Origin of the sequence: Chelativorans petroleitrophicus, assembly GCF_025398195.1 — a bacterium.
Taxonomy (GTDB): Bacteria; Pseudomonadota; Alphaproteobacteria; order Rhizobiales; family Rhizobiaceae; genus Chelativorans; species Chelativorans petroleitrophicus.
Window position 1 is genome coordinate 1 of the sequence record NZ_JAODNV010000021.1, and the last position, 52669, is coordinate 52669.

Here is a 52669-nt window from a genome sequence, read left to right on the forward strand (position 1 = left end):
CTACGCTATGCTCGAAGAGCCGGCCATGGCAGCGTGACTCAAACCAAAATGCCTCCGGCAATCCCGGCGCGGTTCAGACCCTCCTCTGCGAAAGCAGTTCCAGCGACGACGGGTGCCCGCATTGCGGGCCCGTTCGCAAGGATTCGCATCGCCGTGCGTTTCTCAGACCGCTCCGGTTCGGCGCACCATTCATGTTGACCACCGTCGCGCCCATCCTTTTGGAAGGAGTTGAACCGAAGGCCGAAACCTTGCCCGGCAGAGGGCGGCAGCTGCTTTCCTTCACGGACAGCCGGCAGGGTACTGCCCGAATGGCGGCCAAGCTTCAGATGGAGGCGGAACGAAACTTTGTCCGCTCCTTCATCTATCACCAGGTTCAGGCATCGAGAACGTATCAATCAGGAAGCTCCGACGAGATCGAGGAACTCAAGAGGCGCATTGCAGCCCTTGAAGCGGCATGTGGGGCCGACCCGGACCCTGTAATTCAGGGCATGATCGAGGATTACAAACACCAGCTGCAACTGGCCAATGGCGGTGATGCGAACGGTATTGCATGGCCGGACCTCGTCAACCGGCTGGCGGAAAGAACTGAGGTCATAGAGTGGATCTTGCCACTGTGGCAGCAGAGAGATGAGGAGGTGTTCACCGATCCTCACAAGGTCTCCGAATTCCTGCTTCTCCGGGAGTTTTCACGTCGTCCCAAGCGTGCAAACTCGATCGAGACTTTGGGCCTTGCCAAGCTGCGCACCCCTCCACTTGAAAAAGTGCAGCTGCCGGAACCATTCCGGCGGAGAGGGAAGAGCATCGAAGACTGGCGTGCTTACCTGGATGCTGTGCTCACCCATTTTGTTCGCAACAACAACGCGGTGGCAATCGATCGTCGTCTATTGCACTGGATCGCACACAGAAGCCGTCCTAGATCGTTCGTTGGCCCAGAAGAAGATACAAATGGCGACAAGCGTCGGCGCGCATGGCCTAACGGGTACGGGCGGGCAAGTCCCAACTCCCGCCCTGTGGCACTGCTTGTTAGGGGGCTCGAATTGGATCTCGGTTCTCCAAGTGATCGGTCCGATCTCGACGAGTGTCTCCACGCAGCATGGCACCAACTGCAGTCAACCTTCGCGCCAGACCCAGAACGGCGCATGTTTGATTTCAGCAAGACCTATGTCGCGCCTCTCACAAAGGGGTTCTATTGCCCGGTAACGCGCCGCATCCTGGACGTGGCCCCATTCGGTCTCACCCCTTACGGTTTGCGGGCGGATGCACCCGAGCCCACCCGCGCCATCCCGATTGACCTGCCGGTCCATCCGACCCCCCTGCTGGGGGCGCAGGACACTTCCGAAAACCGCGGGATCATCCGGGAATGGCTCCGGAATGATCCGGCCATCCAGTGGCTCCAGGACAAGGGGTGCTGGAACAATCTGTCTGACCGAATTGCTCTGTTCGCCGATTATGCACGGTCTGCAGAGCATTCAGCCCAGCAGGCTGACAGCCGCCTTCGCGAATACGAGAAGGACTTCAAGGACGGCAAGATCAACATCCTGAACTGCTCCACGACGATGGAAATGGGCGTGGACATTGGTTCGGTTTCGACCGTGATGATGACCAATGTACCGCCCTCTATCGCCAATTACAGACAGCGCGTGGGTCGCGCAGGCCGCCGGCATCAATCGGTGGCGCTCGCGTTCACCTTCTGCAAGGACCGCCCGCTCGATTGGGAAGCATTTCGTGATCCGGCCAGCTTCCTCGGAAGAGGCATGGCGGTCCCCAAGGTGACGCTCAACAGCCGGCCCATCGTCCAGCGCCACGTGAATGCCTATCTGCTCGCCGCATTCATGCGGGAATGGGCAGGCGATCCTCTGAAGATGCAGGTCGGCCCCTTCATGGGATGCCCCGTCAGTACAAAGGAGCCTCGTCCGCTGAAGGCGGAAAGGCCTGTTGAGCGCTTCATGGAGTGGCTTGACCGGCCGACGACTGCCCACGCTCACCAGGACCAAATTGCCCGTCTCACCATAAGGTCAGTGTTGGAGGGTAACAGAACGCTCATTAAGCAGACACGGGAGGCCATTCGGGATGTCGCGGCGGACTTTGTGTCGGAATGGGAAAATCTCGTCGCCCTGGCCAAGGAAGAGCAGGCGCCGCAGCAAGCCATGAGCCGGCTCAACAAAGAGCTCAAGAGACTGTGCGGCGAGTTCCTGCTGAGCAGCCTAGCAGACAGAGGATTTCTGCCTGGGCATGGTTTCCCAAACAACGTGGTGACCTTCGTGCCCGGAAAGCAGTTCCGCGCGCAAGATGAGAACACGCAAGACGGGTCGCGGTTCAAGCGAGCGTCCGGCCCGCAGCGGTCGCTCGATCTGGCAATCCGGGATTACGCACCGGGTTCCGAAGTTGTCATCGATGGCCTTGTCTACAGGTCGGCGGGCGTCACCTTGAACTGGAAACGGCCGGCGAGTGTGGAACAGCTGGCAGAAATCCAAAACCTGCGCTTTCATTGGCAATGTCAGGATTGCCGAGCCTCAGACATCCAGAGGGGCAAGCCTCCACAGGAATGCAGCGCTTGCGGATCGCCCAACGTGAAGTGGACGGAGTTCCTCCGGCCCGCGGGTTTCAAGGTTGATCCCCGCGAAAAGGCTCATGCAGAAACCGACACCCCGACCTATGTCGAGCCGGAGGAGCCGGTTGTCTCCACTCGCGGGACCCCATGGCGAAGTCTTCCCGCCCCGGAGTTGGGACGCTTCCGCAGCACGCGCGAGGGCCTCGTATATTTTTCGAACAAGGGTGGCGCTGGCGGTTCCGGGTATGCCATCTGCCTTCACTGCGGCCGGGCTGCAGCTCATTCTCTCGACGACAAGGGCGCTATTCCACTCGCGCTCGTCAACCACAAACCATTGAATTTCCTGAAGGGGGAGAGCTATTGTCAGGGCAACGAGCGTCCCTTCGCGATCAAGACGCGACTTGCGCTTGGGCATGAGATCACGACGGACGTTCTGGAGATTCAGCCACGCCACGGACTGAAGCGTGCGGCTGCAAATGCTCTGGCCATCGCAATCAGGGAAGGCCTGGCGCAGGAGCTGGGCATCGAGGCTGACGAGATGGGATTTGCCGTCGGGCCCAGTACCAACGACCTTGGTGGCACGTCCACTTCAATCTTCATCTTTGACCGTACCGCCGGTGGCGGAGGTTTCTGCACGACCTTTGAGGCCCTGATGCGGCCTGTCCTCATGCGTGCCGAAGAAGTACTGGACTGCAAGACACCAGGGTGCATCGCCGGCTGCCCCGCGTGCGTGCTGACATCCGACGCGCCGGCGGAAAAGGATGGACTTGACCGGACGGCTGCTCTCGACTTCCTGCGCACCCATTTCAGACTGCCGAACGAACTCGAAGAGCAGGACATTTTCATGGGCGGGGCAGAGCTCTCCATCTCGCTGCTCGACGAGATCCAGCAGGAACTGGGGCGCGCAGCCTGTTCAAGCGTGACGATCTTCCTGCCGCGCTGGGATGCGCAGCAGGCAGCCGGAGCCTGGAGGCCCAGAGACCAGTTCTTGTCATGGTCAATGAAGGGTTACAAGGTCAGGCTTGCTCTCCCTGCCGGCGAACTCAATCAACTGACATCAGCAGAGAAACAGGCACTTCGGGACTTCGCTCTCGAACGTCAGGCCTCAATTGTGCAAGCTGAGCCACCCTCCTTTGCAAACGGATCGGTGGCCATCGCCGTGGTCGAAGGCCAGGGGCGCCAGGTCATCTGGGCCACAACGGAAGAGCATCCACGTTTGATGGGGCAAGGATGGGGAACGCCAGTCCGTCGTCCAGTGGCGAAAGCCAGAGGGCAGATCAGCATTTCCAGCGTGGAAGTGCCTCTCGACAGTCTGCTTGCTCCGTCCGATACCAAGATGAGGATCATCGGCAGGGAACTCGATAGTGACCTGGCATCGTTTGGCAACCGCGCAGCACGGGAGTTTATAGAATTGCTCAAGCAGTGCGGAGCCTGGCACGCCCATCCGATCACCCGGATCACATATCTGGACGGCTATATCCGTTCTCCGCTGGTTGCACGTCTGCTGATCGATACGCTCGCTGCACTGGCAGCAGCCTCAGGCGCCCGGGACACGGCCGTGTCAATCCAGACGCGCCCGCCGCGGGAAGCCGATTCATCCAGAGAGCCGTGGCTTCTCTGGCATGACTGGCGGGATGCGGACGATCAGCGCGACGTGATCGAACGCCTTGGCACATTGCGCGAGCTTGACGTCAAGCTGCACCAGAAGGATGTGCCGCACGGCCGGTACCTGAGAATCCTTTTTGGAAACGGGGCCGGTGCCACGATAGTGCTTGACCAGGGGTTCGGTGCTTGGGGGCCACCTCCCCATACCCGTCTGCGCCACGATTTCACCGCGGCAGCACATGAACAGGCGCAAAGTCTGGCCCGGGCAAACATGGTGCTGGAGCAGAGGGGAAACAGCGTCACCTATTTTGTGGCCAGGGCCGATCGATAGTCAGATTCGGAAAGTTCCATTTACGCACCCGGTGTGACGTATAAGCTTTTCAAGAGGCAAGGAAGCCTTCGGCGGCCCTTCACATTTCGTGCCCGCATGCCCATATGAGAGGCATGTGCATGGAAGTTTTTGTTCGCATATCGAGGCTTACTGATAAGGCGCGCTCCAAACCCGGAGCGGACGCCTTCATGAACCCGTAAGACCGCAACAAACTTCGCCGCTCCGGGACCAGCCAAACAAAAGTGCGGTTCATTTCTGCAACGTCAGCCGCGTTGCTTTGATGGAGCGTGTCTATGGCCCCGTTCAGATCCCGGTTGTTTTGCCAGCGCTGCAACCACCCTCTGCCCCTTGCCGCCAGTCATTGTCCCTGGTGCAGGGCTCCGATTTCTCTGCATACCGTCAAGCCGGCCAATGCCGGATTTCCATCTATTCGCCGCTTTCCGTTCGGCGTGTTGGAAGGAGGCAGGCAGTGACGTTAGACTTGTCGACCACGATACCGATGGCCGCAGCGCCCAGTCCGGCAATCGAGGAGTGTGGCGTGCTTCCCTGGCGGACAAGGCGCGACGGGTCCACGCGGATCATGCTCGTCGCCGCGCGCAATCAACGCGGATGGACCATACCGAAAGAGCGCCCGAAAAAGAACGAGCCGGCGTTCCTCGCCGCGGCGCGGGCGGCATTCGAGGAGGCGGGCATCATCGGTGACACCTATCCCGAGCCGGTGGCCGACTACGAGCTCTCAACGACACTGGAGAACGGCTCGCGCGTTTCGCGCCGGATCACGGTCTTCAGCATGAAAGTCTACGGAACGCTGAGCCACTGGCCTGAGGAAGACCAGCGTCAGCGCCGCTGGTTTACGGTGGAAGACGCGGCCGCCCAGCTCGATGACGAAGAGCTTGCCTCCTTCATTCTGGAGCACGGTCCTTTCCCGAAAGGCAGGGATACGGGCAGCCGGCGGCAGCAGCCGCAACTCTACGATACCAGTGATGCTTTGTTCGAATAGGGCTGTGCCCGAGGCGAAGGCCTCGGGCACAGCCTTCATGACAATCTTGAAAAGGGCACTATATTTGGACTGGAGTGAGAGCGAGCCTTTCAGCACTCCCCTGACATGAAGAGGACTCGGATTCGAAGTCGCCAGCTCGTCCGGGGTCCTTTTTCGCGTCAAGGGTAATGCTAATCGGGAATAATCCCATCGGCATTACCTCCTTGTGGGCGGAGCCGTCGCCATGGCCAAGCTGTGCTGACGGCGTGCAGATGTCCGCCCGCGCCCATGCGGTCAGCCGATGGCCCGGATCTGATCCAGCAGGGCCTGTTCGACCGCGATACCTTCTTCAAGCAGCTTTGCCTTAAGGGTATGCCGGCGTTGGCCTGGAAGGCGGGCGCCCGGCGCACCGGCGACCAACTCTGCCATGGCGGCGAAACGCTCGACAATGGCGGAGCCGCCGAACGCGGCGGGATCGATGCAGATGATGGTCTGCCCGACGCCCGGCGGATCTCCCTTGTCGTCGAAGAACGAGCTTGCCTCATAGGCGTAGTTGGCGCCCGTCAGCCCGGCGGAGAGCAGTTCGACCATCAGCGCCAGCGCGGTGCCCTTGGCATCGCCGAGAGGCGCCATGGTGCCCGCCAAGGCTGCCTTGGGATCGGTGGTCGGCCGGCCAGCGGCATCGAAGGCCCAGTCTTCGGGAATCGGTGTGCCCTTCTGGGCGGCCGCCATGATCTTCCCGCGCGCCACCCTGGAGAGCGACACGTCCACGACAACGGGATCCTTTCCCCCAAGCGGCGCGGCAAAAGCGATAGGATTTGTGCCGAAAAGGGGGCGGTTCGATCCCCATGGGGCCATGGCCGCCGGGGAATTGGCGAACATCAGTGCGACAAGTCCCGCGCGGGCGTAGCGCTCCACGATCACGCCCGCCACCCCGCAATGATGCGACCTGCGAAAGCCCGCCAGTGCGATGCCCTGGGTGCGCGCGCATTCGCTCAAAGGCTCGAAAGCAAGGTCGAGGGCGGGAAAGGCAAATCCGTTGGCGGCATCGACGGCAAGCACCGCGGGGCGGGGTTTTTCAACGGAAGGGATTGCGAAGCCGTCAACCTTGCCGGCTCTCGCCTGGGCCGCATAGGCCGCAACGCGGCGCAGACCATGTCCGCTCTGTCCCGCAAGCTCCGCTTCCACGAGCGCGCTGGCAACCGAGGCGGCGTTCGGCTCCGACGTGCGGGAGCGTACGAGCGCGTCCTTGATGAGCGCGTGGACCTCCGCAGGAGAAAGCCGCACCTCACTCATGCCGTACCCTCCAGCTCTGCCATGACCTTCTCCGCGACGACCTGGCTGACGCGGACGTTCGATTCCTCCGTCACGCCTGCAATATGCGGCGTGAGCACGAGATTGGGAATGCCGGCGAATTTCGCCCCCGCCTCGGCGGTGAGCGGTTCGGTCTCGAACACGTCGAGAGCCGCGCCGCCGATCCTGCCGGCCTTCAGCGCTTCGGCAACGGCCTGTTCGTCCACGATGCCACCTCGCGCTGCGTTGATCAGGATGGCGCCCGGCCGCATGCGCGTGATCTGTTCCGCGCCGATCATTCTGGCCGTTCCCGGCGTGAGCGGGACATGGAGGCTGATGACGTCGGCAAGGCCGAGAAGCTCGTCAAGGGAGGCCATTCTGCGAGCCTGTTGCCAGGCGGGGTCGTCCGCCGCAACATGCGGATCGAAGGCGGCAATCTCCATGCCGAGCGCCCGCGCGCGGGTTGAGACCTCCCGGGCGATCGCGCCGAAGCCGATGAGGCCCATGGTGCGGCCGGAAAGCTCGCGGCCCATCAGCGCCTGCCGGGGCCACAGGCCTTGCGCCACCGCGGCCGAGGAGAACCAGGCTCCGCGCAGAAGAACGAGCGCCGCCGTGATCACATATTCGGTAACGGACAGGTTGTTCGCGCCCGTGGCCGGATGCACCGCGATGCCGCGCCGCCGGCATTCATCAAGATCGATATTGTCCAGGCCGACGCCCAAACGCCCCACGCAGCGCAGGCGAGGCGCGCGATCGAGCAGGTCCGCGCGCACCTGCGTGCGGTTACGGACGATGAGCGCGATCGCCTCGGCAAGCTCTGCGTGAAGCCGGTCCGACGCGTCCACTAGGCCGGGATCGTAAAGCACGCTGTAGCGCTGCTTGAGGCCGTCGAGTGCGGCCTCGTCCATGAATTCGCTGACCACGATTTCGGCCATGGCTAGGTTCCCACAATGATTTCAACTGCAATGACGAAGGCCATCAGCGCGAGGGTTGCGCCCACGGGGACCACCAATGCCGACCATCCCATTCTGAGCGTCGCCGCAATAGAGGTCCGGATGCCGATCGCGGCGACGGCCGTTGCAAGACACCAACTCGAAACCAGGCTGCCGGCGTTCCGCAGACCTGCCGGAATGATACCTGCCGAATTGATGATCACCAGCACGGCGAAGGCGATGGCGAAAGGCGGCAGAAGCCAGGGGAGCTTTCCGTCCGTCGGGGCGCGCGAGCGCGTGAGGAGCGTGATGGAAAGCACGGTCGGCAGAAGCAGGGCCACGCGGAACAGCTTGACGATGGTGGCCGTCTCGCCCGCTTCGTTCGAGACCGCATAGCCGGCGCCGACCACCTGAGCCACGTCGTGAATGGTCGCGCCGAGAAAGATGCCGGTCTGGCGGTCGTTGAAGCCGAGCAGATGCGCGATCAGTGGATAGGCCACCATGGCGATGGTCGAAAGCGTGGTGACCGCGACGATGACAAAGGCCGTGTCCCGATCCCGATGAGGGGAGGGCGGAAGCGTCGAGGAAATAGCGAGGGCAGCCGAGGCACCGCAAATGCCCGTCGCCCCGCCTGCAAGCACGCCGAAGGCCCGCGGCAGGCCGGAGCAACGCGAGAGGGCAAGGCCGCTTGCAATCGAGACCGCGGTGCCTGCGGCCACCAGAAGAAGGGTTTGGCCGCCGAGGCTTGCCACCTGGGCGACCGAGATGTTGAGCCCCAGAAGGGCGACGCCGAACTGCAGCACTGGCCTCGATGCGAAGGAAAGCCCCGCATGAAAGCGAGCGTCCTCCGAAACGGTGCTGAGGGCGATCCCGATCACGAGCGCGAAGAGCATCACCGGCGCGCCGGTCGCCCCGGCCGCGAAGAAGGCGGCCGCGGCGACCGTCAGCGGAAGAACGAGCCCCGGCGTCAGCGCACAAAGCGTTCTCAGCCGGCCGCGCCCGGCCAGCGGCCACATCTGGACGGTCATTATCGAGGCCTTCTGCGGCGGTCAGGCGCTCCGATAGAGCTTGGTCATCACGAATTCGCGGTGACCCAGCGCCTCTGCGGAAGTGTGCCGGCCATTGGCGGTGCGGATGATGTTGTCGATCAGCAGATCGCCGGCCTGGTCAATGGTGAGCTCCCGCCGCAAAATGCCGGTAACGTCGACATCGATATGCTCGCTCATCGTGCGGACGGTGCGCGGATTGGCCGAAATCTTGATGACCGGCACGATCGGATTGCCGATGACGTTTCCCTGGCCCGTGGGGAAGGTGTGGACCACATATCCGGCCGCCGCCATCAGCGTGACGCATTCCGCAGCCGCCGAGGACGTATCCATGAAATAGAGGCCGGGACCCGATTTAGGTGTCTCCGCCGGCTCCAGAACGTCGATATAGCGGGACGTGCGGCCGATCTTCTCCAGATTGCCGAGCGCCTTTTCCTCGATGGTCGTCAGGCCGCCTTCGATGTTGCCCTTGGTCGGCTGGCTCTCGGAAAGATCATCGACCTTGTGCGCCTCGATCACCTCGTCCTGATAGGCTTTCCACACCTTGTACCAGCGCTCGCCGACCTCAGGATTGATGGCGCGGGCCTTAGCGATGTGTTCGGCGCCAGTGATCTCCGACGTCTCTCCGAAGACGCCATAGATGCCTTCGGGCAGCAGCTTGTCGTACATGTTGCCGACGGTGGGGCAGGAGCCGAGGCCCGTCGTCGTGTCGCTCTCGCCGCACTTAGTCGAAACCCACAGCTCCGAAATCGAGCACTCCTCGCGCTGCAGTTCGGTGGCGTAGTGCACGAATTCCTTGGCCTTGCGGGAGGCGTCCATGATCGTCTTCAGGTCGCCGTTCTGCTCGATGGAGAAGCCCGCCACCGGCTTGCCCGTTTCGGCGATTCCGTCGACGATCTTCTTGGTCCAGCCGGGCTCGATGCCGATGACGACCACTGCCGCCACATTGGGGTTCGAGCCCGTGCCGATCATGGTTCGGAAATGCAGGTCGAGATCGGCGCCGAACTGGAGCCGCCCGTAGGCGTGCGGCAGGGCCAGCGTGCCCTTGATGTTGTTCGCCACGGCCTCGCAGGCCGCGTTGGAAATGTCGTCCACAGGCAGGATCACGACGTGGTTGCGCACGCCGACGCGGCCGTTTTCGCGCCGGTAGCCCTTGAAAGTGAGGTTGGAATATTTGGAAGGCATCGTTCTATGTCCCGTATCGGTTGGGATTCTTCGGCTTCACTCCATTCCGCGGCGTCCGGCCTTAAGCGCGCCAACCAGTGGCCCGCTACCAAAAACGGGCTCTGCAACGCGGCTCGAGTGAAAGGCGCGTCTCCATTACCAGCGCTTGGTCTTCAGGTTGTGGACATGGACATGTCCGCCCTTGGCGACGTCGGCGACGATGCGGCCGATGTCCTCGCCATACTTGATCGCCGTATCGCCGACCTTGAGGTCGGTCAGCGCCACCTTGTGCCCGATCGGCACGTCGTCGATCACTTTCAGCGTGAAGCTCGAATTGTCCTCCGTCACCACACAGAGCATTTCGGTACCGGCTTTCAGGCCCTCGACCACTACGACGCCGACATTGTCGCGCTTATCGTGAACCAAAAGATGCGGTGCGCTCACCCTTCTCTCCCTGGCTGCCTTAATCTTATATAAGACATAAGATACGAAACTGTAGCGTTGTCAATCGGACTTCGCTATTGCTAAATGAATAATTCGGAGGTGGTTGACGCGGATGGACGCACGCGCGGATTCGAAACTGGGCTTCCGCCCACTCTATCAGCAGGTGCGCGAGGAGATCACCCGGCATCTGGCGAGCGGGCGCTGGCAGCCGGGGACCATGCTCCCGAGCGAGCAGGAGCTTGCGCGCGAGCTTGGCGTAAGCCAGGGCACTGTCCGCAAGGCGCTTGACGCGATGACGGCTGAGCGCATTCTGGTGCGCCGGCAGGGCAGAGGCACCTTCGTTGCGGAATATGAGGAGAGCCGCATCCTGTTTCAGTTCTTCCGGCTCTACCCCGATTCCGGCGAGCGGCTTTTCCCGGTCTCAAAGGTGCTGGATGTGCGCTCGGCCGCTCCGAGCGAGGAGGAGCGCGAGGCGCTGGAGCTTGAACCGAAGGCCGAGGTCTGGCGCATCTCGCGCCTGCGCTATCACGGATCGGAGCTCATCATGCGCGAGATCCTCTCGCTGCCCGTGGCGCAGTTTGTGGATCTCGGGGAGCTCGAGGAAATCCCGAACAATGTCTACCGCCTCTATTCGCAGCGCTGGGGCATCACGATCACCCGCATCTCCGAAAAGCTGAAGGCGGTGGCCGCCGGCGAGGCCGACCTCGCCGAGCTTGGCTGCGCGATCGGGGCGCCCCTTCTGGAAATCAGGCGCGTCGCCTTCGATCTTAACAAGCGTCCGGTGGAGTATCGCCGGTCACGCTGCCTCACCGATTCGATGCACTACGCATCCGACCTGAGCTGAATGGCCGGGAGTTGGTGACATCTCCGTTAGTCCCCGCTCTGGACTTAGCTCCGCTAAGCCCAAGAAGATGCTTTCTCCCCCGCAAAAAGGGGGGAGATATTGGCAAGACATGTCGGCTTCCGCAAACCATTGGCGTTGGTCATTGGCGGAACGGAACGCGCCAGCTTATTCCTAGGCTGGGGCAAAACCTTCAACCCCCGGCGTAGCGAACTCCGTGGGCGGCAGGCCCTGGATGCCGAGATCCAGCGCCAGAAGGCTGCCATCGAGCGGGCCTTTCTCCTCGGGCGCAAGACCGTCGCTGAGCGATGTGACGAACATCGTCTTCATGTCGGAGCCGCCAAAGGCGATTTTTGTCGGGCGCGCCACGGGCAGGCGGACGGTGAGGTCGAGCTTTCCTTCGGGCGTGTATCTAAGCAGCTGCGATCCCCGCACCGCGGCGAGCCAGTAGCATCCGCTGGCATCGACCGTCGCGCCATCAGGGCGACCGCCTCCCTCCGGCAGCTTAACGAAAAGCTCCTTTTCGCCCGGCATCCCAGTCTCCGGATCGTAGCGAGCACGCCAGACCTGGAAGGGTGTCAGAGGCGTGTCGGCCCAATAGACGGTCCGGCCGTCCGGGCTGAAGGCGATGCCGTTGGGAATGGTCAATCCGCTTTCGATCAGGGTGATGCTGCCATCGCTGTCGATCCGGAAGAGCTTTCCCACGGGCTTGAGCCCGGTCTCGGGCAGCGGCATGGTGCCGAGCCAAAGTCGGCCTTGCACGTCGCAGCATGCATCGTTGGTGCGGTTGCCCGAGACGGAGGCCTCCAGTCGGGTGAACAGGCGCCGGCTTCCATCGGCCGGATCGAACTTCAGGATCGTGTCGTGCTGGCCGACGAGCAGGGTTCCGTCATCGGCGGGCTGAACGAACCCCGTCATTTCGGGGAAGTCCCAGCTTTCTGTTTCTCCGCTCGTGGGCCGTGTGCGCAGCACCTTTCGCCCCATGATATCAACCCACAGCAGAGCCTCCTCGCGCCTATCCCAGATCGCGCTTTCTCCGACAAGGGCGGTGTAGGAGGCAATCCGCTCCACCTTCGGCGTCAGGGTCCGCATGGCGTTCAAGCGCTCCTCAAAGTTGCAAGCTCGCTGCGGGCGTTTGACATCAGCAAGCCAAGGTCGGAGCCCGAGGCCACCCAACTGTAGCCGTAGGCGAGATAATCGCGAGCCTGCGCCGCATTCGCCGCGAGGATTCCGCAGGGCTTGCCGAGCTCGGCGCAGCGGGCGGCGGCATCGGCAAGAACCTTCTGAACCTCGCCATGGCCCGGCTGGCCGATGAAGCCCATGTCGGCGGAGAGGTCACCCGGCCCTATGAAGATGCAGTCAACGCCGGGAACGGCTGCGATCTCCCTGATGTTGCCAAGCGCCTTTTGCGTTTCGATCTGAACGATGACGCAGATCCCGTCCACCGCCCTGCGGGCATAATCCTTCACGCCGCCATAGCGCGTGGCGCGGCTCATGCCGGCAAAGCCGCGTATACCCTCCGGGGGATAGCGCGTCGCCGCGACGGCCTTTCGCGCCTCCTCCGCATTCTGGACATAGGGGAACATGACCGTCTCAGCGCCGAAATCAAGCACCTGCTTGACGATCACCGGGTCGTTCCACGGCAGACGCACCACGGCGCTGGAGGGCGTGCCCGCGACGGCCTGGAGAAGTCCCAGCGTGCGCGGCGGGTCGTTGGGCGCATGCTCCATGTCGAGGACGATGAAATCGTAGCCCGCATAGCCCAGCGCCTCGGCGGCCACCGCACTGCCGCTCATGGCCCAGACGCCAATCATCGGCGGTTTGCGCGTCATATTTTCTTTGAAAGCGTTCAGCGGCAAATCCAATTTTTCTTCTCCCTCTCGGACCCTTGGCGCCAAAATCCCGTTGGCTTTCAGAAATGGCTTTAACGCCGTCCAAAGCGCATTGCCACAACTTATATCTTATGTCTTATATAAGAAAGTGGGCGACGGCGGAGGCGGGGTGCTTCCGGCTGGTCGCATTCGTCCAGGGAGGTTGGAATGATTCGAAACCGCAAAAGCGTTCTGAAGCTCCTCGCCGCGGTCTCCGTTGCGGGCATTGCTGCGGGAATGGCCGTGACGGCTTCCGCCCAGGAAAAGATCACGATCACCTTTGCCAATTGGGCGGCAGCCGAAGGAACCACCAAGCCCGGCATCGAGAAGGTAATTGCCGATTTCGAGGCCGCGAACCCGGATATTGACATCGTCAGCGAGGCGATTTCCTTCTCCGAGATCGCGCGGCAGCTCGTCCTGCGCGCCCGGTCGGGCAACCCGCCGGATGTGGCGCAGATCGCCGGCAACGATACGGTCCTGCTTGGCTCCACCGGGGCGCTCGAGCCGCTCGACAGCTATGTCAGCGACGAGCTTGCTGCCAATCTGAAGTCTGGCGCCGACGCCGGTCTTCGCGACAAGGACGGATCGCTGTTCGCCTTCCCTTGGAATCAGTCGCCAGCCGGCTTCTGGTACAACAAGAAGATCATGGAACAAGCCGGTCTCGATCCCGAGAACCCGCCCCGCACCATCGACGAGCTGAATGAGGCCCTGGCGGCGATCAAGTCGAGCCAGCCGGATGTCATTCCCCTTGCGATCGACACGACCAACCGTCCCTTCGCGCTGAGCTCCAACTGGCCGTGGATGCAGTCCTTCGGTGCGGTGCCCGTGGGCGAGGGCGCGACCGGTGCCGAATCTGAGGAGATGAAGGCCTATCTTAACTGGATGCGCGAGATCGCGCAGGCCGGCTACATCGATCCGGGCCGCCGCATTGGCGAGTTCCGCCCGCTTGCAGCGCAGGGCAATGTCGCCTTCATCTGGGACCAGGTGCTGCTCAAGGGCGTGATGCAGGCGGCAAGCGGCATGTCCGACGAGGAGTTCTACGAGACCTGGGGTGTGACGACCTTGCCCGTGGGTGGCGGCAAGGCCACGACCTTCGAGGGCGGGCACCAGCTCATCATGTTCTCCGCCAGCAAGAACAAGGAAGCGGCCTGGAAGTTCATCGAGTATCTGGCGACCTCGCCCGATACGATCGCCAACTACACGACGAGCGTGAATTCCTCGCTGCCTTCGATCAAGTCGACGGGCAATGCCGAGCTTGACGAAGTGCTGAGCGCGCCGGTCTTCAAGGCGTTCTCCGAGGAAATTATTCCGACGCTGGCGCCGCAGCCCTACGGGCCCGAGTTCGCCGCCGCCGCGACGGCGGTGATGGCTGGCGTGCAGGAGGCCGTCACGGGTACGAAGCCGATCGACGAGATTGCCGCTTCGATCCAGCAGCAGCTCCCGCAGTAAAGATGACTGCCGACGTTATCACGACAAATGCTCGCGCCCGGCCCCGTGCCCGGCGCGAGCCATGGCTCGACTGGATGGTCCTGCCGACGCTCATCGTCATGGCGGTGGTCGTGGGCTATCCCGTCGTCTACACGATCCTTCTGTCGGTGCAGGATTACAACCTGCTCGACTTCACTCCGGCCAACTATGTCGGCGCGCAGAACTACGCGAAGCTGGCCGCCGATTCCGTCTTCTGGCAGTCGCTCCTCAACACTGCGATCTACACATTCGGCAGTGTCGGCATTGCCGCGCTGCTTGGGCTCGTCCTAGCCCTGCTTACCGAAAACCTCGGCGGCGCGCGCTTCCGTGCCGTGCGCACGCTGCTTCTGATGCCCTGGGCCGTGCCGTTCGTCGTGGTGGCGTTCCTGTTCCGCTACATGTATCTGCAGAACGGCGGCATCATCAACGCCGTGCTTCTTTGGGCGGGCATTATCAACGACCCGGTGCCATGGCTCAATTCGGCGATGCTCGCACTGCCGGCGGTGATGGTCGCCAACATCTGGGCGATGGCGCCGTTCTTCTTCCTGCTCGTCAGTGCCGCGCTTTCGGCCATCCCCAATGAGGTGATCGAGTCGGCGCGCGTGGACCGGGCGGGCACCTGGGGCATGATCTGGCACATCAAGCTGCCGTTCCTGCGCAATCCGCTGCTGATCAGCAGCCTCCTCATGGTCATTTCCAATTTCAACGATTTCGCCAAGATCTGGGCAATGACCCAGGGCGGTCCCGGATATTCGACCAGCACGCTGGTGATCTATGTCTACCGGCTGGCCTTCGAGAGCTTCGAGTTCGGCTATGCATCGGCCGTCGGAGTCATCTGGCTCGTGATGCTGATGGCGCTCGCCTGGCTCTACATGCGAGCGCTGCGGATGGAAAAACGATGAGTACGGCAACAAAAATCTCGCGCCCGCGTCTGGCGCCGGGAAGCATCGTGCGCTGGACGGCGATCGCCTTCGCGCTCTTCTGGAGCCTGGCGCCGATCTACTGGATGCTTTCGACGTCGCTCAAGACGGAGCTGGAGGCGACGCGCCTCCACCCGACGCTATGGCCGGAGGCACCGACATTCGCCAACTATATCGGCCTGACGGGCACCTCGCTGCCTTTCGTCGCCTTCTTCTTTAACACGGTCCTGAGCTGCCTGTTGACGGCGGTCGTCTGCGTCGTCATCGCAACACCCGCGGCCTACGCGCTGTCGCGGGCTCGCTTCCGGCTTGCCGGGACGGTGGGATACACCATCCTCGCCTTCCGCATGCTGCCAATGGTAGTGGTGCTGGCGCCGCTCTATCTTCTCCTGCTCAACGCACGCCTTCTCGACACCGGAACCGGCCTCGTGGTGGGCTTCACCACGTTCGGCCTGCCCTTCGCGGTCTGGATGATGAAGAGCTTCGTGGATGCGGTGCCGATCGAGGTGGAGGAAGCCGCTCGCGTCGATGGCTATCCGCGCTGGCAGATCCTGCTTAGGGTCGTCGTGCCACTCATCATGCCAGGCATTCTTACCACCGGGACGTTCGTGTTCATGGAAGCCTGGAACAATCTGATTTACCCGCTGACCTTCATCACCACGATGGAGAAGCAGACCCTGCCGGCCGCGCTGGTGCTTACCTTTACCGGCCAGTTCAAGACGGACTGGGGCGGCATGATGGCTGCGGCGACGATCACCACCCTGCCGCTGATGATCGCCTTCTTCGCCGTGCAGCGGTCTATGGTGCGCGGGCTTACCTCGGGAGCCGTCGCCGGTGCCTGACGTGAGTCCAGACAGAAAGGTTGCCGGGCGGTTCGGCGGCCAGGTTGCGCTTGTCACCGGAGCGGCAGGCGGCATCGGCTTTGCCATCGCAGGACGGCTTGCCTCGGAAGGGGCTGCGGTCCTGATGACGGATGTGGATGAAGTCCGCCTTGCCGACGCCGCCGAAGCGCTGCGCGCGGAAGGGGCGGAGGTTGAAACGGCCGCGGCGGATCTCGCCAGCGCGCAGGACCGCGCGCGACTGGTGCCGGTCGCGCTCGCGCACTGGAACCGGCTCGACATCCTTGTCAACAACGCGGCTTTTCATGGCGAGCGGCGTGCCTTCACGGAGGCGTCCGAGGAGGAATTCGAGCGGATTTTCGCGGTGAACGTAACGGCGACGGCCGTCCTCTGCCGCGCGGCGGCGGGACCCATGCAGGAGCAGGGTGCGGGCGCGATCATCAATATCGGCTCGATCCAGGCGGATCTTCCCGTGCCCACCTATGCGGCCTATGTCGCAAGCAAGGGGGCCATCGCTGCGCTCACCCGCGCGCTTGCGGTCGAGCTTGCGCCGCGCATCCGCGTCAACGCGGTGCTGCCGGGCGTGATTGCGACGGATTCCTTCAAACAGACCCTGGCCGAGGGGGCAACCGTCAGTAAACCCGCATCCATGACCGCCGCGCTGCTTGGCCGCGAGGGCCACGCTTCGGAAGTGGCCGCGGCCGTCGCCTTTCTGGCTTCTGCCGAAGCCGCCTTCATCACCGGTGCGGCGCTGCCTGTCGATGGCGGCCGCAGCATCAGCCGCAGGCCGGACCCGTTCCAGTCGTCCTTCGGCGAGCAAGAACAATCAGGAAATCCCGAATGACCAGAATCGTGCTGCGCAATGTCGAGAAGCACTACGGCAATGTGCCGGTTCTTCGCGACTGCAACCTGGAGATAAAGAACGGCGAATTCATCGTGCTGGTCGGGCCTTCCGGCTCGGGCAAGACGACGCTGCTGCGCATCATAGCGGGTCTGGAGCACATCACCGCGGGTGATCTCTATTTCGACGATACGCTCGTCAACGATGTCGATGTGGGCGACCGGGACATCGCGATGGTCTTCCAGAATTACGGGCTCTACCCGCACATGACGGTGTACGAAAACATGGCCTTCGGCCTCAAGCGACGGAAGATGCCGAAGGACGAGATCGACCGGCGCGTGCGCAGGGCCTCGGAAATGCTCAACATCGCCCCCTATCTGGCGCGCCGGCCGCGCCAGCTCTCGGGCGGCCAGCGTCAGCGCGTGGCGCTCGGGCGGGCCATCGTGCGCGATCCCAAGGTCTTCCTCCTGGATGAGCCGCTGTCGAACCTCGATGCGCATCTGCGCGTCCAGATGCGCACCGAAATCCTGAAGGTGCACCGCGCGGTCGCCGCGACGGCGGTATATGTGACCCACGACCAGGTGGAGGCGCTGACGATGGGCGACCGCATCGTGGTCATGGCCGATGGGCGCATCCATCAGGTCGGCACGCCGGACGAGCTCTACGACAACCCGGACAACAAGTTCGTCGCCTCCTTCATCGGGACGCCGGCCATGGGCTTCTTCGACTGCCCGGTCGCCTCGGCCGAGGCGAAGCCCTCCGCAGGGCGCGTGCGCCTGACCGAGGCACAGCGCACGCTTCTTCACAGGAACTGCAAGGCCAAGGTGACGGTGGGCATTCGCCCGGAACGCCTCTCGCTGACGAACAAGGAGGACGATACGGCCGACATCCTGCTTCACGGGACCGTGGAGGCGGTGGAGATGCTGGGTTCGGAGCAATACGTCCATTTCGTTGTGGACGGCGGCGCGCTGACGGCGCGCGTGCCGCGCGAGCAGCAGGTGAGGGCAGGGGATTCCGTGACATTCCGCGCGGACGCGAAGCATCTCTATCTTTTCGATCCGGAAAGCAGCGTGACGCTGCGCTGATCCGCGCCGCCGCACGAACGGCATTGCGGATCTGAACGGCCAATTCGACAGGGAGCAGGTCATGGCGCGTATCGCCAGCATCGAGACGTTCCGCGTTCCGCCGCGGTGGATCTTCGTCCGAGTGACCACGGATGACGGCCTCACCGGCTGGGGCGAATCCATCATCCCGAAACGGGCGCGCGCCGTGGTGGGCGCCATCGAGGACATGGCGGCCAATCTTGCGGGCGTCGATGCCTCGCGGATCGAGGATATCGCGCAGCGGCTGCGGCGCGGTGCATTCTTTCGCCACGGCCCGGTGCTCGCCACCGCTGCGGCGGGCATCGAGCAGGCGCTGTGGGACATCAAGGGGCAGCGGGCGGGAATGCCCGTCCACGAATTCCTAGGCGGCCTCGTGCGCAAGCATGTCCGCGCCTATGCGTGGATCGGCGGCGACAGCCCCAATGATGTCGTCGAGCATGCGCGCAAGCGCATCGAGGAGGGCTTCTCGGCCGTCAAGATGAACGCGACGCCCGCGCTCGGCCATGTCGGCGAGCGGGACCTGATCGATGCCGCAGCCGCGCGCATGGGAGCGCTGCGGGACGCTTTCGGCAACAAGCTTGATATCGCGCTGGACCTACATGGGCGCGTCCACCGCGCCGCGCTGAAGCCGTTGCTGGCGGAGCTGGAGCAGTTCCATCCCATGTGGGTGGAGGAGAGCTCGACGCCGGAGAACGAGGAAACGCTGAAGATGCTGGCGCGCGCGGCGCGCTCCATTCCCGTCGCCACTGGCGAGCGGCTGGTCTCGCGCTGGGAGTTCAAGCGGGTTCTGGATACGGGGGCGATCGACATCATCCAGCCGGACGTGTCGATCACCGGCCTGTTCGAGCTGGAGAAGATCGCCCGCATGGCCGAGGTCTACGACGTGGCCGTCGCGCCGCACTGTCCGAACGGGCCGGTTTCGCTGGCGGCCTCCCTGCAGGTGGCCTTCTGCTGCCCCAATGTGGTGATTCAGGAACAGAGCCTGGGCCTGCATTACCACGCCGGATTTGCAGGGTTGCCCAAGGCCGATCTGCTGGACTACCTCAAGGATCCTACGCCGCTTACGACGGTGGACGGCGTTTTTGCGGTTAACGACGCTCCGGGGCTGGGTATCACGCTCGACACCGATGCGATCGAAGCCAAGCAGCAGGACTGGCGCCTGCCCGACGCCGACTGGACGCATCCGGACGGCACCTATGCGGAATGGTGAGGGATTTCAGTCCTCGGCTACGCCGTCGCGTTGGCGCCTGTTCCGTCCGTCAGAGCGTGCGGTAGCGCGCGATCGTCTCCTCACGAGGGACGATCCCTAGGCCCGGCTCCGATGGCAGCTTCACGCTTCCGTCCGCGATTTCCGGGAAGGGCGGCAGAAGCTCGCGCTGCAGCGGGTTGTCGTTGACATCGACCTCCAACATCCCGTCGCCGCCTGCCGCTTTCAGCAGATGCGCGGAGGCAAGAAGCCCAACGCCCGCGCCGAGGAAGTGGGGGCAATAGCGCCTGCCTGCCTCGAGAATGCGCTGGGCGGCGCGCCGGCAGCCGGAGACGCCGCCCCATTTCGCAAGGTCCGGCTGGATGACACCCACTGCGTTGCTTTGAACCATCTCGTCGAAGCTGGAGAGCCCGCGCAGATTTTCTCCCGCGGCCAGCGGGATCGTCGTCTTCTGCGCGAGGGTCTGCCATTCGGACAGAGGCCGGTCCGCCGCAAGCGGCTCTTCCAGCCATTGCGGTGCGAAAGGCTCGAGCGCGCGGGCCATCTCGATTGCCTTGTCCAAATCCCAAGCCTGGTTCGCGTCAACCATGAAAGGCATGTCCGGACCGATGACCGCGCGCACGCGGGCGGCATTTTCAAGATCAGTCTCCCGGCTGAAACCGACCTTCAGCTTGAACGCCCTGAAGCCGCGCGCGTGTTGAGCTTCCACGACCCTCTCTGGCGCCTCCGGATTGATGCCGCTGGCATAGGCGGGAACCTGCGGCGCTCCCCTGCCGCCGAGCACCTGCCAGAGAGGCTTGCCGAGCCTTTTGGCGGCAATGTCCCACAAGGCAATATCCACTCCGGCGATGGCTTGCGCGAATGGGCCTGCTTCCCCCGACTGAAGAGCAAGCAGCCGCGTGCGGGAGGAGAGTTCGGCAAAGATGGCTTCCGGATTCTCCACCGTCCTGCCTTTGAGCAGCGGCAGCAGGATCGAATTTATGAGGCGTGCGCGGTGCTCGGCGCCGACCGAGGGAAAATTGCACCAGACTTCTCCCCAACCGACCGTTCCCGTCTCATCGGTTATACGGATGAGTACGGCGGGGCGGTCGTGCATCGTGCCGAAGGCGGTGCGGATCGGATAGGGCGTCGGTGCGCGCAACACGAGCGCCTCTCCATCCATGACGGTGAAGGTGCGGAAGCCTGTCGCCTCGCGGGCGGCGGAAACGGAGGTATTCATAGGGGAAGCAATCCCTTCGGCAGGGGCACGTTCAACAGCTGCGAGAATATGAAGCAGAAAAGTCCGACACTGATCACCGTAGCCAGGGCGAAGGAAAGCCAGCGGCGGACGGACCAGTCATCATATTTCGCCACCATTCCCACGGCGGCAAATCCCAACAGGGAGGCAACCAGGAATCCGGCGACGGGAACGAGGGCAAGCCAGGCGACCATGGAAACCACCAGCGCCAGCCGTCTTGCATTCGAGCCGGTGCCGGATTTCGGCGGCTTCTGACGACCGAGGAAAATCAAGAGGGTGAGCGCGGCTGCCGCGACGATGAGCACGATGGCAATGAATCGCGGGAACACCGAGGCGAGCGGCGAAAAGCGCTGAGCCTCCCAAACTACATAGACTGCAAGGCCTGCCGAGCCGGCCGCCAGCACGAGCCCGGAACGGTCCATTTCACGCGCCTTCATCGGGCACCCTCCTTGCGAAACGTGCGGTTATGGCCGGATAGAACAAGACCAGGAGTGCGACGCAGATGATCGCGATCGAGATCGGCCGTCCAAAAAACATGCCGAGGACGTTGCCGGTGGCGTTGCCGATCAGCCATGCCTGGACGAAGCCCTGTTCGGCAATGGGGCCGAGCACGAGGCCGAGGACGATCGGGGCGGGAGGCACGCCCATCTTCTGCAGTATCCAACCGACGCCGCCGAGCCCGAGCATCAGCCAGACCTCATAAATGTTGTTGTGAACGGCATAGGTACCGAGGATGGTGAGGAAGGCGATGCCCGGCGCTAGAATGGCCTTGGGAATGACGATGATGGAGCGGTAGAAGTAGCGGCCCAGGATCAGACCGACGGGCAGCATCATGATCGTCGCGATGATCAGCCCGAACATGAAAGTGTAGACGATCGAACTCTGATTGCTGAACAGGTTCGGTCCGATGCGCACGCCGTGGACAAGAAGCGCTCCCAGGATGATCGCATCCGCCGGGGTGCCGGGGATGCCGAGCGTCAGGGTCGGTATCAGGCCGCCGCCCACCGTAGCATTGTTGGCGCTCTCGGAGGCGATAAGCCCGTCAGGCTCGCCCTTGCCGAAATTCTGCGGGCGCTTCGAGGCGCGCCGCGCTTCGGCATAGGCGATCAGCGAGGCGACAGGCCCACCGGCCGCCGGCAGGATGCCGATAATCGTGCCGAGCGCGGAGCTGCGCAGCATGTTCCATTTGCTTTTCCAGGCGATCGAGAGCGCTTCCTTCAGCCGGAATCCGCGCACATCGGAACTCATCTTCAGATGCGCCTCCGGCGTGGCGACCAGGTCGATCAGGACGGGGATACAGAAAAGGCCGATGAGCCCCACGATCACATCAACGCCGCCAAGCAGGGTCGTCGTGCCGAAGACAAATCGGGTATCGCCGCCAACGATGGCCGTTCCCACCAATGCGATGAGCAGTCCGAAGCAGCACCCGATCAGGCCCTTGATAAGGCTGCCTTCCGACAGGGCCGCGACCAGCGTGAGGCCGAGAATGGCGAGCCAGAAATATTCAACCGGCCCGAAAGCAAGCGCCACCTTCGCAAGCAGGGGACTGATGAACAGCAGGGCGAGAGCGCCGACTATGCCGCCAAAGACGGATGCCAGAACGGCCAGTGTCAGGGCGAGGTCGCCGTCGCCGCGTTTCGCCATCGGAAAGCCGTCCAGCGTCGTGGCGATGGAGGAGGGCGTTCCCGGCGTGTTGATGAGAATTGCTGCGTAGCATCCTCCATAGATGCCGCCCGTGTAGATAGCACCGAGCGCGATGAGCGCCGAGGAGGGCTCCAGCGTGAAGGTGAGGGGAGTCAGCACCGCTATGGCCATCGTCGCCGTCAGGCCGGGCAGCGCGCCGATGACGGTGCCGGCGGTAACGCCGGCAAGCGCCAGAAGGAGATTGGCCACCGAGAGGGAGGCGGCAAGGTGCTCCAAGATCATGATTGCCACAGGGTCTCGGTTGATGCCTCCGGCCGGATTCCCGCGCCGGAGGCTTTTTTCGGTTGCGATTACTTCACGAGCCCGAGGAGCTTGCCAACCTCGATATATTCCGCGCCGAGCTCGCTCATGAACTCGTCCATCACCTCATAGCCGATATCAACGAGCACATAGCCGCCCTCTTCCATCCTGCTGCGGAAGTCCGGGTCGCTGTTGATCTGGGAAAAGATGTCAGAAAGCTGCTGGCGCAGTTCCTCCGGCGTGTCCTTCGGCACGGCGATGCCGCGATGGGCGCCGCCGACGAGATCGATGCCCTTCTCCTTGAAGGTGGGCACGTCGGGGAACAGCGGATGGCGTTCCTCCATGGCGACGGCGAGCATCCGCACATTCTCGCCCTGTTCCGCCGCGACGGTCGTGAAGCCCCATTGCGCGCGGACCTGATTGCCGAGAAGGGCGGCTGTGGTCGCGGCGGTGCCGGTGAAGGGAACATAGGTCGTCACGATGCCTGCGGCCTTGTCGAAGGTGAGCTGCGCCACCTGGTTTGCCGAGTTCGAGCCCGTTCCGGCGACGGTAATCGCGCCGGGCGCCGCCTTGGCCTCGGCGATGTAGTCCTCAAGGGTCTCAATCGGGCTGTCCGCCGGAACGATGAGCGCATGGGGCGTAAGCTGGAAGACATTGAGAACAGTAATGTCTTCCGTCTTGTAGCCGACGGTGCCCTCCATGGGCTGAAGGAAGAGGTGAGGCAGGTTGATCCCCATGATGAGGTGCCCATCGGCCTGCATGCCGTTGAGCTGCGACCAGGCGGTGGCTCCGCCCGCACCGACCATGTACTGGATCACGAAATTCTGGCCGGTGATCTTCTGAAAGGGCCCTTCCTGTAGGCGGGCCGTCACATCGGACTCGCCGCCCGCGTTGAAGGGGATGATGTAGGTCACTTCCCTGTCAGGGAACGCAGCGGCCGGCTGAGCCACACCCAGGCCCAGCGCGAGCAGCGCCGAGAAGGTCAAGGTCTTGCAGAAGTCAAAATATGCCATCAGTTCCTCCCGGTTTGAAAAAGGTCAGGTCCGTCCCCGATTGAGAAGGTCGATCTCCAGCCGCACCGCGTCGCCGCGATAGATAAGGTCCGCGCAGTAGATCGCGACCCCTTCCTCGTCCTGGATGACGCGGCGAACCTCGGCGGTCGGAGCGTTGAGAGGCAATCCCAGATGGGGGGCGGTTTCCACATCCGCCGTGCCGATCGTAAGCGTCTGGCGTGCCCTGCCAATCCTCACGCCGCCGATGGTTTCGAGCAGGGGCAGGACGATGTGGTTCCGGAACGTTTCGGGCGCGTGGTCGTAGACGCGCTTGTCGAGATAGACGTCCAGCAGGCAGTAGGGCTCGCCGTTCCGGCTGTGAACGCGCCGCATGTATTGGTAGCCGGGCGCCAGGATGCCCTCGCCGGGCTCTATCTTCGGCGGCCGTTCGGCGTCTTCAAGCGCGAGCATGCGGGGCGACAGCTCCCGGACGCTTGCCAGAATATCCGCCCAATCGGCGCCCAGTTGCAGCCAGCGCCGCTCCGGCAGGATCTTGGCCACAAACGTGCCGCGCCCCTGCTGCCGGATCAGGAGGCCCTCCATCTCGAGGATCTCGACGGCCTGCCGGACCGTCACTCTGGCCACGTCGAAGGCGCGTACCAGTTCCTCAAGAGACGGTATCCGGCTGCCCGGCGCCCATTCTCCCGACTCGATGCGCCTGCGCATGAGCGACGCGATCTGGCTGTAGAGAGGCTTTCCATCCAGCCTGAATTTCAGCGGGGCAACGGCCGACACGATCCCGTCACAAAAATAAGACGTCTGCAAAATAGTATGACTTTGAGAGGGAGGAGTCAAATTCCGGCCGGCCGGGCAATGCAGTGACCCGGCTTCAGGTTCCCTGAATAGTGAATGGATGGACTGCGGCTTCAGCGGAGCGCTGTCGCTGAAGAAGCTGTCAGGCGTCATAGCCAATGCGAAAGCCAGCGTGCGAGCTCGACGTGTCCGGCGGGCGGCCCATCCGGGCGGCGATGCGGTAGCGGTGGCAATAGGTGCGGTGGCAGAGGAAAGACCCGCCTTTGAGCAGCCTTTCACCGTCCCGCCGCGCGGCGGCGTCGCGCGCCTTGCCAGCCGCACTTAGGGAGCGCACGCGGAACGGGTCCGCGCACCATTCCCAACAATTCCCGGCCATGTTGAAGAGGCCGTAGCCGTTCGGTTCGAAAGCGTCTACAGGTGCGGTCGTCTCATAGCCGTCGGTGACCAGATTGTGGTCGGGGAACCGCCCCTGCCAGATATTGCAGCGCGGCGCATCGTCGGGCGGGTCTTCGTTTCCCCAGGGATAGATGACGTCCTTTCCTCCGCGGGCGGCGAATTCCCATTCGGCTTCCGTAAGCAGCCGCCCGCCCGCCCATTGGGCAAAAGCCGCCGCGTCATTCCAGCTGACGTGGACCACCGGGTGGTCCAGGATGTCGTCAATGGACGATCCGGGACCGGCAGGATGCCGCCAGTCGGCGCCATCCACCCTGTGCCACCAGGGCACTTCGGCCACACGGAGCGTGTTGGCGCGCTGCTCCGGGTCGAGGGCGTCCTTGAAGACGAAGGACCAGCCGAAGGTTTCCGCCTCCGTCCTGTAGCCGGTGGCTTCCACGAACTCGGCGAAGCGCCTGTTGGTGACGGCGAACCGCTCGATGCCGAACGGGCGCACTCTTGCTGGCCGGCGCTCCTCGCCATCTCCTTTTATGACCACCCGGGTCGTGCCGCAGTAGCTGCGCCCCCCTTCAAGCCAGACGATGTCTTCCGAAGGGGGCTTGCCTTTCGACCCGCACGCGCGCTGCTGTTGCTTTTCCGGCCCCGACTGCACCTTGGCCTCAGCAGGCTGGCTCTGACGGCCTGGGGCACAGCAGCTGTCTTTCATCGATCCGCCCTTTGATTGGTACCTTTCACGGCCGGACGGCCATTCTGCAAACAGGTTTGGCCGGTCGCGGCCAAAGTCAAGCCGGGCATGCCCGCTGCTCGCGGTTACCAAGAGCGCACCCGCTTCGAATTTGCAACCGCCAAAGATGCGGCAGAGAACCATAGAGGGCGGCACACTCGCTGGCATTTATCCCCGCGTCCACGGTAAGCCTTATCCTTTTTGCGGAGCCGAACGCGAGAGGAAATCCGTCATGGAAGAGACCGCAAATCTCAAACTGCCCTTCATCCTGCCTTCCCAGGCGCAGAAGCACGTCACCCACAATGAAAGCCTGCAGCTTCTCGACGCGATCGTGCAGCTTGGCGTGCTCGACCGCGATCTGACTGCGCCTCCCGCCGAACCTGCCGAGGGTGACCGGTACATCATCGCATCCCCAGCCACCGGAGCATGGGAAGGCCGCGAGGGCGAGATCGCGGCGTTTCAGGACGGAGCCTGGAACTTCCTTTCGCCACGCCCCGGCTGGCGCGCATGGATTGTGGACGAGCAGGCCCTTCTGGTCTGGGACGGGAGCAGCTGGATCGATATCCTGAAGCAGATTCAGCATGTGGAGCTCCTGGGTATCGGAACCGAGGCGGACGCGCAGAACGTCTTCGCCGCCAAGCTGAACAAGGCGTTGTGGGCCGCGCGCATCGAGGCCGAAGGAGGTGACGGCAATCTGCGTTACACGCTGAACAAAGAGGGCCCCCAGAAGGTGCTTTCCTTGCTTATGCAATCCGGGTGGTCCGGGCGCGCGGAGGTCGGCCTTGCAGGTTCCGACGATCTTTCGATCAGGGTCAGCCCGGACGGCAGCCAGTGGCACGAGGCGCTTCATGTGGACCGGCAAAGCGGCATCGTCTCCACGCAGGCCCTGCCGCGCTTCAAGGCCTACACCAATTACGACAACTATGTGGGCGTAGGGGTGTGGACGAAGATCGGCATCAACAACGCCGACTATAATGAACAGGGTTGTTTCGATGCGGGCACGAACCGGTTTATTGCGCCGGTCGATGGTACGTATCTGTTCGGGGCATCGCTGCTCTACAAGATCAATTACAGTGCGGACGCGCGCATGAGCGCGAGGCTGGTGTTGAACGGCGCCACGGAAGTCAAAGGTTCGCGGGGAGAGATTTCAGGCCCGCATGAGTCCCTTCTAACGGCATTGTGCCTTTCCACCCTCGTTACTCTGGAGAAGGACGATGCGGTTGAACTGCAGGGCTGTTTCCGCGGAGCGGACGGCTATTTTGCAGCCGACGGCACAACCTTCTGGGGTTTGAAGGTGGGTTAGCCGAATAGGGGCCCTCCCGCAGGAGGGCCCCCGATTACGCATTTCTAATGGCCTTCGATCAGTCCGCGCAGCTCTGCGACTTTTTCCTCAAGCAGCGTCCTGTTCGCGCGCGTTTCGACATTGAGGCGCAGAAGCGGCTCGGTGTTGGAGGCGCGGAGATTGAAGCGCCAATCGTCGAAGACCATGCCGAGGCCGTCGATCGTCTCCACTGTGGGATTGTAGCGCCCATAGTGGTCGGCCACCTTCTCCTGCACCCTTTTGGCGTCGTCCACCTTGAAGTTGATCTCGCCGGAGCAGGGGAATTTGGCGATGCGCTCTTCCAGAAGGTCCGCAAGCTGCGCGCCGCTAGAGGAGAGTTCCGACACGACGTTGAGCCAGGCAAGCATGCCGGAGTCGCAGTAGGCGAAGTCGCGGAAATAATGGTGAGCGCTCATCTCGCCGCCATAGATGGCATTTTCCTCGCGCATCATGGCCTTGAAATAGGCGTGTCCCGTGCGGCAGGGTTTGGCTACGCCGCCGGCGCTCTCGACGATGTCGATCGTGTTCCAGGTCAGGCGTGGATCGTAGAGGATGGCGCTGCCCGGAGCTTTCTTCAGCATCCGCTGCGCGATCATGCCCACGAGATAGTAGCCTTCCACGAAACGGCCCTTGTGGTCGTAGAGGAAGCAGCGGTCGAAATCGCCGTCCCACGCGATGGCGAGATCAGCACCATGCTCGACCACGGCACGGCTCGCCTTCTCGCGCTTTTCCGGCAGGAGAGGATTGGGCACTCCGTTGGGCAGGCGCGGGTCCGGTTCGTGGTCCACCTTGATGAAGGTGAAGGGCAGGTGCTTTTCCAGAAGGTCGATAATCGGGCCTGCGCAGCCATTGCCGGCGTGGCAGACGATCTTGAGCGGCTTCAGCTCTTCATCCGCCACTTCCCCGAGCAGGCGCTCGATATAGGTGTTCCGGTCGCAGGCAGGATGGAGGGTCCCCCGTTCGCCATAGCTGGAAGCGGAGGGGAACTGGCGATCGGCGCGCATCAGCTCCTCGATCGCGTTGAAGGCGTTATCGGGCGTAGCCGCGGCTGCACCCTTCAGCACCATCTTTATGCCGTTGTAATCGGGCGGATTGTGGCTCGCGGTCACCATGAGGCCTGCATCGGCGCCAGTACGCGCGGTGTGGAAGTAGACTTCCTCCGTGCCGCACATGCCGATGGGCAGCACGTCCACGCCACTGTCGAGCAGGCCCTGTGTCAGGGCGCCGGCGAGCGCCGGACTGTCGAGCCGCATGTCGTGGCCCACGACCACCGATTTGGGTGAAAGCGCCTGGCTGGTTGCCTGAGCGAAGCGATATGCAAATGGCACATTGAGTTCGCCGGGAATCTGGCCGCGAATATCATATGCCTTAAAAGGAGCACCCATACTGTCTCTCCTGCTCTTTCGTTCGTTGTAGTACTTCGGCAGTCATTGCGACGCAAATGGGGTGACCGGTATCCAAATTCACGGGTGCACAATGCCCGCGACAGATTGACGTTCCTTTGCTCTCGCTGCGGTCCGCCGCCGGGGCCTGACCGGCCTGAAAGGGGAACGGCGCGCATCTCCGGAAGAACATTCCTCCTGAGCCCGCGATTAAGCAAAATCAAGATCATGCGGCTTCAGCCTTTAGGCTAGGCCGCCTTGAGAGAGCGGGGAAGCGGGTGGTATCCCGTGATCAGTGACATCGGGCGGCGGCGTTGGTTTCGCAAAGGTTTATTTCAGAAAATGCCGGCAGAGCTTACTCACCTCCAGCGGCTCGAAGCCGAGTCGATACATATCATCCGCGAAGTAGCGGCAAGTTTCTCAAGACCGGTAATGCTTTATTCTATTGGGAAAGACTCATCGGTGCTTCTGCACCTGGCCATGAAAGCCTTCTATCCGGCCAAGCCTCCATTCCCGTTTCTCCATGTGGATACCACTTGGAAGTTCCGCGACATGATCGCGTTTCGCGACAGAATGGCGGCGGAGAAAGGCATCGAGCTTCTGGTGCATGTCAATGAGGAGGGGGTGAGGCAGGGCATCAATCCTTTCGAGCACGGCTCCAATGTGCATACACATGTGATGAAAACGGTGGCTCTGCGCCAGGCCCTGGACAAGTACGGCTTCGACGCCGCCTTCGGCGGGGCACGGCGCGACGAGGAAAAGAGCCGCGCCAAAGAGCGCATCTTTTCCTTCCGCAATGCGAGCCACGCCTGGGACCCGAAGAACCAGCGCCCGGAAATGTGGAAGATCTACAACACGCGGATCGGGAGGGGCGAGTCGATCCGCGTCTTCCCGCTATCCAACTGGACCGAGCTCGACATCTGGCAATACATTCTCCAGGAAGACATTCCCATCGTGCCGCTCTATTTCGCCAGGAAACGCCCGGTAGTGAATCGCGGCGGCATGCTGATCATGGTCGACGACGATCGCATGAAGCTCCTGCCCGGCGAGAAGGTGGAAGAGCGCATGGTGCGTTTCCGCACGCTGGGCTGCTTCCCGCTTACGGGCGCCATCGAATCCGATGCGGAGACGTTGGAAGATATCGTGGCTGAAATGCTGACGGCGCGTACCTCCGAGCGCCAGGGCCGGCTGATCGACCATGACGAGGCCGGTTCCATGGAAAAGAAGAAGCGCGAGGGGTATTTCTGATGCTGACGCTTGCCGAAAAGCCGCTCGCCGAGCTCGAAGTGGTGGACGTTCGCGGCTATCTAGCCAGCCAGGAGAACAAGACCCTTCTGCGTTTTCTGACCTGCGGCTCGGTGGATGACGGCAAGTCCACGCTGATCGGTCGGCTTCTCTACGACACGAAGCTCATCTTCGAGGATCAGCTCGCGGCGCTGGAGCGGGATTCGAGACGGCACGGCACGACGGGCGAGGGCATCGACCTGGCGCTGCTGGTGGACGGGCTGGAGGCCGAGCGCGAGCAGGGCATCACCATCGATGTCGCCTACCGCTTCTTCGCCACGCCAAGGCGCAAGTTCATCGTCGCGGATACGCCGGGCCACGAGCAGTATACGAGGAACATGGCCACCGGAGCCTCTACGGCGGACCTGGCGGTGGTTCTCGTGGATGCGCGCAAGGGCGTGCTCGAACAGACCAGGCGGCACTCCATCATCGCCTCGCTTCTGGGCATCCGGCATATCGTGCTGGCGGTGAACAAGATCGATCTCGTCGGTTTTGACGAGGAGGTTTTCCGGCGTATCGCCGCGGATTACGAGGCGTTCGCCAAGAATGTGGGCTTTGCCACGATCCAGCCCATCCCATTGTCCGCGCGCCATGGGGACAATGTCACCGCGGTTTCAGAAAACACGCCGTGGTATACCGGCCCGTCGCTCATCGAGCATCTGGAAACGGTAGATGTGGAGAGCGAGGCGGCGGCGCAGCCGTTCCGCTTCCCCGTGCAATACGTAAACCGTCCGAACCCAGACTTCCGCGGCTTTGCGGGAACCATCGCTTCCGGGGCCATTTCGGTAAACGACGAGGTTGTGGTCGCCAAGTCCGGTAAGCGTACGCGCGTGAAGCGTATCGTCACCTATGACGGCGATCTCGAAACAGCGGTGGCGGGACAAGCGGTCACGCTGCTTTTGGCTGACGAGGTGGAGGTCTCGCGCGGCAACATGCTCGTGGCGCCCGAGGCTCAACCGCACGTGGCCGACCAGTTCGCCGCCAATGTCGTCTGGTTTGGGGAACAACCGCTGCTGCCTGGCCGCACCTATCTCCTGCGTACAGAAACCGACGAGGTGAGCGCGACGGTAAGCCATCTGAAGCACCGGCTGAATGTCGGCAACCTTGCGCGGGAGGCCGCCAAGTGCCTGGAACTGAACGAAGTGGGGGTCTGCAATTTCTCGCTTCAGGCGCCGATCGCATTCGATCCCTTTGCGCAGAACCGCACCACCGGCTCCTTCATCCTGATCGACCGGCTCACCAACGCCACGGTGGGCGCGGGCATGATCCTGCATCCGCTGCGCCGCGCGGAGAACATCTACTGGCAGGCGCTCGACGTGACGAAAGCCTCGCGCGCCGCGCTCAAGCACCAGAAGCCGGCGGTGCTGTGGTTCACCGGGCTTTCCGGCTCCGGCAAATCGACCATAGCCAACCTTCTGGAGAAGAGGCTGCACGCGGCTGGGCGCCATACCTATATCCTTGACGGCGATAATGTGCGCCATGGGCTGAACCGCGATCTCGGTTTCACCGAGGAGGATCGCGTGGAGAACATCCGCCGGGTGGCCGAGGTGGCGCGGCTGATGGCCGATGCGGGGCTGATCGTGCTCGTCTCCTTCATCTCCCCGTTCCGTGCTGAGCGGCGCATGGCGCGCGATCTGATGAACGAGGGCGAGTTCGTGGAGGTTTTCGTCGACACGCCCTTCGAGGAATGTGCTAAGCGTGACCCGAAGGGACTTTATGCGCGTGCAATGAAAGGGGAGATCAAGAATTTCACCGGCGTGGATTCCCCCTATGAGGTGCCGGAAGAGCCCGACGTCCACTTGCGGACGGTGGGCCGTTCACCGGTGGAGCTCGCGGACGAACTGGAGCGCTGGCTGAGGGAGCGCGGCTATTGCTGAACAGGGTGACATCCCTTCTTGAAGACGAAGCGGCGGTTCTGGCGCTCCTTGAGTCCCTTGCGCTTGCCGCGGGCCGCGAGATCATGCGGCATCGTGAGGCCGGAGTGCATGTGGAGCACAAGGCGGATGCCTCGCCGGTGACGGCGGCCGACCGTGAGGCGGAGCGCGTCATCCTCTCGGGCCTGCGTACCGAGCTTGCGGGCGTGGCTTGCGTGTCGGAAGAGGAAGCCTCGGACGGCCTGCTGCGGGCCTGCGAGGAAGAGGACTTCTTTCTGGTCGATCCGCTTGACGGCACGCGAGAATTTATCGCCGGCCGGCCCGATTTCACCGTCAATATCGCTCTGATCAGGCGAGGCATCCCTCGCATCGGCGTGGTCTATGCGCCGGCTCATGCACTGCTTTATTCCGGGCGTCCGGGTGTGGCATCCGAGGTACGGGTGGAAGGACAGTCCGCGCTCGCCCGTCGGGCCATCAGCACACGGCCGGGACGTACGCCACCGACCATCGTTGCCAGCCGCTCCCACTCCACACCGGAGACGGCGGGCTTCATCGCCCGTTATCCGGATGCCGAAACGGTATCGGTGGGCTCGTCGCTGAAGTTCTGCATCATTGCCCGGGGGGATGCCGATCTCTATCCGCGCTTTGGCCGGACCATGCAATGGGACACTGCTGCGGGCGACGCGGTTCTGAGGGCCGCGGGCGGACACACGCGGACGCTGGAGGGTGCGCCGCTCACCTACGGTGTGCAGGCGGGTGGCGAGCTTGCGACCTTTGCCAATCCCTTTTTCATCGCAGAAGGGTGGGCGGCGTAGCGCCGTTCAAAGCTCGTTGCGCCAGGGCGGATTGGCCCCCGCACGCGAAACGGTAACGGCCGCCACGCGGGCGGCGAAGGACAGGGCGGCCCTTATTTCGTTCTCCGTGAGCGCGGCGACGCGTTCTTTCGACAAGCGGCCAGCCTCATGCAGGGCGGCAAGCAGGCCGGCATTGAAGGTATCGCCTGCGCCCACCGTATCGACGACCTCGACTTTCACGGCTTCCACCTGAAGGCTGCCGCCCCGCCAATGGACCGTGGCGCCCTTGTCGCCGCCGGTGATCACGACGAGCTTCGCGCCTGCATCCAGCATATTGCGGGCGGCTTTTTGAGGCGAGGCGGCACCCCGAAGCCAGTCGAGATCGTCTTCCGAGATCTTCACGATGTCGGCCATCGCCGTCATGCGTTTGAGGCGCGCCCTGTGCCGGGCTTCGTCGTTGATGAAGAGGGGACGGATGTTGGGATCGATCATGACGACGCGGTGGCCGCTCTCGCGTGCCATCAATCTCTCGTAAGTGGTGCCGCAGGGCTCGGCCACGAGGCTGATGCCGCCGAAAAGAAGCGCCTCCACATCATCATCAAGGGCGGGAAGATCGGCTTCGCCCAGCATGCGCCCCGCCGAGTTCTCGTCGTAGAAGACGTAGCTTGCATGACCGGCATCGAGGGTGACGAAGGCAAGGGTCGTCGGCCGGTCGGACAGCCGGGCGTGGCGCAGGTCCACCTGACTTTCGGCCAGCGCGTTCTGAAGCTTCTTGCCGAACAGGTCGTTCGACAGGCCCGAGAAGAACGAGACGGGCGCGCCCAGGCGCCCTAGCGCGATCGCACTGTTGAAGATCGAGCCGCCCACATGGGGGACGAAGGCCGTTTCGCCATCCGCCGTCTTACGCGGCAGCATGTCGATAAGCGCTTCCCCGCAGCACAAAATCATGGCCTTTTCTCCCTTGCTCAACTCCTCTGGCGTTCGTTCGGCGCTTATAACCGCTGGCGGTGCGTAACACACCAGACTTTCAGCGGGCAGACCTTGCGCTGCGTGTGGCGGTGGTCTTTGATGCGGGTAGGGAACGGAAACGGTCAGCGCAGCGGAGCATTGCATGCATCTATCGCAGTTGAAGAAGGGCGGCGTCATCTGCCGCCGGGGTGAAGAGGCGCGTCTGGTCAATGGTGCCGAAAGCACCTACGGCCTGGCGTTCGAGGCGGTCGAGGCAGGCCTCGAGCTTGCCGCTGTTATCGAGCGCCACGGGCTGGGCGAGGTGGTGGAGCTGGAAAGGCTTGCCGCTGACGGCGCGCTTGACGTGCCCGTGCGCCATCCCGATCCGGCGCACATGTATCTTACCGGCACAGGGCTGACCCATCTTGGATCCGCCTCGGCGCGCGACGCCATGCACGCCGAGGCCGATACGGAGGGCATGACCGATTCCATGAAGATGTTCCGCATGGGAATAGAAGGTGGCAAACCAGCGCCTGGCAAGGAAGGAGTGCAACCCGAATGGTTCTACAAGGGAACGGGTATCGCTGCCGTCGCGAGCGGCGATCCGCTGGTCTCGCCCGGTTGCGCGCTCGACGGAGGAGAGGAGCCGGAGATCGCAGGTTTCTATGTGATCGGCAAGGATGGCCGCCCCTATCGCATCGGCTTCTCGCTTGCCAACGAGTTTTCCGACCACGTGACCGAACGCATCAACTATCTCTATCTTGCGCACTCCAAGCTGCGGCCTGCGTCCTTCGGGCCGGAACTTCTGGTGGGCGACCTTCCGGCCGATATCCGGGGCATGTCGCGTATCTGGCGCGACGGCAAGGTGATCTGGGAGAAGGAGTTCCTATCCGGCGAAGACAACATGTCCCATACGATCGCCAATCTGGAGCATCACCACTTCAAATATGCGCTATTCCGCCAGCCGGGTGACCTGCATGTGCACATGTTCGGCACGGCCACGCTCTCTTTCGCCGATGGCATTGCCTGCCGCGAGGGAGACGTGTTCGAAATTTCTGCCCCGGATTTCGGCCTTCCGCTCAAGAATCGCTTGGGCCAGGAGGAGAAGCGGCAGGTCGCGGTCACGGCGCTCTGAGGGAAAGCCGCCGGAGCACCACCAACTTTCCGGCGTGCGTGACAAGCCACTGCGCCGGTCTTAGCCGTGAGCAGGAGGTCTGGGATGGCCGCAACGAAAATTGCCGTCGTCGGTATCGGCAAGATCGCGCGCGATCAGCATCTGCCCGCGATCGCCCGTTCCGGCGCATTCGAGCTTGCCGCCGCAATCAGCCGTAACGAGCGGGTTGAAGGCGTGGAGAACTTCACGGACATCCAGGCCTTTCTGCGCAACCGTCCGGATGTCGCCGCCGTCTCGCTCTGCGCGCCGCCCCGGCCGCGGCTGCAAATGGCTGTGTCGGCGCTTGAGGCCGGCCGTCACGTGCTGCTCGAAAAGCCGCCGGGCGCCACGGTGGGGGAGGTGGAGGCGCTCGTCGCCCTTGCCCGCAAGAAGGGTGTCGTTCTGTTCGCCACGTGGCATTCGCGCTTTGCGTCCTGTGTCGAGCCCGCGCGGCGGTGGCTTTCGGGAAAGACGATCCGCCATGTGGAGATCGTCTGGAAGGAAGATGTGCGGCGCTGGCACCCGGGGCAGGCGTGGATCTGGGAGGCGGGCGGCTTCGGCGTGTTCGATCCCGGCATCAACGCGCTTTCCATTTTGACGGCCATCGCGCCGCCCGTCTTCGTGACGGACGCGACCCTTGAGGTGCCGGAAAATTGCCAGACGCCCATTGCCGCTCAGCTCACCATGCGCGGCGTGACAGGGTTTGAAGTCACGGCCGACTTCGACTGGAGGCAGGAAGGGCCGCAGACCTGGGAAATCCGCGTCGATACGGATGCGGGCCTGCTCGTGCTTGCCGACGGCGGCAGCCGCATGTCGATCGATGGAGAGCAGCGGCCGGGCGGCCTCGAAGCCGAGTATGACGGAATTTACGCGCGCTTCGCCGGGCTTCTCGCTTCGGGCGAGAGCGATGTGGACCTTGCGCCGCTCAAGCTCGTTTCCGATGCATTTATGATCGGGCGGACAGTGGACGTGGACGCTTTTCACGACTAGAGAACAGGTTCCTCACCCAGCAATCCTCAGTTTCTCAGGAGCGCATCATGTCGCAAGATTTCAAGCCACGCGGAAAACATCTGATTGCCGGGGAGTGGGTGGGAAGCGAGACGACCTTCACCTCCGACCCGGTAACGGGACCCTCATACGAATTTGCCGCGGGCGGGGCGGCCGAGATCGACAGCGCGGTGAAAGCGGCGGAAGAGGCCTTCGCGGTTTACGGCGCCTCGAGCCGTGCCGAGCGTGCAGCCTTCCTGAACGCCATCGCCGACGAGATCGAGGCGCGCGCGGAGGCGATCACAGCCATGGCCACGCGCGAATCCGGCCTTCCTGAGGCCCGTATCAACGGTGAGCGCGGCCGCACGACGGGCCAACTTCGTTTCTTTGCCAAACATATTGAGAAGGGCGACTATCTCGACCGCCGCCACGATCCTGCGGACCCGCAGCGCCAGCCGCAGCCCAAGCCGGACCTGAAGCTCATGCAGTTTCCCGTGGGGCCTGTGGGCGTTTTCGGTGCGTCGAATTTCCCGCTGGCCTTTTCGACGGCGGGCGGCGACACCGCTTCCGCGCTGGCGGCCGGCTGCCCAGTGGTCGTGAAGGGCCATCAGGCGCATCCCGGTACCGGCGAACTGGTGGCTGAGGCGATCCATGAAGCCATCAAGAAGACCGGCCAGCACCCCGGTGTCTTCTCGCTTGTCCAAAGCAACCGCCGCGAGGCAGGCGAGGCGCTCGTGACCCATCCGCTGATCCGCGCCGTCGGATTTACGGGATCGACAGGAGGCGGACGCGCGCTCTTTAATCTGGCGGCCAGCCGGCCAGACCCCATTCCCTTCTACGGCGAACTGGGCTCCGTCAACCCGGTCTTCCTGCTGCCGGCGGCACTTGCCAGCCGCGCACAGAAGATCGGCGAGGGCTGGGCAGCCTCCCTAACCCTGGGTGTCGGGCAGTTCTGCACCAATCCGGGCGTGGCCGTCGCAATCGACAGCGGCGACGTCGAGACATTCATGAGTGCCGCGCAAAAGGCGCTCGAACAGATCACCGAACAGCCCATGCTGACGGCTGGCATCGCCGAGGCTTACCGGAAGGGCCGCGACCGCGTCGTTGGCCTCAACTGTGTTCGCGTGCGGCTGACCTCCAAGGCGGAGGGGCGCTACGTGGGTCCCGATCTTCTGGAGACCACGGGCGAGGAATGGCTGGCCAATCCCGAACTCCACAACGAGGTTTTCGGGCCGTTCGGCATCGTCGTGCGCGTTAAGGACGAGGAGGAGATGCGCCAGATCGCGCGGGGCGTCGAAGGCCAGCTTACCTGCACGCTGCATATGGACGATGCCGACACCGCGCTTGCTGCATCGCTGATGCCGATCCTGCAGCGCAAGGCGGGACGGCTGATCGCCAACGGCTTCCCGACGGGCGTGGAGGTGAGCGACGCCATGATGCATGGCGGGCCCTATCCGGCAAGTACGAATGCCTCCACCACCTCCGTGGGTTCGCTTGCGATCCGGCGTTTCCTGCGACCCGTGGCTTTCCAGGACATGCCGACGAGCCTGCTGCCCGCTGACCTGAAAAACGCCTAAGACGGAACATGACGTCCGCTCCCTTTTGCGCGGCGGTCGATTGGGGCACGACCAATTTCCGCCTGTGGTTGCTCGACGCGCAGGGTTCGGTGCTTGGCGAGCGGTCGAGCGGCGAGGGGATGCGCGCCTGCCTGCCGGACCGTTTCGGGCCGGTGCTGGAGGCGCATCTCAGCGCGCTTCAGGCGCCTGCCGAGCTGCCGGTGATCGTGGCCGGCATGGCGGGTGCGCGCGGGGGTTGGCGCGAGGCCGCCTATCTGGATACGCCCGCGCCGCTGGACGCCCTGCATGCCCATGCCGTGCAGGTTGAGGGCTTCGGACGCGATGTGCGGATTCTCCCGGGCGTGTGCCAGCGCGAAGGGGGCCGCGAGGACGTCATGCGCGGCGAGGAGACACAGCTTGCAGGGGCTTGGGCGGAAAGCCGCGCCTCCGGTCTCTTCTGCCTTCCCGGCACCCATTCCAAATGGGCGCGTGTGGAGGAGGGCCGGCTTTTATCCTTCACCACCTATATGACCGGCGAGCTCTTCGCGCTTTTAAGCCAGCATTCGACCCTGCACGACATGGTGGCGGCAGGAAAGGGCGATGAAACATCGCCGGCCTTCCGCGACGCGGTGGCCGAAATGCTGGACGGCGCGGGCCTGACGGGAAAGCTCTTTTCCATCCGCGCGGCCTCGCTGCTTTCGGGCGATGCCGCGCCCGATGCAAAGGCACGGCTTTCCGGCCTTCTAATCGGGGCCGAGGTGGCTGCAATGCGGAAGGATCTCGACGCTGGAGCGGAGGTAACGCTCATTGCCGGCGGCTCCACGGCGAGAGCCTACGAGACCGCCTTTTCCAACGCGGGGCTGGCCTGCCGCACGCTTGACGGGCAGGATCTGGTGCGCCGGGGCCTTTTTGCCGCCGCTCGGGCGCTATGGCCGGAAAGGAAAGCCGCATGAAACGGGTGGAATGGCCCAGGCTCAGCCGCGAGCTTGTCGCTATCTTGCGCGGACTGAAGCCGGAGGAGGCGCCAGGCGTCGTCACCGCGCTCCTGGAGGCGGGCTTCGAGGCGATCGAGGTGCCGCTCAATTCGCCGGAGCCTTTCCGCTCGATCGAAATCGCGCGCGGACTTGCGCCGGACAAAGTGCTGATCGGTGCGGGGACGGTGCTGACGGTCGAGGAGGTTGACCGGCTGAGGGACGCCGGCGGCAACCTGCTCGTGAGCCCCAATGTGGAGCCGGCCGTCATCGAGCGCGCGGCGGGCTACGGCATGGTGACCATGCCGGGCGTCTTCACGCCGACCGAAGCGCTTGCAGCGCTGCGGGCGGGCGCCTCCGCGCTGAAGTTCTTCCCCGCTTCCGTTCTTGGCCCATCGGGCATCAAGGCCATCCGGGCCGTTCTGCCGCCCGATGTGCCGGTTGGCGCGGTGGGCGGCGTCTCCGAAAGCGATTTTGCCGCCTACTATGCAGTGGGGGTCCGGACTTTCGGTCTTGGCTCCAGCCTCTATAAACCGGGCGCGAGCGCGGCCGAAGTGGCCCAGAAGGCGCGGGCCGCAGTCGCGGCCTATGACGACGTGTTCGGGCGGTAGAACTTAAAGGACTTGTTGTCGAAGCGAGGGTTCTCTCCCCTTGAGTCGGGGAGAGAATGATCACCAGAGCGGTCTTGGATCCGTTCATTGTTTCATGGAAAGAAGGAAAGGATCCAAGTTAATGTTTTTGGGCAATTACGGACGGAAAGCCGGCCTCCGTTTTTGAATTGCGCTAAGCGGTTGCCGCACCGTCCGCGCAGCTCAGAGAGGCCGCCTATTCTTTCTAGAGATTGCGGCCGATCATGCCGCCCGCGAGGGCACCGCCGATGCCGCCGATCAGCGCGCCGCCGCTGCCGGCAATGGCGTTGCCCGCGACCGCACCGCCGACACCGCCCACGGCTGCTCCCGTGATCGTCTTTTCAGTGGTCGAGCAGCCGGCGGTTGCGACCATGAGGCTACCCAGGAGGCAGAACATTCCAAGCTTCTTGATCATGGTTTTCCAAATGCGATTTCCGAAGACCGTTTAGCGGTTTCGGAAAAATGGGTAAAAATTTAATGAAACGGGAAAGGCAGCGTCTGGCGGCGAAACGAAGGTTTTGCATTGCCCCAAAAAGGGTGCAGATTGCGGGGCGTATTATCCCTTGCTGGTTATTCGATGCCGGCCACGTTTCAAGGCCCGGACGAGCGGCCATTCCGAAACAGAACGAACAGAAAATTGGCCGCGAAAAACGCCGCCAATTGATCTGACAGAGGTCAGAACTTGTAGTTCACACCGATCCTGAAGGTGTGGAAGGCCACGTCATTCTAAGGCAGATGCTAGCCCGAATCTGAAAGCTGCTCTCGATAATTTTGAAGCTCACACCCGCCGCGTGCTGGCGCCGGGGGTGAGTGCTGAAGCGAAGGTGACGGATTGCCCGGCTGCGGAGCGGGCGGAAGACGGTTCCGTTTCGCGGATCCTGCGCAGCAGGAATTCGCCGCAGGCCAGCGCTATATCGCGCACCGGCAGCGAAATGGTCGTGAGATTCGGGTTCCACCATGGCGCGTCGCCATAGCCGACGACCGAAAGATCGGCAGGGATGGCCACGCCAAGCCGGGTTGCGGCCTGCAAAAGCCCGACCGTAAGCCGCGCGCCGGCGGCGACGATGGCGGTGGGCCTTTCGCCATCCGTCCAAAGGGATTCGAACGCCTCCGCGGCGAAGGCGGCGCGCGGCCGGCCAAGCCGCACGAATTCGCGAGGGACCTCAAGTCCCGCCTCTGTAAAGGCGCGCTCGAACCCGGCTAGCCGGCTGCGGCCGGTGGAGAGGGTGGTGCTTGCGCCGAGATAGCCGATCCGGCGATGCCCCAGTTCGATCAGGTGCGCGGTTCCGCTGTGGATTGCCGCTTCCTCGTCGATACCGAACCAGGGCACCTCGAGCTGGCCCGTGCGGCGTATGAGCTGGACGCAGGTGCTGCGCGAAAGCAGTGACAAGGTCTCGCGCGTGGGCCGCGGCGAAGCGGTGATGACAAGCCCGGAAGCGCGCGCTTCCAGAAGACCCCGCACCTGCCGCTCCTCTGATTCGGGATCGTCCTCCGTGATGCCGAGGACGAGTTGGAAGCCCGCGTTGGCGCAGATTTCGGCCAGGGCCTTGGCGAGGGTGCCGTAAAACTCGTTCTGAATGTCGGGAATGATGAGGCCGATCAGCGTGCTGCGTCCGCTGCGCATCGCACGTGCGCCAGAATGGGCCACGTAGCCGAGCTCGCCGGCAACCGCCTTGACGCGCTCCCGCGTGGCAAGGCTGATCTGCGGATCGTCGGCAAGCGCTCGCCCGATTGTGGAGATGGAGAGGTTGAGCCGCTCTGCGATGTGCTTGAGGGTTACGGCGCCGCTCATGTCTCCTCGGCGACAACCGGATTTCGCAAGACGCCCGCTTCGGGAATCTCGATTTCAACCACATCGCCTGGCGCGATCGGTCCCACGCCTTCCGGCGTGCCGCTCATGATCACGTCGCCGGGATAGAGCGTGATCGCCTGGCTCAGATAGGAAACCAGCTTCCGGATCGAATAGACAAGGTCGCTCGTGTTGCTCGACTGGCGCACCTCGCCGTTCACGCGGCCGATGATATCAATGTTTTCCGGATCGAGCCCGGTCGCGATGGCAGGGCCCAAGGGATTGAACGTGTCGAAGGCCTTACCGACAAGAAGCGTTCCCTGGTCCATCTCCTTACCCTGGATCACGCGCTCGCTGACATCGTTACCGCAAGTATAGCCGAAAATGCACTCACCGGCAGTGCGCTCGTCGACGCGGCGCGCTACCCGACCGATGACCACGGCCACCTCCGCCTCGAAGTGTACGATGCCGCCTTCCTTGGGAAGAACGATGGGGGCCTGGGGGCCGACGACCGTGCCAACCGGCTTCATGAACAGCATGGGCACGGTGGGGAGCGGCTTATTCACCTCACGCGCGTGCTTCACGTAGTTGAGGCCGACACCATAGATCGAGCGCGGATCGAGCGGCGAAAGCAGTTGCACCCGGTCAAGGTGCGTGGCCTGCCCGTAGGGCTTAAGGCCGTCGAACAGCCCGCCGAGGACGGGCTGAATGGTGCCGTCATCCTCCAGGATACCATGCCGCACCGCACCGTCGTGATAACGAATGACCCGCATTTGTCCACCCTCACTCCTGAGAACTTACGCTCTTTAACACGCAAACGTTTGCGTCACAAGTGTTCTAATTTGGGCGGGAGTCTATGCTCCAAATACATCGTATTGACGCAAACGTTCGCGCTGGATATAGTCATTTCCGGGCTGCCGGGTTTGAGGAGGGCGGACCCTGTCCCACGGAGGAGGAAATATGGCCGAACGTCGCCTTGGCATCATCATGAACGGCGTGACCGGACGGATGGGCGGCACCCAGCATCTGAAGATGTCGATTGCCGCGATCCGCAACGACGGCGGGGTGCCGTTGCGCGATGGCAGCTCCGTCATTCCTGATCCCATTCTGGTCGGCCGAGATGCGGAGAAGGTCAGCCGGCTCGCCGCCATGCACGGCATCGAGAAGTGGACGACCGATCTCGACGCGGCGCTCTCGGACAAGAATTACGAAGTCTATTTCGATGGCGTGACGACGAAGGCCCGCCCTGGCAATCTTCGGAAAGCCATTGAGGCCGGCAAGCACATCTATACCGAGAAGCCGACGGCGGAGACTTTCAGCGAGGCTCTGGAGCTCTACCGGCTTGCGGAGGCCAAGGGCATCAAGCACGCGGTGGTCTCCGACAAGCTCTGGGCGCCGGGCATCGCGAAGCTGCGCATGCTCAAGGAGACCGGCTTCTTCGGCAGGATACTGATGGTCCGCATCGAAGGCTGCTACTGGGTTTTCGAGGGCAACCACCAGCCGGCCCAGCGGCCTTCCTGGAACTATCGCAAGGCGGACGGCGGCGGAATGATCCTCGATATGCAGCCGCACTATGCCTACATGTTGAACGCGATCGGGGGACGCCCGCTGGATGTCGTCTGTCATGCCGACACGCTGATCCGCAAGCGGTGGGACGAGAACGGCGAGCCCTATACGGCGGATGCCGACGATTCCTTCATGTCCATCTCTAGGCTCGAGTGCGGCGCCATGGCTCAGATCATGAGCTCCTGGTGCGTGCGGGTGAAGAAGGAAGACATCATCGTCATGCAGGTGGACGGCACCGATGGCTCCGCCATCGCCGGCCTTGCTGGCTGCTGGACGCAGCGCAAGGAGAACACACCGCGCGGCGCCTGGAGCCTCGACGTCGCCGAACCCGTGGACTTCTACCGCGACTGGCAGCGCGTTCCCGAAACGTCGCCCTACAAAAACGCCTTCCGTATCCAGTGGGAGCTCTTCATCAAGCACCTTCACGGGGAAGGCGACTTCCCGTGGAATCTCAGAGCCGGCGCCATGGGTGTGCAGTTCGCCGAAGCGAGCTACCAAAGCTGGCATGAGCGCCGCTGGATGGACCTGCCCGCCATTACGAACTGACCATGCGCGACTTTTCCAGGGATCATCGCTGGCTGTCGATCAACACGACCACGGTGCGCAAGCAGGGCGACTTGCTTGCCATCATCGAAGCGTGCAGGCGGCACGGCATCAGGGGGCTTTCTCCCTGGCGCGATCAGGTGGCCGAAGTGGGCCTGGAACGCGCCGCCCGCGCCATCAGGGACGGCGGCTTCGAGCTCTCCGGTTATTGTCGAGGCGGCATGTTCACCGGAGATGCATCTCGGCGCCAGGAAATCATTGATGACAATCGCCGTGCGGTGGACGAGGCAGCAACGCTTGGTGCGGCGTGTCTGGTGCTCGTGGTGGGCGGGCTTCCGCAGTTTTCAAGGCCGGGCAGCAGCCCCAGCAAGGATATCGGCGTGGCGCGGGAGATGGTCGCGGAGCAGCTCGGGCTTCTGCTCGAATATGCGCGGCAGGCGCAGGTGCCACTCGCCATCGAACCGCTTCATCCCATGTATGCCGCGGACCGCGCATGCGTGAACACAATGCGGCAGGCGCTCGATCTCTGCGATACCCTCGACCCCGAGGGGCAGGGCGGCATCGGCGTGGCGGTGGATGTCTACCATACCTGGTGGGACCCGGAGCTCGAGGAGCAGATCAGGCGCGCCGGGAAATCCCGCCTCCTCGCCTTCCATGTCTGCGACTGGCTCGTGCCGACCAGGGACTTGCTCAACGATCGGGGCATGATGGGCGACGGCGTGATCGACATTCCGCGCATCCGCGGCTGGGTCGAGGCGGCGGGCTTTGCCGGATACTCGGAGGTAGAAATCTTCTCCCACGACTGGTGGAAGCAGCCGATCGACCATGTGCTCTCCACCTGCGTGGAGAGGCATCGCACGTCCGTCTGAGAGCAAGCGGCGATGAAGGCGGTTCTCCATCACGACATAGGTTCGGGCATCCGGCGGCTCGTGTCGGCAGTGGACCTGTCCGTCGTTGAGATCGTTGTGGTGGGTGCGACCGACGAAGAGGCTCTACGGCGCGAGCTGAGCGATGCGGAAGTGCTCCTCCACGTCCTCACTCCGGTGGGAGCGGCCACCATGGACATCGGACCGCGGCTTCGTCTGATTCAGAAGATCGGGGTCGGCGTAGACACCATCGATATCGAGGCGGCAAAGGCCCGCGGTATCGCCGTCTGCAACATGCCCGGCACCAACACCCAGGCGGTCGTCGAGATGACGCTCGCGCTGCTGTTCGCATGCCTGCGGCGCATCGTACCGATCGACGCGGAGACACGCGCCGGGCGCGGTTGGCCGATTGATTCCCGCTTCATCGAGGGCGTGGGCGAGGTCAGTGGCAAGACCGTCGGTCTCGTCGGTTACGGTGCGGTGTCGCAGCGGCTCACGCCCGTATTGCAGGCGCTCGGCGCGCGCGTCGTCGCATCAACGCGTAGGGCCGCCGAAACACCCGTTGAGGTCTTGCCGCTGGAAGAACTGCTGCGCCAGGCCGAGATCGTCTCGCTCCATGTGCCCTTGACGCCGGAGACGAAAGGGCTGCTCGACGCCGGCCGGATCGGCCTCATGAAATCCGGAGCAATCCTCGTCAACACGGCGCGAGGGCCGCTGGTCGAGGAGGCGGCACTGGTCGCGGCGCTGAAGAGCGGCCACATTGCGGCCGCGGGGCTCGATGTGTTTCCGCAGGAGCCGCCTGCGCCCGACAGTGAGCTTCTGAAACTGCCCAATGTGGTGGCGACGCCCCATCTCGCCTGGCTGACGGAGGGTACGTGGCAGCGCAGCCTGGAGGTTGTCGTTGAACAATGCCGCCGCCTCGCTGCCGGCGGTGAGCTTCTTCATCGGGTGGCCTGAGATGGAAGGCGTTGAGGATACCGCCTGGCTTGGCGCGGTGGCGGACGAGCTGAAACAGCGCGGCATCCTCGCGCCCTCCGGGGATTGCGCCTTCGAGCGGCTGACGGGAGGCGTGTCGTCCGACATCTGGACCATCGCGCAGGGCGATCGGCGCGTGGCGGTGAAAAGGGCCTTGCCGAAGCTTCGGGTGGAGCAGGACTGGCAGGCGCCGGTCAGCCGCAACGCGGCCGATGCCCGATGGCTTCAGACGGTGCGCGGGATCATGCCCGAAGCCGTTCCGGAAATCCTCCATCATGACGAGGCGGCCCATTTCTTCGTCATGAGCTACATCGAGCCTGAGCGGGCGCCGGTCTGGAAAAGTCAGTTGCTTTCAGGAACCGTCAGCGCGAGCTTCGCAGCCGCGGTCGGACGGGCGATCGGCCGCATTCACGCGGCAACCGCCGGCCGGGCGGACATTCGGGCCGCGTTCGACAATGGCGAGACGTTTCATGCGATCCGGTTGTCCCCCTATCTGGAGTCGACGGCGCTGCGCCACCCTCCCCTCGCGCCACGCATCCGAGAGGTTATCGAAATCACCGCCGCGCGGCGCGAATGCCTGATCCATGGCGACATGAGCCCCAAGAACATCCTCGCCGCGGACACGGGGCCGATCTTTCTCGACGCCGAATGCGCCACCTGTGGCGACCCGGCCTTCGATCTTGCCTTCTGCCTCAACCACCTTCTCCTGAAGCGGCTGCGCGCAGCCGATCCAGCCCCGCTTTTCGACGCCTTCGAGGCAATGGCGAGTGGCTACTTCGAGACCGCACGGTTCGCCGGGGCCGAGCACGTCGAGCGGCGGGCTGCCGCGCTTCTTCCAATGCTTTTTCTCGCCCGCGTCGATGGCAAGTCGCCGGTCGAATACATCACCGAGGAAAGCGAGCGCGATCTGATCCGCCGCGTCGCTGCCCCTCTCATCACCACGCCGGTGGAAACCCTGCGCGAAATCAACGAGCGCTGGCAAAGAGCGCTGAACGAAGGAAAGACATGAAAACCGAAATCAGACACGTACGAGCCCGGGCAGTCTGGGATTCCAGAGGCAGACCGACAGTGGAGGCGGAAGTCGAGTTGGCCGACGGTTCCGTGGGGCGCGCGATAGCGCCGGCCGGCGCTTCGGTGGGCTCGGGCGAGGCGCTCGATCTGCGCGACGGGGGCGATGCACTCGGCGGCTTCGGTGTCGATCGGGCCGTGGGGAACGTGAAGGGCGAAATCGCCGCCGCCCTCGCCGGGCACGACGCAGCCGACCAGCAGGCGATCGACAAACTGCTGACCGAACTCGACGGCACGCCGCAGAAGTCGCGTCTCGGCGGCAACGCAATGGTCGCGACCTCGATGGCGGTACTCAAGGCAGCCGCCGCGTCCGCCGGCCTGCCGCTTTATCTCTATCTAGCACAGGGCCGCGGGATGAGTGTGCCCCTGCCACAGATCCAGATCTTCGGCGGAGGCAGTCACGCGGCAGGGCGCGTGGACATCCAGGATTTCCTGGTCGTCTGTGCCAACGCGGGCAGCGTTGCCGATGCGTTTCGCAAAACGGCCGAGGTCTATCGGTCGGCTGGCGAGTTGATGGCAGCCGCCGGCAAGCGTCACGGGGTTGCCGACGAAGGGGGTTGGTGGCCCGATTTCGACAGCAACGAGCAGGTGCTGGACGCGCTGATGCGCGCAATCGAAGGCGCGGGGCTCATGCCGGGCGACGATGTTTTCATCGTCCTCGATATCGCGGCGTCGGAGTTCGGCTCCAAGGGCCGGTATACGCTCGGGCTCGAACGGAGAACCCTGGATACGGACGGGCTTGGCGAGCTACTTGGCCGCTGGATCGAGCGCTATCCGATCGTCTCCATCGAGGACCCGTTTGCGGAGGATGACGAGGCCGGCTTCCGGGCTTTCACTGCCGCATATGGCCACCGGGTGCAGATTGTCGGGGACGATCTGCTGGTCACCAACGCGGAGCGGGTGAAGGCTGCCGCGTCGAAAGGCCTTGCGACGTGCGTGCTGCTCAAGCCGAACCAGGCGGGCACGGTGTCCGAGGCGGTGGCTGCATTGGAGGCTGCGAGGGAAGCCGGGTTTGCGACGATCGTGTCGGCGCGGTCGGGCGAAAGCGAGGATACAACCATCGCTCACCTCGCAACCGGCTGGAACGCCGGACAGATCAAGGTCGGCTCCATGAGCCGCGGCGAGCGCACCGCCAAGTGGAATGAGCTTATCCGGATCGAGGAAGCACTGGCAGGAAGCGCTCGCTTTGCCGGCTGGGAAGGGCTCAAGATTGAAAGAAGGGGCGCCCTGAGATGAGCCCGAAGCCCGCAATCGAGAACGGTTTCAGGCACTACGGCAGGCATGCTGCCGCAATGGGTTGCCTGCGGCGATAGCCTGAGAGCTGGGAGGAGAAGAGCATGGGCCAGCAGGAATTCGCGCTCTTAGAGGAAAGGCTCGATCTTCCAAAGGGGGCGTGGGCGCGCGCCTTGCGCAAGACATTGCGGCGCGGGGGGCAAGCGGTGCTCGGGCTGACGCAGGGCCGCCAGCGCTGCTATGTCTATCCCCTCTATACGCCTGCGGGCTTTGCGGTGACATCCGAAAGCCCCGCCGACCATCCGCATCACAATTCCTTCTGGATCGCGGCCGACCACCTGCACTGTCGCATGCCCGTCGCCGACGGCAAATGGGAGGAATACACCTACAATTTCTATGTGGACGAGACGTTTCAGGGCCGCGCGCCGGGGCGGCTGATCGAGATCGACTCCAGGCTCGCCGCCGAGGGCCCCGGAGGCTGCCGCATCGAACAGGAGATCGAATGGCGCGGTCCGGTCGAATGGGCGGCACCGGCGGGACGGCTCGCAGCGGTCGAGCAGCGCACCATTCGACTTTCCGTGGAGGAGCGCTGCCACGTGATCGACGTGGAATCGCGGCTCGAAGCGCGCGAGTTCGACTTTTCGCTGGGCCCCACACGCCACGCCTATTTCAACCTGCGCGTCGCCGACTCCATGACCGTGGCCAATGGCGGCACTGTTCGGGACGATCAGGGACGGACGGGCGGAAGCGGCGTTACCGGTGCAGATGCGAAATGGGTCTGTTACGAAGGACCGGTCGGCGGCGGGCACCGCGCCGGGGTAGCCGTGTTTCCGCACCCTACCGATCACGCCGACCTTTCCTGGTTCGTGACGGACTGGGGCGTGATCACCGTTGGGCCGTTCCGCCTGAAGGGCACAGTTGTGCTGCGCGGGGAGGCGCTTATTGCCCGGTACCGGGTGATCGTATTCGACGGGGAGATGAAAGTGGAAGAGGTTGCCGGACGCTTCCTCCAGTACGTCAAGGAGGGGGCATGAATTTTCGCGCTTCCGGCGCAGTGCGCTGCTTGTGCGGGGCTGCGTATTCTAGTATCCCAACCATGGAAAGCTGGCTTCGGAATGGGCTCCGAAGCCTTTCGGGAGGAGAAGACATGACCATCAATACGAAGATCAACAGGCGTTTTGTGCTTAGCGCAGGGGCCGCGGTTCTCGCCGCGCCGGCTCTTGTTGGCCGGGCCTTCGGCCAGGACGTTTACGAGATGCGCATTGCGCATACGGAGGGCATCGGCACGCCGATCACCAATGCGTTCGACAAGTAGGCCACGGTGCTGAACGAGCGCAGCGGCGGCCGCATCAACGCCCAGCATTTCCCGGCGGCTCAGCTCGGGGGCCTGTCGGAGCTTCTGGAAGGCAGCCGCATCGGCACCATCCAGGTCACCACGGCAGGTCCCGACAGCGAGGAGGCCATCGCTCCTGAAATCGCCGCCTTCGGTGGTGCGCCCGGCTTCATCTACAAGAGCGAGGAGCATGTGGATGCCGTGCTGCAGGGCGAACTCGGCCAGCAGGTCTCGGACATTGCCCGGGCCAAGACCGGTGTCGAATTCGTCGCCTACGGCGAAACAGGCTTCCGCCACATCCTCTCCAAGAACCCAGTGCATTCGCTCGACGATCTCAACGGGCTCAAGATCCGCGTGCCGGAGCTCAAGATCTGGGTGGATTTCTGGACGCTTCTCGGCGCTGCGCCGACCCCGCTGCCCTACTCGGAGCAGTATTCGGCCCTTTCGACGGGGATCATCGACGCGATCGATTCTGACGTGTTCTCCATCGTAGGCTTCAAGTTCTATGAACAGGCGCCGCATCTGACGCTCACCGGCCACTGGTTCCTGCCCAAGGCGGTTCGCGTCAACGCCGCCTGGTTGGATAGCCTGCCGGAGGATCTGCAGACGCTGGTTCGCGAGAGCGCGAAGGAAGTCTTCGCCGAACAGCGCGCCATCAACCGCGCAAATGCCGATAAGACGCTCGAGGAACTCAAGACGCTTGGGGTCCAAGTCTATGAACTGCCGGCGGAGGAGCGGGCGCGCATGGAAGAGCTGACCGCGCCGCTTTTCGACGAGTTCGGCTCAAAGAGTCCCGAAACCGCTGAGATGATCAAGAAGATCCGCGATCTGGGCTGACCGTCGCGCTCTGGATGCGGGGAGACCTGATGGGCATGTCCTATGCGGATAGCGATGCCACACCTGCGGGTGTGGCATCGGAAAAGACATTGACAGGCGTGGCCGGGGTTCTCGACCGCATCCTGGAAACGATCTGCGTCGCGCTGCTTGTGGTGGCGATCAGCGTGTCCCTGCTGCAGGTGACGATGCGCTATGGTTTCCATGCGGCGCTGCCGTGGCCCGAGGAGCTGGCCGTCTGGGCTTTCGCCTGGGCGACCTTCCTCGGCATGGCGCTTGCGACGGGGCGTGAGGCCCATATACGCATTGACATTCTTGCGAACCGCCTGCCTGCCGGAGTGCAGCGATGGCACCCGCCAGCGGTCAACGCGGTCATCGCCGCGGCGAGCTTCATGCTGGTCGTTCACGGCACCGAATATGTCATGCGGGCGATTCAGGTGTCGCCGGCCCTGCAATGGCCCATGCGGTGGTTCTTTCTGGCCGTTCCCGTGGGCGGTGCGCTGAACCTCCTCTTCCTTCTCCTCCCGCGTTCCGACCGGTCGCTGGCGCAGAGCGTGTCGGCCGTCATTCTGGGCCTGGCGATCTATCTCGCCGTTCGCCACGGCGCAGGCTATGTCTTCGACCAGAAAGACAGCGGCGCGGTGCTGCTCATCACAGCACTAATTCTGGTTTGCCTCGGCGTTCCCATTGCCTTTGCGATGGCGTTCGGAACCTTCGCCGCCTTCGCGCCGCTCGCGAACATTCTGCTGGTCACCGTCAGCCAGAACATGGCGGCGTCACTGAACTCCTTCACGCTTCTGGCCATTCCCTTCTTCATTCTTGCGGCGGCGGTCATGAATGCGGGCGGCATCACGCCCCGTCTCATCGAGCTCGCAACAAAGCTCGTGGGGCATTTCCGCGGCGGGCTCGGCCAGGCGAATGTGGTCACCAACACGCTTCTGGCGGGCGTTTCGGGCTCGTCCACGGCGGATGCCTCCACCGTTGCCAAGCTGATGGTTCCCGAAATGGCCGAGCGGGGCTATTCGCGGCCCTTCGGCGCCGCGCTGACGGCTTCAGGCGCGACCATCGCCAATCTGATCCCGCCAAGCCTCGGGCTCATCATCTACGGGTCTCTGGCCTCCGTATCCGTCGGCGCGCTGTTCGTGGCGACGATCGTACCCGGCCTCCTGGTTGCGGCAGGCTTGATAAGCACGGTCTATGTGATTTCACGCCGGCGCGGCTTCGGCGGCGATCTGCCCAAGGCATCGCTGCCAGACCGCATGAGCTCGTTTTTCGTTGCGATTCCCGCGCTGATCCTGCCGCTGCTGATCGTGGGCGGCGTGCGGTTCGGCGTCTTCACCGCGACGGAAGCGGGTGCCGCGGCTTTCGCCTATGCCCTCGTTTGCGGTTTCCTGTTCTACCGGAAGCTGACGCCCGGAAACCTGCTCGCCGCCATCCGCGAGTCGGTGATGGATACGGTCGTAATCGTCGTCATCATTGCCGCTGCCGCACCCTTTGCCTGGGTGCTTGCATTCGAGCAGGTGCCGCAGAAGATCGCCCGCTCTTTCGCGCTTCTGTCAGACAGCCCCATCATCCTCATGCTCATCGTCAACCTGTTCCTGCTCGTCGTGGGGCTGTTCATGGAGATGATCGCATCGCTGATCATTCTCGTGCCGATTTTGGTTCCCATCGTCACGGCGGCGGGGGTCGATCCGATCCATTTCGGTATCGTGATCGTCATGAACCTCGTCATCGGCGCGCTGACGCCGCCGCTCGGGGTGCTGATCTTCACCACGGCGCGCGTGAGCCGGGCCAACCTGAACGAGACATTCAAGGCCGTTGTGCCCTTCGTACTCGTTCTCGTCTTTGTTCTGATGCTGGTGACCTACGTGCCTGCCTTCTCCCTGGTTCCACTTGAGTGGCTGGGTCCGTAGGGACGGGAAGGTCGCTTCAGCCTCAGCCCAGGCTTTCGGCCGCCGGCTGGGCGGCCGGAGTGCCGGGCTGATCCGCAGAGGGCGCTTTGGCAAGAGGGGAGTCTGCGAGCTTGTCCAGCGCATCGAAGACCGTGCTCACGTGAGCGCGCATGAGGCGCACGACCTCGATGCGGTCGCCCTCTGAGGCCGCCCGGAGGATTTCGACATGCTCCCGGTAAGCTTGCTCCGACCGCCCCGGGATCGAGCCCATGAGCTGCAGCCGGGCGCGGTCGACATGGGGCTTGACGATCTGCACCAGCCGCCAGGCGGCGGGCACACCTGCGACTTCAGCCAAAAGGGCGTGGAAGCGGTCGTCATGGCGATAGAAGGCCAGGTAGTCGTCGCGCTTGCAGGCCTCCCTTTGAGCCGCCAGTACCGCCTCGAAACGCGCGGGGTGGAACGGTGCCGAGGCAAGCCGCTCCGCAACCTGGCATTCGAGGGCGCTGCGGCAGAACACCGCCTCCACGATCTTGCCCACATTCACGGGAGCAACCACCGAACCCACCTGCGGCCGGGTCTCGATCAGATCCTCGGCGGCCAGACGCTGGAGCGCGGCGCGGAGGGGCGTGCGGCTTATGCGGAGGAGGGCGGCAAGATCGGCCTCCACAAGCGGCGCCTCGGGCGGCAGCCGGTTGTCGATGATCCTCTCGCGCAGCAGGCTGTAGACCTGAGCGACAATGGGGAGGCTCCGATCCAGATCGGCACCGGCGAGCGCCTCCCCGATATCAAAACCCGCCAGGGTCCTTTTCCTGCGCGGCATCTGCATTATCCTCGTCTTTCAGGCCCGGATCGTCGCTGTTCCCGCTTCAACGGCGTACGCCTTGCATGGCCAGTTCCAAGGCGGCGTGTACAACAGGCGAAACCACGATCACGCGCCTTGCCACCAGACACACTGGATACTAGCATACGATTAAACTTGCTGCCGAGGGAAGAGACGCAAGCATGATCAAGGTCGGCATTGTCGGCGCTGGAATGGTGGCCGGCACGCATGTGCGCGCTTTGCAGGATCTGCAGGACATCGCGACGGTGGTAGGCGTCCATGCCCGGAACACGGAGCGGCTCACACGCTTCTGCGAGGCGCACAGGCTGCAGGCGGCGGTCACGCTCGACGATCTCTTCGACCGAGGTGTCGATGCGCTGATCGTTCTCACGCCGCCCAACGCGCGGCGGGAGATCGTGGCGCGCGCCGCCGAGGCATCGAAGCACGTGCTCCTGGAAAAGCCGATCGAGCGGAATACCGAAAACGCGACGGAACTGGTGGAGCTGTGCGAGCGTGCTGGCGTGACGCTCGGAGTCGTGTTTCAGAATCGGTTTCGCGAATCCTCGCAAAAGCTCCTGTCTTTTCTCGCGGAAAAGCGGTTCGGGGAGCTCGCCAGCGCGCAGGCGCTGGTGCCGTGGTGGCGTCCGCAAAGCTATTATGACGAGCCGGGACGCGGCACCTATGCGCGCGACGGCGGCGGCGTCCTGATCAGCCAGGCGATCCACACGCTCGATCTTCTCCAGGTCTTTACGGGGCCGGTTGCGTCCGTTCAGGCGATGGCCGGAACGACCAAGCTCCATCGCATGGAGGCGGAAGATTTCGTCGCCGGCGGGGTGATGTTCGCCTCGGGCGCGATCGGCGCCGTGGTGGCGACTACGGCCTCCTATCCCGGCCAGGCCGAAACGATCGTGCTCGACTATGAAACCGCGTCGGTGCGGCTGCAATCCGGCGTGCTGGAAATCAACCATCACGACGGGCGGACCGAACGGTTCGGCGAGCCCTCGGGAACGGGCGGCGGCGCCGATCCGATGGCGTTTCCGCACCACTGGCACGCCGCGGCGCTGCGCGATTTCCTGGAAGCCATACGCGACGGCGGCCAGCCGGTGGTGACCGGGCGGGAGGGCCTGAAGGTGCACCGCCTCATCGATGCGCTCGTTACCTCGGCAAGACTCGGCAAGCGCGTCGAGATCGCGGGCTGAATATACCAAGTCCCGGCAGACTTTGCGCACCCGCGGGTGAGCCTGTAGGTCTTCTTCCGATTGATGGCCCAGCCCTCCCGCCGCAGCAGGACATGCACGCGCCGGTAGCCGAAGC

47 protein-coding genes and 1 pseudogene are annotated in these 52669 nt (G+C 63.5%); 28 read left to right on the forward strand and 20 right to left on the reverse strand.

Going from position 1 to position 52669, the window contains the following annotated elements; translation table 11 throughout:
* The first annotated feature begins 191 nt into the window (after positions 1–191).
* Positions 192–4487 (forward strand): DUF1998 domain-containing protein, encoded by a 4296-nt coding sequence (locus NYR54_RS16825; RefSeq protein ID WP_261516869.1) that lies wholly within the window; start codon positions 192–194, stop codon positions 4485–4487.
* Positions 4488–4956: 469 nt separating this feature from the next.
* Positions 4957–5487: an NUDIX hydrolase gene (locus NYR54_RS16830; protein WP_261516870.1), complete on the forward strand. Its 531-nt coding sequence runs from the start codon at positions 4957–4959 to the stop codon at positions 5485–5487.
* Positions 5488–5760: 273 nt separating this feature from the next.
* Here NYR54_RS16830 and NYR54_RS16835 read toward each other — a convergent pair whose 3' ends face one another.
* The 5 genes from NYR54_RS16835 to NYR54_RS16855 all read right to left on the reverse strand — a co-directional run bounded on the left by NYR54_RS16835 (position 5761) and on the right by NYR54_RS16855 (position 10345).
* Positions 5761–6762: an Ldh family oxidoreductase gene (locus tag NYR54_RS16835; RefSeq protein WP_261516871.1), complete on the reverse strand. Its 1002-nt coding sequence runs from the start codon at positions 6760–6762 to the stop codon at positions 5761–5763.
* On the reverse strand, positions 6759–7694 hold the full coding sequence (locus NYR54_RS16840) for a hydroxyacid dehydrogenase (protein WP_261516872.1): 936 nt from the start codon (positions 7692–7694) through the stop codon (positions 6759–6761). Before NYR54_RS16840 ends, NYR54_RS16835 begins: the two co-directional genes overlap by 4 nt.
* Positions 7695–7696: 2 nt before the next feature.
* Entirely contained in the window at positions 7697–8719 is a 1023-nt protein-coding gene (locus NYR54_RS16845) for a YeiH family protein (RefSeq protein ID WP_261516873.1), read from the reverse strand.
* A gap of 21 nt (positions 8720–8740) precedes the next feature.
* The gene (locus NYR54_RS16850) at positions 8741–9922 is read right to left on the reverse strand and encodes a UxaA family hydrolase (protein WP_261516874.1); all 1182 of its coding nucleotides are present in this window, start codon (positions 9920–9922) and stop codon (positions 8741–8743) included.
* Between the two features lie 135 nt (positions 9923–10057).
* Positions 10058–10345: a UxaA family hydrolase gene (locus NYR54_RS16855; protein ID WP_261516875.1), complete on the reverse strand. Its 288-nt coding sequence runs from the start codon at positions 10343–10345 to the stop codon at positions 10058–10060.
* Positions 10346–10457: 112 nt separating this feature from the next.
* Between NYR54_RS16855 and NYR54_RS16860 the strand changes: the two genes are divergently transcribed.
* A complete protein-coding gene (locus NYR54_RS16860) occupies positions 10458–11189 on the forward strand; it encodes a GntR family transcriptional regulator (RefSeq protein ID WP_261516876.1) in 732 nt (243 codons plus the stop codon).
* Between the two features lie 171 nt (positions 11190–11360).
* Here the strand turns inward: NYR54_RS16860 and NYR54_RS16865 are convergent, their stop codons facing one another.
* Positions 11361–12278, reverse strand: a complete 918-nt coding sequence (locus NYR54_RS16865; protein ID WP_261516877.1) for an SMP-30/gluconolactonase/LRE family protein — start codon at positions 12276–12278, stop codon at positions 11361–11363.
* A 5-nt stretch (positions 12279–12283) separates the two neighbouring features.
* Positions 12284–13018: an HpcH/HpaI aldolase family protein gene (locus tag NYR54_RS16870; RefSeq protein ID WP_261516878.1), complete on the reverse strand. Its 735-nt coding sequence runs from the start codon at positions 13016–13018 to the stop codon at positions 12284–12286.
* 207 nt (positions 13019–13225) lie between these two features.
* Here NYR54_RS16870 and NYR54_RS16875 point away from each other — a divergent pair, with 207 nt between their 5' ends.
* The 6 genes from NYR54_RS16875 (at position 13226) to dgoD (ending at position 19437) form a co-directional block, all read left to right on the forward strand.
* Positions 13226–14506: an ABC transporter substrate-binding protein gene (locus NYR54_RS16875; protein WP_261516879.1), complete on the forward strand. Its 1281-nt coding sequence runs from the start codon at positions 13226–13228 to the stop codon at positions 14504–14506.
* Positions 14507–14508: 2 nt separating this feature from the next.
* Positions 14509–15426: a carbohydrate ABC transporter permease gene (locus tag NYR54_RS16880; protein ID WP_261516880.1), complete on the forward strand. Its 918-nt coding sequence runs from the start codon at positions 14509–14511 to the stop codon at positions 15424–15426.
* Positions 15423–16286 carry a carbohydrate ABC transporter permease gene (locus NYR54_RS16885; protein WP_261516881.1) on the forward strand — a complete coding sequence of 288 codons (864 nt, stop codon included), beginning with the start codon at positions 15423–15425 and terminating at the stop codon, positions 16284–16286. Before NYR54_RS16880 ends, NYR54_RS16885 begins: the two co-directional genes overlap by 4 nt.
* A 1-nt stretch (position 16287) precedes the next feature.
* Positions 16288–17127 (forward strand): SDR family NAD(P)-dependent oxidoreductase, encoded by an 840-nt coding sequence (locus NYR54_RS16890; protein ID WP_261516882.1) that lies wholly within the window; start codon positions 16288–16290, stop codon positions 17125–17127.
* Positions 17124–18209: an ABC transporter ATP-binding protein gene (locus NYR54_RS16895; RefSeq protein WP_261516883.1), complete on the forward strand. Its 1086-nt coding sequence runs from the start codon at positions 17124–17126 to the stop codon at positions 18207–18209. The genes NYR54_RS16890 and NYR54_RS16895 overlap by 4 nt, the downstream gene beginning before the upstream one ends.
* A 61-nt stretch (positions 18210–18270) precedes the next feature.
* Positions 18271–19437: a galactonate dehydratase gene (gene dgoD, locus NYR54_RS16900; RefSeq protein ID WP_261516886.1), complete on the forward strand. Its 1167-nt coding sequence runs from the start codon at positions 18271–18273 to the stop codon at positions 19435–19437.
* 49 nt (positions 19438–19486) lie between these two features.
* Here dgoD and NYR54_RS16905 read toward each other — a convergent pair whose 3' ends face one another.
* From NYR54_RS16905 to NYR54_RS16930, 6 genes are all read right to left on the reverse strand, one after another.
* Positions 19487–20653 carry a mandelate racemase/muconate lactonizing enzyme family protein gene (locus tag NYR54_RS16905; protein WP_261516888.1) on the reverse strand — a complete coding sequence of 389 codons (1167 nt, stop codon included), beginning with the start codon at positions 20651–20653 and terminating at the stop codon, positions 19487–19489.
* A complete protein-coding gene (locus NYR54_RS16910) occupies positions 20650–21108 on the reverse strand; it encodes a tripartite tricarboxylate transporter TctB family protein (RefSeq protein ID WP_261516889.1) in 459 nt (152 codons plus the stop codon). Before NYR54_RS16910 ends, NYR54_RS16905 begins: the two co-directional genes overlap by 4 nt.
* Positions 21095–22597: a tripartite tricarboxylate transporter permease gene (locus NYR54_RS16915; protein ID WP_261516891.1), complete on the reverse strand. Its 1503-nt coding sequence runs from the start codon at positions 22595–22597 to the stop codon at positions 21095–21097. The genes NYR54_RS16910 and NYR54_RS16915 overlap by 14 nt, the downstream gene beginning before the upstream one ends.
* A 68-nt stretch (positions 22598–22665) precedes the next feature.
* Positions 22666–23628 (reverse strand): Bug family tripartite tricarboxylate transporter substrate binding protein, encoded by a 963-nt coding sequence (locus NYR54_RS16920; RefSeq protein ID WP_261516893.1) that lies wholly within the window; start codon positions 23626–23628, stop codon positions 22666–22668.
* Positions 23629–23652: 24 nt separating this feature from the next.
* On the reverse strand, positions 23653–24402 hold the full coding sequence (locus tag NYR54_RS16925; RefSeq protein ID WP_261516900.1) for a GntR family transcriptional regulator: 750 nt from the start codon (positions 24400–24402) through the stop codon (positions 23653–23655).
* Positions 24403–24562: 160 nt separating this feature from the next.
* Positions 24563–25519 (reverse strand): formylglycine-generating enzyme family protein, encoded by a 957-nt coding sequence (locus NYR54_RS16930; protein WP_261516902.1) that lies wholly within the window; start codon positions 25517–25519, stop codon positions 24563–24565.
* A gap of 250 nt (positions 25520–25769) precedes the next feature.
* On the opposite strand from NYR54_RS16930, the gene NYR54_RS16935 reads away from it, so the two are divergent.
* On the forward strand, positions 25770–26840 hold the full coding sequence (locus NYR54_RS16935) for a DUF2793 domain-containing protein (RefSeq protein ID WP_261516904.1): 1071 nt from the start codon (positions 25770–25772) through the stop codon (positions 26838–26840).
* A 44-nt stretch (positions 26841–26884) separates the two neighbouring features.
* Here NYR54_RS16935 and NYR54_RS16940 read toward each other — a convergent pair whose 3' ends face one another.
* Positions 26885–28243 carry a phosphomannomutase/phosphoglucomutase gene (locus tag NYR54_RS16940; protein WP_261516906.1) on the reverse strand — a complete coding sequence of 453 codons (1359 nt, stop codon included), beginning with the start codon at positions 28241–28243 and terminating at the stop codon, positions 26885–26887.
* 339 nt (positions 28244–28582) lie between these two features.
* On the opposite strand from NYR54_RS16940, the gene cysD reads away from it, so the two are divergent.
* The 3 genes from cysD to cysQ are packed head-to-tail and all read left to right on the forward strand — an operon-like array spanning position 28583 to position 32213.
* Positions 28583–29488: a sulfate adenylyltransferase subunit CysD gene (cysD, locus tag NYR54_RS16945; RefSeq protein ID WP_261516908.1), complete on the forward strand. Its 906-nt coding sequence runs from the start codon at positions 28583–28585 to the stop codon at positions 29486–29488.
* Complete coding sequence (gene cysN, locus NYR54_RS16950; RefSeq protein WP_261516909.1) at positions 29488–31401, forward strand: sulfate adenylyltransferase subunit CysN; 1914 nt, start codon at positions 29488–29490, stop codon at positions 31399–31401. Before cysD ends, cysN begins: the two co-directional genes overlap by 1 nt.
* Entirely contained in the window at positions 31395–32213 is an 819-nt protein-coding gene (cysQ, locus tag NYR54_RS16955; RefSeq protein ID WP_261516910.1) for a 3'(2'),5'-bisphosphate nucleotidase CysQ, read from the forward strand. The genes cysN and cysQ overlap by 7 nt, the downstream gene beginning before the upstream one ends.
* 6 nt (positions 32214–32219) lie before the next feature.
* On the opposite strand, the gene NYR54_RS16960 is transcribed toward cysQ, so the two are convergent.
* On the reverse strand, positions 32220–33140 hold the full coding sequence (locus NYR54_RS16960) for a carbohydrate kinase family protein (protein ID WP_261516911.1): 921 nt from the start codon (positions 33138–33140) through the stop codon (positions 32220–32222).
* Between the two features lie 163 nt (positions 33141–33303).
* Between NYR54_RS16960 and araD1 the strand changes: the two genes are divergently transcribed.
* From araD1 to NYR54_RS16985, 5 genes are all read left to right on the forward strand, one after another.
* On the forward strand, positions 33304–34275 hold the full coding sequence (gene araD1 / locus NYR54_RS16965; protein WP_261516912.1) for an AraD1 family protein: 972 nt from the start codon (positions 33304–33306) through the stop codon (positions 34273–34275).
* A gap of 84 nt (positions 34276–34359) precedes the next feature.
* Positions 34360–35283 carry a Gfo/Idh/MocA family protein gene (locus tag NYR54_RS16970; protein WP_261516913.1) on the forward strand — a complete coding sequence of 308 codons (924 nt, stop codon included), beginning with the start codon at positions 34360–34362 and terminating at the stop codon, positions 35281–35283.
* A gap of 47 nt (positions 35284–35330) precedes the next feature.
* Entirely contained in the window at positions 35331–36857 is a 1527-nt protein-coding gene (locus NYR54_RS16975) for an aldehyde dehydrogenase (NADP(+)) (protein ID WP_261516914.1), read from the forward strand.
* Positions 36858–36865: 8 nt separating this feature from the next.
* Positions 36866–37789, forward strand: coding sequence for a 2-dehydro-3-deoxygalactonokinase (locus tag NYR54_RS16980; RefSeq protein WP_261516915.1), 924 nt, complete (start codon positions 36866–36868; stop codon positions 37787–37789).
* A complete protein-coding gene (locus NYR54_RS16985) occupies positions 37786–38418 on the forward strand; it encodes a 2-dehydro-3-deoxy-6-phosphogalactonate aldolase (RefSeq protein WP_261516916.1) in 633 nt (210 codons plus the stop codon). Before NYR54_RS16980 ends, NYR54_RS16985 begins: the two co-directional genes overlap by 4 nt.
* Positions 38419–38641: 223 nt before the next feature.
* On the opposite strand, the gene NYR54_RS16990 is transcribed toward NYR54_RS16985, so the two are convergent.
* From NYR54_RS16990 to NYR54_RS17000, 3 genes are all read right to left on the reverse strand, one after another.
* The gene (locus NYR54_RS16990) at positions 38642–38851 is read right to left on the reverse strand and encodes a glycine zipper 2TM domain-containing protein (protein WP_261516917.1); all 210 of its coding nucleotides are present in this window, start codon (positions 38849–38851) and stop codon (positions 38642–38644) included.
* A 363-nt stretch (positions 38852–39214) separates the two neighbouring features.
* Complete coding sequence (locus NYR54_RS16995; RefSeq protein ID WP_261516918.1) at positions 39215–40228, reverse strand: LacI family DNA-binding transcriptional regulator; 1014 nt, start codon at positions 40226–40228, stop codon at positions 39215–39217.
* Positions 40225–40998: a fumarylacetoacetate hydrolase family protein gene (locus NYR54_RS17000; protein ID WP_261516919.1), complete on the reverse strand. Its 774-nt coding sequence runs from the start codon at positions 40996–40998 to the stop codon at positions 40225–40227. Before NYR54_RS17000 ends, NYR54_RS16995 begins: the two co-directional genes overlap by 4 nt.
* Positions 40999–41185: 187 nt before the next feature.
* On the opposite strand from NYR54_RS17000, the gene NYR54_RS17005 reads away from it, so the two are divergent.
* The 9 genes from NYR54_RS17005 (at position 41186) to NYR54_RS17045 (ending at position 50556) form a co-directional block, all read left to right on the forward strand.
* On the forward strand, positions 41186–42337 hold the full coding sequence (locus tag NYR54_RS17005; RefSeq protein ID WP_261516920.1) for a Gfo/Idh/MocA family protein: 1152 nt from the start codon (positions 41186–41188) through the stop codon (positions 42335–42337).
* Positions 42338–42339: 2 nt separating this feature from the next.
* Positions 42340–43203, forward strand: a complete 864-nt coding sequence (locus tag NYR54_RS17010; protein WP_261516921.1) for a sugar phosphate isomerase/epimerase family protein — start codon at positions 42340–42342, stop codon at positions 43201–43203.
* A 12-nt stretch (positions 43204–43215) separates the two neighbouring features.
* Positions 43216–44157, forward strand: a complete 942-nt coding sequence (locus tag NYR54_RS17015) for an NAD(P)-dependent oxidoreductase (RefSeq protein WP_261516922.1) — start codon at positions 43216–43218, stop codon at positions 44155–44157.
* Positions 44102–45184 carry a phosphotransferase family protein gene (locus NYR54_RS17020; RefSeq protein WP_261516923.1) on the forward strand — a complete coding sequence of 361 codons (1083 nt, stop codon included), beginning with the start codon at positions 44102–44104 and terminating at the stop codon, positions 45182–45184. The genes NYR54_RS17015 and NYR54_RS17020 overlap by 56 nt, the downstream gene beginning before the upstream one ends.
* The gene (eno, locus tag NYR54_RS17025; protein WP_261516924.1) at positions 45181–46479 is read left to right on the forward strand and encodes a phosphopyruvate hydratase; all 1299 of its coding nucleotides are present in this window, start codon (positions 45181–45183) and stop codon (positions 46477–46479) included. The genes NYR54_RS17020 and eno overlap by 4 nt, the downstream gene beginning before the upstream one ends.
* 101 nt (positions 46480–46580) lie before the next feature.
* A complete protein-coding gene (locus NYR54_RS17030) occupies positions 46581–47510 on the forward strand; it encodes a PmoA family protein (protein WP_261516925.1) in 930 nt (309 codons plus the stop codon).
* 113 nt (positions 47511–47623) lie between these two features.
* Positions 47624–47791, forward strand: coding sequence for a hypothetical protein (locus NYR54_RS17035; protein WP_261516926.1), 168 nt, complete (start codon positions 47624–47626; stop codon positions 47789–47791).
* Positions 47792–47797: 6 nt separating this feature from the next.
* The gene (locus NYR54_RS17040; RefSeq protein ID WP_261516927.1) at positions 47798–48646 is read left to right on the forward strand and encodes a TRAP transporter substrate-binding protein; all 849 of its coding nucleotides are present in this window, start codon (positions 47798–47800) and stop codon (positions 48644–48646) included.
* A gap of 29 nt (positions 48647–48675) precedes the next feature.
* Positions 48676–50556 carry a TRAP transporter large permease gene (locus NYR54_RS17045; RefSeq protein WP_261516928.1) on the forward strand — a complete coding sequence of 627 codons (1881 nt, stop codon included), beginning with the start codon at positions 48676–48678 and terminating at the stop codon, positions 50554–50556.
* Between the two features lie 22 nt (positions 50557–50578).
* On the opposite strand, the gene NYR54_RS17050 is transcribed toward NYR54_RS17045, so the two are convergent.
* Entirely contained in the window at positions 50579–51355 is a 777-nt protein-coding gene (locus NYR54_RS17050) for a GntR family transcriptional regulator (RefSeq protein WP_261516929.1), read from the reverse strand.
* Between the two features lie 182 nt (positions 51356–51537).
* Here NYR54_RS17050 and NYR54_RS17055 point away from each other — a divergent pair, with 182 nt between their 5' ends.
* A complete protein-coding gene (locus NYR54_RS17055; RefSeq protein ID WP_261516930.1) occupies positions 51538–52554 on the forward strand; it encodes a Gfo/Idh/MocA family protein in 1017 nt (338 codons plus the stop codon).
* Positions 52555–52586: 32 nt separating this feature from the next.
* On the opposite strand, the pseudogene NYR54_RS17060 reads toward NYR54_RS17055, so the two are convergent.
* Positions 52587–52669: pseudogene (locus NYR54_RS17060) on the reverse strand (IS3 family transposase); the annotation flags it as partial.

Bases quoted from the DNA above. Each gene is read 5' to 3' on its own strand.
- NYR54_RS16825 (WP_261516869.1), top strand. From the start codon at position 192: ATGTTGACCACCGTCGCGCCCATCCTTTTGGAAGGAGTTGAACCGAAG.
- NYR54_RS16835 (WP_261516871.1), bottom strand. From the start codon at position 6,762: ATGAGTGAGGTGCGGCTTTCTCCTGCGGAGGTCCACGCGCTCATCAAG.
- NYR54_RS16840 (WP_261516872.1), bottom strand. From the start codon at position 7,694: ATGGCCGAAATCGTGGTCAGCGAATTCATGGACGAGGCCGCACTCGAC.
- NYR54_RS16845 (WP_261516873.1), bottom strand. From the start codon at position 8,719: ATGACCGTCCAGATGTGGCCGCTGGCCGGGCGCGGCCGGCTGAGAACG.
- NYR54_RS16850 (WP_261516874.1), bottom strand. From the start codon at position 9,922: ATGCCTTCCAAATATTCCAACCTCACTTTCAAGGGCTACCGGCGCGAA.
- NYR54_RS16860 (WP_261516876.1), top strand. From the start codon at position 10,458: ATGGACGCACGCGCGGATTCGAAACTGGGCTTCCGCCCACTCTATCAG.
- NYR54_RS16865 (WP_261516877.1), bottom strand. From the start codon at position 12,278: ATGCGGACCCTGACGCCGAAGGTGGAGCGGATTGCCTCCTACACCGCC.
- NYR54_RS16870 (WP_261516878.1), bottom strand. From the start codon at position 13,018: ATGACGCGCAAACCGCCGATGATTGGCGTCTGGGCCATGAGCGGCAGT.
- NYR54_RS16875 (WP_261516879.1), top strand. From the start codon at position 13,226: ATGATTCGAAACCGCAAAAGCGTTCTGAAGCTCCTCGCCGCGGTCTCC.
- NYR54_RS16880 (WP_261516880.1), top strand. From the start codon at position 14,509: ATGACTGCCGACGTTATCACGACAAATGCTCGCGCCCGGCCCCGTGCC.
- NYR54_RS16885 (WP_261516881.1), top strand. From the start codon at position 15,423: ATGAGTACGGCAACAAAAATCTCGCGCCCGCGTCTGGCGCCGGGAAGC.
- NYR54_RS16895 (WP_261516883.1), top strand. From the start codon at position 17,124: ATGACCAGAATCGTGCTGCGCAATGTCGAGAAGCACTACGGCAATGTG.
- dgoD (WP_261516886.1), top strand. From the start codon at position 18,271: ATGGCGCGTATCGCCAGCATCGAGACGTTCCGCGTTCCGCCGCGGTGG.
- NYR54_RS16905 (WP_261516888.1), bottom strand. From the start codon at position 20,653: ATGAATACCTCCGTTTCCGCCGCCCGCGAGGCGACAGGCTTCCGCACC.
- NYR54_RS16910 (WP_261516889.1), bottom strand. From the start codon at position 21,108: ATGAAGGCGCGTGAAATGGACCGTTCCGGGCTCGTGCTGGCGGCCGGC.
- NYR54_RS16915 (WP_261516891.1), bottom strand. From the start codon at position 22,597: ATGATCTTGGAGCACCTTGCCGCCTCCCTCTCGGTGGCCAATCTCCTT.
- NYR54_RS16920 (WP_261516893.1), bottom strand. From the start codon at position 23,628: ATGGCATATTTTGACTTCTGCAAGACCTTGACCTTCTCGGCGCTGCTC.
- NYR54_RS16930 (WP_261516902.1), bottom strand. From the start codon at position 25,519: ATGAAAGACAGCTGCTGTGCCCCAGGCCGTCAGAGCCAGCCTGCTGAG.
- NYR54_RS16935 (WP_261516904.1), top strand. From the start codon at position 25,770: ATGGAAGAGACCGCAAATCTCAAACTGCCCTTCATCCTGCCTTCCCAG.
- NYR54_RS16940 (WP_261516906.1), bottom strand. From the start codon at position 28,243: ATGGGTGCTCCTTTTAAGGCATATGATATTCGCGGCCAGATTCCCGGC.
- cysD (WP_261516908.1), top strand. From the start codon at position 28,583: ATGCCGGCAGAGCTTACTCACCTCCAGCGGCTCGAAGCCGAGTCGATA.
- cysN (WP_261516909.1), top strand. From the start codon at position 29,488: ATGCTGACGCTTGCCGAAAAGCCGCTCGCCGAGCTCGAAGTGGTGGAC.
- NYR54_RS16960 (WP_261516911.1), bottom strand. From the start codon at position 33,140: ATGATTTTGTGCTGCGGGGAAGCGCTTATCGACATGCTGCCGCGTAAG.
- araD1 (WP_261516912.1), top strand. From the start codon at position 33,304: ATGCATCTATCGCAGTTGAAGAAGGGCGGCGTCATCTGCCGCCGGGGT.
- NYR54_RS16970 (WP_261516913.1), top strand. From the start codon at position 34,360: ATGGCCGCAACGAAAATTGCCGTCGTCGGTATCGGCAAGATCGCGCGC.
- NYR54_RS16975 (WP_261516914.1), top strand. From the start codon at position 35,331: ATGTCGCAAGATTTCAAGCCACGCGGAAAACATCTGATTGCCGGGGAG.
- NYR54_RS16980 (WP_261516915.1), top strand. From the start codon at position 36,866: ATGACGTCCGCTCCCTTTTGCGCGGCGGTCGATTGGGGCACGACCAAT.
- NYR54_RS16985 (WP_261516916.1), top strand. From the start codon at position 37,786: ATGAAACGGGTGGAATGGCCCAGGCTCAGCCGCGAGCTTGTCGCTATC.
- NYR54_RS16990 (WP_261516917.1), bottom strand. From the start codon at position 38,851: ATGATCAAGAAGCTTGGAATGTTCTGCCTCCTGGGTAGCCTCATGGTC.
- NYR54_RS16995 (WP_261516918.1), bottom strand. From the start codon at position 40,228: ATGAGCGGCGCCGTAACCCTCAAGCACATCGCAGAGCGGCTCAACCTC.
- NYR54_RS17000 (WP_261516919.1), bottom strand. From the start codon at position 40,998: ATGCGGGTCATTCGTTATCACGACGGTGCGGTGCGGCATGGTATCCTG.
- NYR54_RS17005 (WP_261516920.1), top strand. From the start codon at position 41,186: ATGGCCGAACGTCGCCTTGGCATCATCATGAACGGCGTGACCGGACGG.
- NYR54_RS17010 (WP_261516921.1), top strand. From the start codon at position 42,340: ATGCGCGACTTTTCCAGGGATCATCGCTGGCTGTCGATCAACACGACC.
- NYR54_RS17015 (WP_261516922.1), top strand. From the start codon at position 43,216: ATGAAGGCGGTTCTCCATCACGACATAGGTTCGGGCATCCGGCGGCTC.
- eno (WP_261516924.1), top strand. From the start codon at position 45,181: ATGAAAACCGAAATCAGACACGTACGAGCCCGGGCAGTCTGGGATTCC.
- NYR54_RS17030 (WP_261516925.1), top strand. From the start codon at position 46,581: ATGGGCCAGCAGGAATTCGCGCTCTTAGAGGAAAGGCTCGATCTTCCA.
- NYR54_RS17035 (WP_261516926.1), top strand. From the start codon at position 47,624: ATGACCATCAATACGAAGATCAACAGGCGTTTTGTGCTTAGCGCAGGG.
- NYR54_RS17045 (WP_261516928.1), top strand. From the start codon at position 48,676: ATGGGCATGTCCTATGCGGATAGCGATGCCACACCTGCGGGTGTGGCA.
- NYR54_RS17050 (WP_261516929.1), bottom strand. From the start codon at position 51,355: ATGCCGCGCAGGAAAAGGACCCTGGCGGGTTTTGATATCGGGGAGGCG.
- NYR54_RS17055 (WP_261516930.1), top strand. From the start codon at position 51,538: ATGATCAAGGTCGGCATTGTCGGCGCTGGAATGGTGGCCGGCACGCAT.